Below are 57,671 nucleotides of genomic sequence, written 5' to 3'. Positions count from 1 at the left end.
AATTCAGTCGCAATATTTAATGATTGGATATATTTACCTATAATCTCCAAGTCGGTATCTGGAAAACAATTGCCACCCCAGCTTCCTTTAATTGTTTTTCCACAAATTAACTGGTGTGGGTCCAGTCTAATTTTCTCTCCATTTGGCGGGTGTGATGCGAACACACAACTTCCTAGTTTAGATGTCAGCTCAAATGCGAGCTCAATAGATTGTGTCGTACCTGCACATTCAATCGAAAATGGATAACCGCTTGGAAATAATTTTTCAACTTGTTTTTTTACATCTGCATTATATGCAAAGCAATGAGTAGCCCCCAGCTGCTTTGCAATCTCTAGTTTCTTTTCGCACTTATCAATAACTGAAATTGTTCTAGGTGAAAAATAACTTAGCATGAGAAGAGCGCTCAGGCCAATACCACCTAGACCGACTAATAAAACATCAGCATTTTTGTCGGGTTTTACCTGATTAAGGACCATTCCAGCACCAGTTGGTAGCGCACACCCAAGTAGAACCGCAATTTCATCTGATATGCATTCAGGACAGGGGGTGAGTCTATTTTCTGAGACGAGTGAGTATTGGGAAAATGTTGTCACTGGACCAGCATTAATATTCACGCCATCAGTACTTTTTAATATTGACCCACCAGAATCTATACCATCTCCTTTCAACCATCCTAAAATGACACGTTGTCCAACTGAGACTTTTGTAACACCTTCACCTACTTCGACCACATTAGCTACTCCTTCATGACCAAGCATATGAGGTAAAAAGCGATCTTTACCACGTTTGCCTTTTGCTTCCATGAGCTGACTTCGGCAAATTCCCGCCATGGACAATTTTACAAGTACTTGACCATACCCCACTTTAGGAAAATGGATATTCATTATATTAATATCTTGATTTACTTCAGTCAGAATAGCGGCTTTAAAGCTGTCTACATGAGATGGTTTACTATTCATTGTTAAGACCTTTTAACTGCGACTTTAAGGGCAGAATTTAGTGATGGAATACTTAATTGAGGTAGCATCAAATGCAGTTTTGTATTCGATAAAGAAAGGTTAAAATCACGTTCTGAAAAATTATCAGTTAAAATTAAGTTAGCTTTTTTACCTATTAGTTGTTCAATAAACTTAACTGTATCAACGATATTTTTTTCTTGGCCAGTTGAAACGTTAAATATTCCAGCATATTTAAGGTTAATAATTTCAACAATAGCATCACAAAGTAACGAAACCGGGAGGTAATCCCTTTTGCTAAGCCCATTATTTGAAAGGGTTATTTCCTTTCCCATTTGTATGGATTGAGTGAGTCTATTAATTAAACTTGTTTGATCGCTATCTCCACCAAAAACACCAGAAAACCTTAAAATTGAGACAGTACATCTTTCACTAAAGTTTAGCTGTAGCATTTTTTCGCTAAAAGCTTTAAAAGCACCATATTCATTCATTGGAGAGATTGGAGCATCTTCAGTTATTAGACTGCCTCCGTGGCCATAAACATCTGCGGCACTACAATAGACAATATGTTTAGGGAGTTCTAATTCACAAGCTTGCATAATTGTGTTCAGTTGGTTTATGTTGGTAAAACAACTATTAGAATCATTGGCTGTTGTCCTCGTTATAGCAGAGCAAATAATAAGGCTATCAGCTCCTTTTAAAAGCCGAGCTAGTTTTGTAGGGGAGTGCAATAAATCGTTAAGATCAATATGTTTACTGCCTAGGGAGTAAACTTTACAGCCATTGTTTGAAAAAGTATTTACAACATTTTTCCCTATATACCCTGTACCACCTAAAACAACTAACTTCTTCATTTAATGCTACTCAACGTTAATGGTATTAATAATAGACATATTATCATTAGGGCGGATCCAGCCGCATCGATTACATCCCTCGACTAAGTGTTTTGACAGAGCACTTTTAAATTCTTTAAATAGGTCTCCTTCGATAATATCTATTAATTTTGTTGTTTTAACATTACCCATGCTAACGGCAATACATGGAAATAAGTGCCCATCTACGTTAATGTGAACACTGGACCATGGAAATTTACACGCTTGATAATTTTGGGGTTTGAAACGCGCACTATTAATGAATGATACTTTAGGGATGGGTTGTGATGAGCTCAAATCACATATTTTTGGGTGTACAAATGTCTTACAAATACTTGTTTGATTAAATTGCCTTATCATTTCTAATTGCTGCAAAATAACATCAAAATGTTGGTAAGTTGGTGCGTTAGATGTTGTGTACATGTCTATCATTTCATGCATTTTGTCAGAATGCTGTAAATGACTGCCTTTTAGAAACTGAAAAGCATGTGTATTCGCTTTGAGTACTTCAACACAATATTTATGAATTGAAAATAAATCACTGGAATTCTTATCTAATACCACTGTTTTAATATCTAGAATGCAATCGCTTTTCAGTTCTTTTTTTCTTAAGTGGAAGTAATCTATTACAGCTAATAAACTTTGCCATTGCCTAGGTTTAACGTCTCTATTTAGATTACCTATATCATCAATAGAAATTGATAGCACTTTAAAGTTTGGCTTGCTTAGAATAAAGTCAATTTTCTTTTCGGATAATAATAAGCCATTTGTAATAATATTACATTCGTGTTTATCGGCAACAGCATTTACTATGACTTCAAAGTCTTTGAATGCTAATGGTTCTCCTCCAGTAAATGTAACACGAGCATACTCTGGCAGCTGTTTAACAACATTTAGCCAATCTTGTGTCGTCATTGCATCGTCACGACGATCTCGATCTTGGAAGCAAAAATTACAGTCCAGATTACACAGGTTGGTTAATACAAAGACATACCTATGAGGCATTATCAGCTCACCTGAATATATTTTATTTGTTATATCTTCATGTTTATTATGAAAAGATGGCATCCCTTAACTCCTTATATTGCACCATTTAATAAATTAAATGGGTAATAGATTTGTATTGGATTTAATTCAGTATTAAGCCTGTTTAACATTCTTTTCGCATTTAGTCTTGATGAAAATGCAGTCAACATGACGGCACTATTGGTGATATCTATCATTTGGCTAGTTGTCACAATAGGAGTTGTAGAATTAAGATAAAATTGCCCATCTCTTGATGGATTATCATCAAAAATTTTACTGATAGAAGCAAGTTTGTTTGGGAAGTGATATTTGATCACCGGAAGCATAAGTGCAGCACCATACCCGTAGACAGGAAGTCGAGAAGCCGCAGCCTCCAATGCTAGTTCACAAGCATTTAATTGAGATTTATAGACACGCAAACTTTGCTCTATTTCATTGAGTGATATTTTTTTTACTTTAAGCGAGTTTGAATTTTTTTTATTCGTAAACGCAAAAATACCACTGTTCCAGTGATCTTCATTGACGGTGTAATCAATTAAACTGCATCCTAGCGATTCCAATAAAAAGGTAAATGATGACACGCTAAAATAATTTAAGTGTTGATGGAAAATATGATCAAAATTGTAATTTTCAATTATTTTATCCAATATAGGCACTTGAATCATAAAAAGGGCATTATCAGACGCTTTATTAATTAGCTCTGCTATGAGTGACTTAGGATCAGCAACATGTTCAATAACATCTTTACAAATTATAAGGTCAGGTTTTTCAACGATATCACAATTTTCAAAAAAATCGCCGAACACGGTGATCTTTTCATCATTTATATGATGCTCATTATCTTTAAGAATAGGGTCGATACCTATCAAGCTGTTTGCAAATGGTTTGAGTTTTTTTAATAAAAAACCATCATTGCAGCCTACTTCTAGCACGCATTGAAAATGATCCTTAAATTTCAAGGAAGAAAAGAAATTAAGGAAAAATTCCGTTGTGTTTCTACCTGTATAACTTTGCGATGTCCTAAATTCATAACCTGATTTGTTTGAATATAATAGGGATTGATCAAGAATATTTTGCAGTTGAGCGTGTCCGCAATGACTACAGTAGTGGAGTGCTTGATCTGTTTCCCCAAGGGTAGGGCTACCAGGTTGAGAGATAAAAATTTCAGTTAATGGGAGATTAGGTAGCTCCAAAATAGGAACGATACCCATTGATGCACAGACTGAGCAAGCCACTCTACTCTCGAAACTTATATTTTTATATTTTGCTAGTTCGTGCTCCAAATTCATCTTTAATTTTCCACTGTAGATAATAACTTATTAGCAGCTGAGATAATATGTTCAGGTGCTAGCCCAGCTACTTGGCAAAGCTCTTCATAGTTACCGTAATCATGTATCATTTTATGAATAGCTAATTGTTTAAACTGTGCTTTATCTTGACTAGCCCAGCAGCGCAATACCAAATCAAAAACTCCACTATGTGCTGATAGCTCTTCACAGACAATGACTTTTTTGGTTTTTGCGATGCTTGCAACGACACTCTGAGTGTCAAATGGCTTAATGGTATGTATGTATATAAGATCAACTGTGTATCCAGAAGATTCAAGTTGTTTACTTGCAACTAATGCTTGTTTAAGCTGTGGTCCAACTGCGATGATTGAGATATCAGTTCCCTCTTTAATTTGCACTGCCTTTCCAATCTCTATGGGATTAGAAAAAGTGAAATCATGTGGGTTTTCAGTCAATTTGAAATAATTAATCGTGCCTCTATTATATACTTGTGAGAATAGCACTGAAAATTCATGGTCGCTTGCAGGGCTTGTTACTATCGAATTATCTAATTGGCACATTAATGAAACATCACTATAACAGTGATGGCTGCAACCGAGCTGCGCGTAGTCAAAAGCACCACCTACAGTAATAAAATTTCCTCCTAATTGTTGATAAGCAAAATCTAGTTTTATTTGTTCAAACGAGCGCTCAATTAAAAATGGCGCAATAGTATGCGCTACAGGAATTAAACCAGTAGCAGCTATACCAGCTGCAATGCCTACAATAGAAGGTTCACAAATACCAATATTAAAATAACGTGAAGGAAATTTGGCTGCAAATGGTTTTAGAATCCCATGACTTATATCACCAACCATAACGACAAGGTTAGGATCAGCTTCTCCGACTTCGATCATTTTATCAGCAAATGCTTGTCTTAGGTTATTCATGTTAGCGCCTTAAAAATTTCTTGTAGCTCTGATTCATTTGGAATTTTATGGTGCCAAGCACCATGTCCTTGTGTAAATGATACGCCTTTGCCTTTTATATTCTTAGCAATTAATACAGTTGGTTTAGAGCAAGCTCCTTGAGAAAAAGCATTTTTGATAGAGTTTAGATCATGGCCATCAAATACAATGACACGCCAACCAAAGCTTTTCCATTTAGCGGGTAAGTCATCTATTGGGCAAAGTTGTGCTGCTGACTGATTCCAATCAACGATGACCGTTAGGTTGTCTAGTTCACGGTTAGCTGCGATATGAGCGCTTTCCCAGATAGTGCCCTCGTGGCATTCACCATCTCCGACTAAGCAGAAAACACGATTTTCTTGTTGTTTAATCTTAAGTGCAAGTGCGGTACCTACGGCCATAGGCATACCATGGCCTAATGAGCCTGTTGATGCTTCTACAAAAGGTACTTTAGTTCGGTCAGGGTGACCGCCTAAAACACCACCAAACTGCGAGTAATTCTCAAGCTGGCTACTACAGAGGAGGCCTACTTTTTCTAAAACGACCCATAGAGCTGCACAACCATGCCCTTTAGATAAAATAAAATAATCTCTGTCATCCCATTGAGGTTGATCAGACTTATAGGCAAGAATATCTGTATAAAGGTAGTTAATAATATCAACAATTGAATATGAACTTGGGATATGACCTTCTTTGGATTTAAAAATAATTTCCGCAATACGTTTTCTAAGATCTTGATTCATTTGATTAACCCTCGAAAAAAGCTCGACCTTGACCACCATCAACTAGTAATGATGTGCCTACACAAAAAGATGCTTTATCAGATACTAAAAAAGCGACTAACTCACTGATTTCTTCTCTAGTGCCAAAGCGTTTAATAGCCATGCGCTCATTAAGGTATTTTTCAACGTGTTCAGGTCTTGCTTTGCTCGTTTCATCCCAATATCCACCTTCAGTATAGACAGCACCTGGCAGGATCCCTGTCATAATTACGTTATGTTCAGAAACATACCTACCGACACTGCGAACATAGGCATTTAGTGCTGCTTTTGATGCGCAATATTGAGGTGCGCCTTGGTTTTCAAGGGAAGCAATAGAAGAAACATGACAAATTCTGCCCCATTTTTTCTTTATCATATTATCTAAAAAGTGGTTATTCAGTTCAATTGCATTAAAGAGGTTGAAGTTGAATACTTTCTTCCAATCTTCAACATTTGAGAGGGGATCTGTAACCGCTAAATTCCCACCTACATTATTGACGATTATATCAGGCATTAGCCCTTTTTTTTTCATCGCGTCGGCTAAAACATTTGCTCCACTGTCGTCTTTTAAATCAGCTTCAATAATATGGTTTTTATTACCATAAGCGGCTTCACATCTTTTTACGTTAGCTTTAAGTTGAGTAATATTTCTTGCAGCCCATATCACTTCTACGCCTTCCTTTGCGAGTGACTCAGCAATAGCTTCACCTAAACCTCCGCTACTACCTGTAACTAAAGCTAGTTTATTTTTTATTTTCAAATCCATACTTAGAAGGGTCCTTTAAACCATTCACCAGGAATATCATGGTGTTTATTTAGATTGATTTTAGCAATATTTATACCAATATCTTCAGCAATTTTTAATGAAAGAGTATTCGCGTTAGGGTAGTAGTTCTTAGTGAGCTTATAGCTGGTGGGCTCAGGGTAATGAGGCAAACCTATAATACTAATAGGACACTGTAGCAAGGAATAATATCTTGAATAGATACTATGGGAGATTTCGCTTGCGACAGAGCTAAAAGTATGACCAATTTCAGTTATTAAACAGCGCTTTGTTCTTTCTATTGATGCAAATATGTGCGTCCAGTTAATATGAGTCGGGGAGGATATTTCGATTATTTCACATTCAATTCCATAGCGAAGAAGGTGGCTGTGGGCTTGTAATGCCTCTGATAACATAAAGCTATTGCTAATTATCGTGTAGTCTTTTCCAGATCTTACAGTGCGTGTGAATTCTGGTTCACCAAGTAAAGGAAGGCACTTTCCTTGTGTTGTAACTTGGTTATGCAGCCATCGATGTTCAAGGAAAATAGTTGGATTATTATCCATTATACTTTGATAAAGTAGTTGTCCTACATTATCAGTTAAGCTTGGAGTAACAACTTTTAACCCAGGGATATGTGCAAACCATGATTGCAAGCTTTGTTGATGAGTGGGCCCTTGGCCCCAACCCCTACCTATGATTAAACGTATTGTTAAAGGTACCGTCATTTGCCCATTAAACATGTAGTGCCACTTAGCGGCATTGTTTACAAGTTGGTCCATGGCAAGCAAGAAAAAGTCGACTCGTTGATGGGTCATTAATACGCGTGTACCAGTAATAGCTGCGCCTATCCCTACACCCGTCATCGCATTTTCAGATGTTGGCATATCAAAGACACGATCAGAGCCAAACTTTGATTGTAAGCCTGTGGTTGTACCGAAAATAGCTTTTGGATCATTAATACCTAACCCCATACAAATCATACTATTGTCTTCGGCCATGGCACAGTGTTGTGCTTGGTTTATTTCTTCAGCGAATGTTGTTGTTTTATTTTGCATAAAGAAACTCTTTGTTTAACTGTGGATTTGGTAAAGGGCTGTTTTCAGCAAAAAGAAACGCATCATTTATTTCATTTTCTATTTTGCTAACCATTTCGTTATGAGTTTTCTCGAAATGTTGATCTGCTGATAGTTCTGCGAATAATAATTTTAATGGATCTTTATCAAGCCATGTTTTAACTTCACCTGCAGCTCTGTAGTTTAAGTCATCGTCAAAATTAGGACCGCAATGTTCTCTGTGACGATATGTATCGAGCTCTATGAGCGCAGGTCCATTATTCTTTCTAATATATTCGATAGCACTCTGAACAACATGGGTTAGTGGTATTAAAAGATTTCCATCAGCGTGAAAGCTTTCAACTCCAATTGATTGCGCTAAATCCGTAATGCTTCTATTAGCTGGCTGACGAACTTCTAATGGGCTATACACTGAATAGCGATTATTCTCACAAATGAATAATATGGGAAGAGATTTAACTGCTGCAAAATTTAACGACTCGTAAAAAGCACCTTCTTCTGTTGCACCATCACCAAAATAACTTACGGTCAAAAAATTGCTTTTTTGTAGTTTTTGACTCAGCGCACTACCAACAGCCAGTGGTATACTATTCCCTACAATTGCAGTGCTAGCTATAAAACCGCAATCCAAGTCTGTTAAGTGCATAGAGCCACCTCTGCCACCTGTGCAGCCTGTAGCTTTGCCATATAGTTCAGCTATCATTTTCTTTAATGATCCGCCTTTGGCTAGATAGTGTGCATGTGCTCTATGTGAACTGAAGGCTTTATCATCTTTAGATAAAAAATTAGAAACGACAACAGGTACTAGCTCTTGGCCTATTGACAGATGTGTTGGGCATCTCATCTCTTGCTCAGGGTAGCGTAAGGCTATCATTTCTTCTATTTTACGAATTCTTAATGATTCGAAATATGCATCAAGTTTTTTCATTAGGGTATAAACCAATAAAAGTCGCCAGTGTAGCCTGTGTCTTTGAAAAACTCTTTCCACTGATCAACATGCATCATTGTTTTGGCTGTTAGATTCCAGGCTTCCATACGTTCTTTTTCTTGTTCATTTCTATATGCATCAACAGTAATAAAAGCTTTAGCTTTGGAGACTCGCTCTATTTCTTGCAGTGCTTTTGCACAATTATTAAGATCTAAATTATGAATGGTGTTAATTGATATTACTGCATCAAAACAATTGTCTTCGAATGGTAATTCAGTAGCGCAACCTTGTTGTAATAAGTGCTTTACTTCCTGTTTGGCATTGTCTAATGCGTACTGGGATATATCTATCCCACTTAATGTCATTCTTGGTAGCTGTTGTAAAATATCATAAAGCATGAATCCTTTTGCACAGCCTACGTCTAATAAACTGCTACTTTCCTGTAGGCCAAAGTGCCTGATGAAGTCAGGCACAACTGGCTGCCAAAACCGTGAATGATAGTTAAAACCACCATAGCCGTGCTCTCTATCACCATCAAAAAAATCCTTGTCAAATTGGCGCGCTATTGCTCTAACTGCTTCACTTTTGGCTTCTAATCTACCAGAAAGATCACGCTTGGACTTAGGATAATTTCTTAGTAAATCTATTTCTTGACCTATCATGATTACCTCAAGGTTTGTGGATATAGTCGTGTTCTTGCTTGGCGAGTATATCTAAATTTTGCTTCATCCAATAAATTGTACGTTCTAAGCCATTTTCTAATGAGATAGAGTCTTGCCAATTTAGCTCGGAACGAATTTTTTTTGTGTCTAATAAATATGCAGCATCTTTTCCTAATCGATCTTCAGTTGATTGGCACACTTGTTCAAATGGGAGTTTTAGCATATTGCAGATTGTTTCAACGAGTACTCGAATAGAGATCATTTTATCTGTTGAAATATGGTAAATATCACCATTTTTACCTTTTTCGCCAATAAGTTGGGTCGCTGAAGATACATCGTCTATGTGTATAAATGATCGCGTTGAATGCCCTCCGCCATGTAGCTGTAATTTTTTGCCGAGTAGGGCATATAAAATAGTACGCGGGATTATGCGATAAAGCTGTTGGCCTTCACCATAAACATTGGCAGCTCGTGTAAATACCACTGGAAAGTTATAAACATCTGCGAATGTATGTAGACTCATATCTGCTGCAGCACGGGAGACTGCATAAGGTGTACTGGGTTGGTAATTAGTATGTTCTGGCACTACTCCGTTACAACTCCCATACACTTCGGGTGTTGAGATATGGATATATTTATCAAGGAAATCGAGTTGTCTAAGAGCATTGTGTAATTTAATTGTCGAAACAGCGTTAGTCATAAACCAATGTTCAGGATATTGCCAGCTTTGACCAACCATACTCTGGGCAGCAAAGTTATATATTTTTTTAATTTTTTTTTGTTTAACAATATCAATAATTTTTTGCAGATGATGATTTATATCCAGTTGACTAAATTGCAATTTATCTGCATTTTTTTGCCAACTATATGGGAGTAATGCTGAATTAGGTTCTGATGAGCGACTAACAGCAATAATTTGCTGCTCATTTTTTAGCATATGCGCACAAAATGATGCTCCCGAAAATGAATTGCTTCCTAAAACTAAAATTGATGAGTCATTCATTGTTTAGATTGCCGCCTTGTTTATTTTATTTTCAAGATGAGAAAATTGAGTTTGAATATTTTCAAATGAATCATCCATCCATGCATTGATTTGAAATTCATTATCATTAAAGAAATGATTTTCCCCAACTTTAAAGAAGTGCATGCTATTAGTCCTATCTGATAGATTTGGAATTTCATTCGAACACCATCTAAAAATAATTGAACGAGCCCCTTCAAGATAGCTGATTGGATAAAGAGGGCCATTGTCAACACCCATATTGATATACGCTTGATGGTACAAGGCGAGCCTGATACTTAAATCGACAGCTGCAATGGGGTACATTGTTAGTGATTGATACTTTTCTTCAAGGGGCTCACTTACTTTATAAGTGTCTCTAATAATTAGCGGAAAATATTCATTCATGTCTAGTGATAATGCAAAATCAAGCCATGCTGTTGTATTGCTATTTCTGTGCTCGGAATTTGCCCAGTATTCTCTCATTGTAATAGTTATTAGCTTTTTCTTGCCCACGTTATGTCGTATGAAGTCATTAACAATAGTATAAGCTTGTTGTGGAGGTGCTAAGTTACTCAATTTAATACTTTGATCAGCATAAGATTTTAATAATTTAAAATCTCCAGCTGCTTGTCTAGGATTCTTAAAGTAGTTATTGGGATATATGCTAGGGTTCAGGCTTTTATAGTATACAAGGCTACTTTGCGAAATCGGCTGATCAATACCTATACATGAGGCAAGACAATTAAACATTGGTTTGATAAGTTTTTCGATTCGCCATTTTGTATCAGCGTTATCGTGATAGATGTTTAGTCCAGGCTTATCTTCAATATTGCTGGGAACAATCACAAATTGAATATTTTTTTTATTTTGTTTTTTTCGTTCTATTTCAGCTAAAACGACAAAGGTAGTTACATCAAAGCAGGGTAAATTATATGAAAGATCATAAAAAGCATATAATGTGGATTCAATATCAATATTAAATTGCATTTGTATACATGGAGTGAGTTTACCACTCATGTGGTTGAAAAAAGAACATTGACTAGTGGTAATACCAATTTTATTTAAGGATTGTAATATATCAAAGACAAACTCTGAACAAATGACCACCTGGAGCGTATGTTTTTTTTCTAGCTTTGATATTTCTTTTAGTGATTTTGCAGGCGTGCCTTTAAATGATTCGCCACCATTCGTACAAGCAAAAATATTATTGCCGGTATTATATTTAGAATTGATAAACATTTCTGTTGAGGCTGTAATTCCATAGACAATTGTGACCATTAATTAGCCTCACGTAATGCATTGTATAGAGCTTTCATTAAAATATGCCCGACAATAACTTGGGTATCTTCTGATATTTGCATATCTTGGACTTCGAAATGGAAAACCTGGTCAAGCATTGATTTAACTTTACCACCAGAGAACCCTAAAATGCCCACAGTTTTCATGCCAATGTCGAGTGCTTGTTGAGTCGCCCTAATTATATTTTCAGAGTTTCCGCTACCAGATAAAACGAGTAAGATATCGTTGCTGTTTGCTTTAACTTTCAGCTGATGAGCAAAAATATTTTCATAACCAATATCATTGCCTAGGCAAGTTAAAACAGAACTATTTGCCGGTAATGCCTCAACTTTTAATGCATTACCTTGCGGGCTTATACCAAATGTAAAGTCATTTGCAAGGTGGATAGCATTTGCTGCTGAGCCGCCATTACCACATAAATATAAACTGCCGTTATTTGCCTTCATAGTAAGTAAGTTATCAACAAGACCCTTAACTTGCTCACTGTCTAACTGCTTTAATACATGCGTTAGAGTGTTTATATAGTTTGTTGTCAGGTTTTTCACTGAATCATTGGATATAGTGGTTGCAGATTGGTTGTCAATCATAAAACTTCTCTTTGCATCCATTTTAGGTTGTAAAAATGATCTTCATCTTTTAGTAAACCTTGCTTGTAAGCTGTAATAATTTCAGTAATGGCAGTGTCGACATTTTTATTGGGTGTAAAACCAGTTGCGAGTAATTTATCTGAATTAATACGGTAGCAACGAGGGTCATTTGAAGGGGTAACTTCAATCTCACATGCTATCTTAGCCTGTACCATTTTTGCTATATCCATAATTGAGATATTTTCAAACCCTGCATTAAATATACCCGAGACTTTCTCTGGATTATCCAGCATATAAATATAGAGATCAGTAATATCGTCAATATGAATATTTGGTCTGACTTGATCGCCGCCAAACACTGTAATTTTTCCATTTTTAAGAGCTTGCATTGTCAGCATATTGACAGAAACATCTAAGCGCATTCGTTTAGATAAGCCGCATACAGTTGCTGGGCGTACAATTTGAACTGCCATGTCGTCGGCGTAACTAAGAAGTACACGCTCTGCAACCATTTTTGTTTTGTTGTATTCAGAAATAGGCTCAAGCGTTAAGTCCTCAGTTACTTGCTCTTCATCTTTAACGCCGTAAACGCTACCCGATGACGCATAAATAAACTGTTTTATTCCACAGCGTTTGGCTTTGTCAGCTAAACGCATTGTTGCCAGTGCGCTTACCTCCCATGTTAATTTAGGGTTTAAATCACCACAGGGATCGTTTGCGATAGAAGCAAGATGAATAATAGAATCCACACCGTCTAAGTTAATCGTATCAGTGTCGCATACGTCACCTTTAATGACTGAGAGGTTGTCATGAGGGGGTAAAAAATTACCAAACCATTGGACGTCAAATGCGATTACGCGATGCCCTAAAGCCAGCAGTTTTGGAACCAAGACGGTTCCTTTATAGCCAGTCGCACCGGTAACTAATATTGTTTTTGGATTCATTTAATATTCTCTAATTCTATGGTAGTCATAAATATAATGTTCAATGATATACAATTATTATGCCTAACTTAAGTAGACTTTTGCTCTACGTGTTTATTTATATCGGTGAGGTGGGGGTTTTCCTTTAATGTTTTTATTAAATCATTATAGGAAAAATCAACTTTATTCAAAAAGTGTTCATAAACAGCGGTAATTGCTTTGTAATCGTCTGGTTCATCAAGTGTGAGGCGAAAGTGGCTATAATCTTCATGCGCACTGAACGTGTGGGTCGTTATTGTATTAAATTTTGCCATGCCTAAAGTTACATGCTCACGATCATTCTGTGATGTTGCTTTTAGATGAGTATTCTCTAGTAAATGGAATGAAAATGCACAGCAATCGAGCCCTCTAGGGTAGCCACTGTGAGGACCTAAATTTACCATGTCATAGTTTTGACTTATTCTTTTATTAATTACTTTACTACATAACTCTTCATCAATTAGTGGGCAATCACTCGTTAACCTAACTATGGTTGTAGTTGATTGAGCATCATAGTGTTTAGCTGCTAGATAATAGCGACTTAGTACGTCTTGTGTATCTCCTTGGTAGGTTTTAATATTTAGCTGTGTACACAAATCTAAGATTGGCTGTTCTGTACCGTCATTCGTGGTTGCGACGATGATTTTATCGTGCCAGTTTGGTAAACGTTCAAGCATAATTTGTAACACCGGCTTACCACAAAGCGGCAACATTACTTTGGCAGGTAATCGTGTTGATGTCATGCGTGCTTGAATTATTATTAATACATCAGACATGGTCATAGGTTATTGTAATTATTATTGAGATAAATATAGCAAATCATTACACTCTTGCACATAATTTAAAAGTTAAAATCCTTTTGGATCAATATGGTTTATCAAATCGTAAGCTATTGTAGGTTATTAGGTATGGATTTTGCTTTGATATAAAAATTTTTGACAGTGCAATATAAGGAGCGCAAATGGCGTTTAATTCTGAAATTACCATCGATGGTAGAAAAATTGGGCCAGGCCACCCTGTGTATATTATTGCAGAAATGTCAGCTAACCATGGGCAAGATTTAGAGCAGGCTAAAGCGCTAGTCAGAGCTGCTAAAGAAGCCGGAGCGGATGCAATTAAGCTGCAAACTTATCGCGCGGATACATTAACAATGGACTGCAAATTACCGCATTTTGAAGCAGCAGGTCCATGGCAAGGACAATATTTATATGATTTATACGAAGGGGCATTTATGCCGTGGGATTTCCACGGCCCTTTAATTCAGCTAGCGAATGAAATAGGTATCACTATTTTTTCTTCACCATTTGATGATTCTGCCGTCGACTTATTGGAATCCTTTGATTCACCTGCCTATAAAATAGCTTCACCAGAGTTGATCGATCATGATCTCATTCGAAAAGTAGCTACAACAGGCAAGCCGGTGATTATGTCAACAGGTGGAGCAACGCTTGCTGAAATTGACGAAGCAGTGAAAGTTGCTCGCCAAGCAGGCATAAAGGATTTAGCTATATTAAAATGCACAAGTAGCTACCCAGCTCCTCCTGAAAGCATTAATTTGAAAACAATCCCTCACTTAGCAGACCTTTTTAAAGTGCCAATTGGCTTATCGGATCACACATTAGGTAACCATGTGCCTGTTGCATCTGTCGCTATGAAGGCAACCATAATAGAAAAGCACTTTGTGATGAGTAAAGATGATGAAACGGCAGATAGCTTTTTTTCCATGACACCGGATGAACTTGAAGATTTAGTTCAAGGAGTCAGGCAAGTTGAGTTGGCTCTTGGGAATGTACACTTCCCTAGTGAGCCCAGTAAAGCAAGACGTTGCCTATTTGCCGCGAGGGATATTGCTGTCGGTGAAGTGTTAAGCAAAGATAATGTGGTCAACCTAAGGCCGGGTGTGGGTGAGTTAATGCCAAAGGATTTAGGGTTTATCACAGGCAGAATAGCAACAAACTCAATAAAAAAAGGCATGCCGCTGACTTGGCAACACGTGGGAGCGATTAAATGAACTATCTAATTTACGGTGCTGGCCATTTTGGAGAGTGTTTTCACAGGATATTAGTACAACAAAATACACCCGTAAGTGGTTGGATCGATCAACGTTTAGCTAACCAGATGAAGTTTGATTTACCTATTTTTGACGAGCAAACAGCTGACCGTAATATGAATGTTATTATCGCTGTTACTCCTTTAGTAAACTCTAATAGAGAACAAATTAAAGAGCGCCTCATAGAGCTCGGTTATAAAAATGTCCTTGGTTTTTTCGAAGCTGTACAGAAATTTCCAGGTGTGTTCAGCCAGTATGCACAGCTAGAGCATCTGTGGATGCGAAAAAATCATGATGAGATGCTGGATAATACAAGTATTCAATGGTTACGTGCACGTTTAGAGGATAATAAAAGCAAAAATATATTAGATAAACTGTGTGCATTTAGGGGATCTCTCTCAATTGATGACTACCCTGAACCAGATAAAAAAGTTGAGTATTATCCTGATGATATACCTTTCAATTTTCAATCACCCATTCGTTTTATTGATTGTGGTGCTTACACTGGGGATACCGTTGAGGCGTTCGTAGAACTGCATAAAAAAAACATCATAAGTATTGAGCATATCGCTTCGTTTGAACCCGACACAATTAACTTTAAAGTACTTACAAATACACAAAGAGAATTAAAGAAACAAAACCCTGAAATTTCTTTCCAAGCATTTCCTTCAGGGGTTTGGAAGTGTGTTGATTTACTTAATTTTAATCAAGGACAAACAAGTTCCAGTAATATTATACAAGGTGAAGTTATAAATGACTCTTCAGTATCTGTTATAGATTTAGATTCAACTTGCCAAGCTATGGATATTAACTATATAAAAATGGATATAGAAGGGGCTGAATTAGCTGCACTTGAAGGTGCCAGAAATTTAATTCAAACCCAACAGCCAGCACTTGCTATTTGTGTTTATCACAAGCCTAAAGATTTATGGGAGCTTCCCCAGTTTATTGATAAATTACAACCTAATTATAATATGTATTTACGAGTTCATGAACATTTAGGGTTAAGCACCGTCTTGTATTGTATTCCAAAAGGTTCTCATTAATGAAAAATCAACTTATTAATTTTTTATATCAATTTTTTACAGAGCGGGGTTGTGCTGTAGATATTGATAATTTACTAGGGCTTTCATTTAAAGATGATATAGCCTTGGATTCATTTGAGATACTGACACTAGTAATGCAAATAGAATTGACCTTTGGTATAAAAATTGAGCCTCAAGAATTACTTGATCCAAAGACAAATTACGTGAGTGGATTTGTTGATATGGTTCTGGCAAAGCAATAATTATGTTTGCAATTCGTATCACTAACAAGCAAGACAATGGCATCGGTCATTTAATGCGAATGAAGCATTTGGCTTCTGCATTAAAACAACATCAATTAGGTGTCCACTTTATACTCGACGATTTATGTCAGTTTAGCAAAACGCTGTATCAAGATTTTAAAGTGGCTGATATTCATTGGCAAAATTATGAAAAAGATGCACTTTTAACGATTAAATATATGCATCAAAATAGTCTATCGCATTTAATTGTTGATAGTTATACGTTACCGCTAGAATACGAGCAGTTGATAAAAGATTCAGGTTTTACCTTAACTATTATTGATGATAACGAGCGACAACATATTTGTGACTTTTTGATTGATTACAAGTGGGTAGGACCAAATACAAATAGCCGTTATGAATCACTAGTGCCGGCTGAATGTAATCGTCTTTTAGGCCCGAGTTATTGTATTTTAGATCCCACATATCGAACTGTCGAAAAGCGCACTTTGGAGCCTCAGTCTCCCGTTCGTGTTTTATTTTCATTAGGTGGCGGTGGTGACCTTTTTATTATAAGAAAAACTTTTGAAGGCTTATCAAAAAGCATCAAGGAAAATGTTTTTTTTGATATAGTTGTAGGCCCTTACGCAACAAATAAAGACACGATATACGCTCTTGGGCAAGCGCACCCAAATATTAATGTATTAGAGAATGTAACTTGCCTAAAAGGTTACTACGAAAGAGCCTCGCTTTTTGTTGGTGCATTAGGCACCTCTTTTTATGAATGTGCCGCGACCCAAACACCCGCTATTACTTTTTCTCTAGAGGATAACCAGACTAACGATATTGGTATTTTGGAGTGGTTAGGCCACTACCTTCATATTAATGACATTTCAATTGATGATTTTGCCCGATTAGGTGAGTTAATCAGTATTGCTCTTAGCGAATTACCAAGATTACAGTTGCTGGTGGCGAAAAGAAAAATATCGGTTGATGGCGATGGTGCAAGGCGAATAGCTAATGCTCTTGTCTGTGAGGATAAATCAAAAAATTGCTTTTTTACTGCTGAGCAGGACTGCGAAGTACATACTGAATTAACAGATAGTTTGGTAGTCTGCCAAGTTGACGATACCTACATAAATAGCTATTTAGCGGCTAGAAACTTACCCAGCAATAGTGTCAGAATGACCGTGCAAAGCAATATCAAGCCCTTAGACCATTATTTATGGTGGTTTAATCAATCACGTTCTAACTTTGTAATTACAGATAGAAAGGGAAGCAAGCAATCTCCAAGTTTGTATATCTGGCATAATTTATATAAAGATAAGTATTTATATGGCGGTTGGTTTTCTTGTAATCACGATGTTCCGTTACCAATAGCTATGCTCGCTTTACAATGGCAACTTGATTTTTGTAAAGGCAGCCACCCTGAGGCCATTTGGCTTGCGGTGATCCATAAGGATAATAAATTCGTCAATTTATTAAATAAATATATGGGGTTTGTTGCTACGCCTACAGACTCTATTGAATATAAAACTACGCAAAAGCTATTCCCTTTAGCCGATGAGCAATTTAATTTTGTAATGTGGGATCCAAATGCACAATAAAAATATATATCAGCTTGTCCAGTCACACACGGTTACTCAACCTGATAACGTTGCGTGTATATATCAACAGACCCAAGTTAATTATCAACAGCTAATAAATAAGGTAGATTCCTTAGCTGCAGGCTTTACTCGATACGGGATTAAGCAAGGACATAAAGTCGCTTTATTTTGTCCAAATAACCTAGAGTTTGTATATTGTTTATTAGCTGCGGCTAAGCTGGGCATTGCGCTTGCGCCACTACCACTAACTCTTAAAGGGCAAGCTTTATCAAAAGCGTTACAGGTAGCTGATTGCAGTTACGCGATTGCATGGGTGAGTGTTGCAAATCAACTAATAAGAAACGATTTATTGCCTAGCGATAAAGTCATTTCAGTAGGTGGTGATATTGACGGAGTAACGGACATGGCTTCGTTAATGTCATTATCTATTGAGCAAAGTAATTCTTTTTCAGCGGATATTAACGCTCCTTTTATTCTTACTATGACTTCGGGCTCAACCGGTCAGCCTAAACCAATAGTATTCACTCAATCGACTAAAATTGTTCGCGCATTTGATGCGACTGTTCAATATTACCAATTAGATAAAAGCGATGTTGTGATGGTTTCAACTCCTTTATATCATTCACTTGCACAGCGTTCACTGCTGATGCCGTTAATGTTAGGTGCGAGTGTGGTTATATTAGCCAAGTTTTCTGTAGATGCTTGGCTTGATGCGATTGAAGTTCATAAAATAAGCTTTTTATTTGCTGTTTCAAGTCAATTAAAAGCTCTACTTCCAAAGTTAAAAAAAGCGCAATTAACAAGTTTAAAATGTGTAGTATCATCTTCAGCTACCCTTGAGAGTGAAGATAAGAAGCTGCTCTTATCAGCCCTTAACTGCCGCTTTCATGAATGCTATGGAGCATCAGAAATGGGGGTTATCAGTGATTTTGATATAACTCAACCTAATGTTCCGATTAATAGTGTAGGTAAACCTTTACCAAACTTGAGAATAAAAATATGTGATTCTGAGCGTCACACTTTACCTAAAGGCAGTGTTGGTGAAATAGCTTGTTGCTCGTCTACTGCATTTTTGGGATATTATAATTTACCAGAGCAAACAGCGCTAAGTTATGATAATGAAGGGTACTTTTTTACCGGAGATTTAGGCTATCTGGATGATGATGGCTACCTTTATTATGTAGGCCGAACTAAAGAAGTAGTCAAATCTGGGGGAATAAATGTTTATCCAAGCGATATAGAGTTGGTGAGCAATTACTTACCTTGGGTGGTTGAGTGTGCAGCATTTGGTATAGAGGATGAAAAGTTCGGAGAAGTTATTTTGCTAGCATATGTATGCAGTGATAAAGCACCTAGTAATGCAAAAGCTCAATTACAAATGCATTTACTAAAAGAGCTAACTGATTATCAACAACCCCGAATTTTATTTGATATGGTGGCTCTACCAAAAACAGAAATGGGTAAGATTCATAAACCAAGCATTAAACAGGCATACTTACAGGGTAAAGGGTGACCTAAATGCCTTCCCAAGTAAGCGTTTTTGTTGAGCGTTTTGCGGCAGCAAACAGATTTAAACCATCTGCTGCATGCTCTAAACCAAACACATATGGTTTCTTGCTTTTTTGACCTTGCTGAAAAGATGTTAGCTCCTCGGCTATGTCGCTGTATAAGTTTGCAAACGCTTCGACAAAGCCAGTGGGATGGCCTGGCTTCATTCGGTTATATCTAAATTGGTGTGCGTAATCGCATTGACCTGCACGGTCTAATATTTCCCTTCGACCATCATTAAAATTAAGTTCTAACTCATCGGGGTTTAGTTGCAGCCACTTGGCACTCCCAATATCACCATAAACTCTAACTTGTAGTCCATTTCTGTGCCCAATCGCTGTTTTCGACATCCACATGCTACCTTTGATGCCACTGGCGTACTTTAATAACATTTGTACGTCATCGACTAAGTCAATGTATTGAGAGTGGTTACTAAATTCAGCAAGGGTGTGACTTGGCTCTTCATTTAATAAAAAACTACTTAAATGGTGAAGGTGTACACCTAAATCTAGGCAGATTGTAGGTACTTCAGCGTCTTGCAGTCGCCATGCTTGCGGTTGCGACGTTTTACCCGCAATATCAGGAGGTCGGCGAAAGCCTTCTTGTGGCATTTCTAAATGAATTTTTTGAATTTCCCCTAACTTTCCTGAGCTAATTAAGTGCTTTAATTCTCGCACCATAGCATATCCACTGTAATTAAAGGTTACCGCTAAAAATTGTTTTTCAGGATCGTAATATGGCTTAAGTGCAGCGATTTCTTTTGGGCCGCATACCATGGCTTTTTCACAAATCACGGGTAGCTTTTTTTCAAATAAATATTGTAGAACTTCTAAATGATGTGGTGTGGGAGTGAGCACTACAAATGCATCTATATTCTCTCGTTCTATTTCGACCATCTGCTTCCAATCATCGTAAACGCGCTCTGAGGAAACACCCCAATGAACACCTGTCGCTTTGTTGTTTTCTTGGTTACGACAAAAAGCACCAGCAACAACTTGAAACTTATGATCCATGTGAGCTGCACAAAAGTGAACATAGCCAACTGCAGATGTGTTACCCCCGCCAATAAATGCGAGTTTGAACGTTGGGTGAGTTTGTAGCATAGCAGCCTCATGTTTCATAAAATGACATATTTATATCGTCAAAAAGGTTGAAAACTTTAATTTAAGATTTGATGTAAGGTGTTAATTACTAAATACACTTCATGGTCTTGCAACGCTGGATGCAAGGGGAGGGTGATAGCCCTCTGGTAATATTTTTCAGCATTAGGGAAGTCACCAGCACTAAAGCCCATAGCTTTATAATAAGGTTGTAAATGTATTGGGATATAATGCAGGTGGCCAATAATTCCAGCAGCTCGAAGTTGGGTTATCACATTTTTGTGCTGTTCAATATCGCTATTTTTAAGTTGAACTATGTATAAATGATAAGCTGAATAGCATGTGTTGCTCTGTTGCAATGGGCGAATCAGATTAAGATCTAAGTGTGCATCATATGTTTTAGCTAAAAAGTGACGCTGGTTAACAAACTCATCAACTTTACTTAACTGACTCATACCTAATGCCGCATGCAAATCAGTCATTCGATAGTTAAAACCAAGCTCAATTTGTTGGTAGTACCAAGGGCCATGACTTGGCTCGGTCATTTCGGTTGGATCTGTGGTTAGACCGTGACTTCTTAACCTTTTTAAACGTTTTGCTAAATTATCACTATTTGTTACAGCCATTCCACCTTCGGCAGAGGTGATTATTTTTACAGGGTGGAAGCTGAATATGCAAATGTCTGAAAATTCACAATTACCAACAGGTTTGTCTAAATATTTCGCACCAATAGCATGAGAGGCGTCTTCAATAATTTTAAAATCATATTTATGAGCTAGCTTGTGAATAGCTTGCATATCACATGACTGACCCGCTAAATGAACGGGGATCACAACCTTTGGTAAGCAATTATTTTTTTTGGCTAGGAGCAATTTTTTTTCTAGTTCCAAAACTGACATATTGCCTGTATTTAAGTCAATATCGACAAAATCAATTTTAGCCCCACAGTACAAAGCGCAGTTTGCTGAAGCAACAAATGAAATCGGGGAGGTCCAAACAATATCCCCCTTGCCAACGTCAAGCGCTAAACAAGCAATATGTAATGCTGATGTTGCACTATTAACAGCTACGCCGTGTTTTGCTTCACAATAACTAGCAACAGAATCTTCAAATGCTGGTACTTTGGGGCCTTGTGTGAGCCAATCAGATTTTAAGACATCAACAACCGCATCAATGTCAGTTTGATCAATAGATTGTTTGCCATAGGGAATCATAAAAGTGCCTGAATATTAAATGCACGTATTTCTTCGATCGTTAAGAAGTGTGAGTTACTCAGTGAGTTGTACTCAAATCCGACCTCTACTTTATTACCTTTCTCTTTGAGCGCATTAGTATCGAAGTCGTTGCATCGACTGCTAAATTTTATTCCTGGAGCAATAACAAAGTGGTCATCAAACTCAAAAGTGTCAAAACATAAATCCGCGGGGCACATTACTTCATGTAGTTTTTCACCTGGGCGAATACCAATGACTTTGATGGGTAAGTTTGGTGCCATTGCTTTAGCTAAGTCAGTTATTTTAATAGAGGGTATTTTTGGCACAAAAATTTCGCCACCTAACATTCTTTCGAAATTTTTAAGAACAAAGTCCACGCCCTGCTGAAGATTTATCCAAAAGCGAGTCATTTCATTGTGTGTTATAGGAATATGATCACGGCCCTGGTCAATAAACTTTTGAAAGATAGGTACAACAGATCCGCGTGAACAAACAACATTGCCATAACGCACAACTGAGAAGGTAGTTTGATTTCCACCTGCAATATTATTTGCAGCAACAAATAGTTTGTCAGAGGCAAGCTTTGTTGCACCGTATAAGTTGATTGGATTAGCGGCTTTATCAGTTGAGAGCGCTATTACTTTTTCCACATCATTATCAAGGGCGGCATCAATCACGTTTTCGGCACCATTAATATTAGTTTTGATGCATTCCATAGGGTTGTATTCGGCGGCTGGCACTTGCTTAAGGGCTGCGGCATGTATAACGTAATTAACACCCCGCATAGCTCTTCTTAAGCGGTCTTTATCGCGTACATCACCTATGAAATAACGCATGCATGGTTGATCAAACTCTTGTTGCATTTCGAACTGTTTAAGTTCATCACGCGAGAAGATAATGATCTTTTTCGGGTTGTATCGCTCAAGTAGAGTTTTTACGTATTTTTTACCGAATGACCCGGTACCACCGGTAATTAGAATTGTTTTGTTATCGAACATAATGTTATCCAAGTTATTTATCATTGGCGTTTTTATACGCATTGTGAAATTTTGGCACTTTTCTCAGTACTTTACATATTAACTTAGTTTGATAGCAAGCACGATGCCAAGTTAATTTAATTAAACCATGGTACATAGTGCAAAAATTGGCAAATTAAGCTATAATTTAACCAATTCAGTGTGTCGGAGCCCTGTTATGAAAATTCAATCACCTTCATCAAATATTTTAAACCAAACTCAGCAAACGGGTAATAAGCTTTTAGAACAACTTGCTACAGGTAAAAAAGTAAATTCAGCAGCAGACGATGCAGCTGCTTTACAAATTATTGACCGTTTAACGTCTCAACAAAACGGTTACAGTCAGGCTGTGAACAATGCATACGATGGCATTTCTTATTCACAAGCGACAGAATCAAATTTATCTAACGTAAATGACGCTGTATCTCGTATCAAGGAGTTGTCTATTCAAGCAGGCAATGGGGCGCTGAATGACAGTGACCGCAGTGCCTTACAAGAAGAGGTTGTTCAACTTCAAAGTCAAATATCTGAAACGTTCGAAAATGCGAGTTTTGCAGGAAAGCCTTTATTTCATGGTCAAGCTGTCTCGTTTCAAGTTGGTGCTGATGCGAATACGAACCAGACGGTTAATTCTACAGACGGTAGTTTTGCCTCTGCACTATCAACTATTGATATTTCAACTCAAGCAGGTGCTCAAGCTGCGCTCGATATTAGTGAGCAAGCAAGTGAGGAAATTAATGCCCAACGCGCAGAGCTTGGGGCTTTTCAGAATACCCTGGCCAGTACAATTAAAGGGTTAGGTACCCAACAGGAAAATATTGCCGCCAGCCAAAGTCGTATTCAAGATACTAACTATGCTCAAGCTGTGTCGCAGCAAATATCTAATGATGTTTTATCTCAAGCGTCTATGGCATTACGTGGTCAAGCAAATCAATCCGCTGAGTCTATTTTAGGCTTACTATAGAGTTGATTTTAAAACAGTAATTATTAAGTATTACTTATCGCTATATCAACGGCAGTTTTTTGGCAATGATGTCAAAAAACTGCCACTCAATGCTTGCATCCCTGTCAAACTCGCTTACAATTTAGTTTATTAATAGCTTGTTGTGACTGTGGTTCGCTAACTAATGATCTTAATCTTAGATAATAATAATAATCGTGCGATTGGTTTACATGCTTCGCTGACTTTTATCGGTGAAACAGTATTAAACCTTGCTGAAGATAAATTTGAACAAGAGTGTAGCAGCTACCAAAAACAAGAATGTATGGTTATTTTAGGCGCTTTAAGTAGCTTCAACCATGAAAGTTTGATTAAGCGTTATCCTACTGTCCCATTCCTACTTATAGGTGAAACCTTAAAGCCTTTGCTCAGTATTGCAAACGTAGTGGGCTTAATTTCTGAGCCATTTAATCATGATATTACAACGCAGCTATTGCATGACTGTCAGCAATACCAGCGAATGCTCCCGAATGACCATAAGTATCACAAGCCACACAAATCGTTTGATGGTTTAGTTGGGGAAACGGATGCCGTAAAAGATGTACGATTTTTAATTGAGCAGGTGGCTAAAACAGATGCGAATGTTTTAATCCTTGGAGAGTCGGGCACAGGTAAAGAAGTCGTTGCGCGAAATGTTCACTTATTGTCTAAGCGCAATTCAGGTCCATTTGTACCAGTAAACTGTGGAGCGATTCCTGGCGAGCTGCTAGAAAGTGAATTATTCGGTCACGAAAAAGGCGCATTTACGGGCGCTATTTCTGCACGAAAAGGGCGCTTTGAATTGGCTCAAGGTGGTACGCTATTTCTTGATGAAATCGGCGATATGCCACTGCAAATGCAAGTTAAATTATTACGCGTGTTGCAAGAAAGAAGCTATGAACGAGTCGGTGGAACAAAAGCTATTCAGGCCGATGTGCGGGTGATTGCTGCAACACACCGAAATTTAGAAGAGATGATAGAGCAAGGATCTTTTCGTGAAGATCTTTATTACCGTTTAAACGTATTTCCCATCGAGAATCCTTCTTTAGCGCAGCGCGCTGATGACATACCGCTTTTGCTAAAAGAATTAATGCGCCGTGTGAATGAGCAAAGCGGCACGACAGCTAAGTTTACAGAACGTGCTATTGAAAGCCTTAAAGAGCATGCTTGGCCTGGTAATATCCGTGAACTAGCTAACCTCGTAGAGCGTATGGTGATAATGTTTCCTGAGAAGGTCGTAGATGTTCCTGATTTGCCAGCAAAATATCGTTATATTGAAGTTGATGCCTATGAGCCTCAATATCCTGAGGAACTAATGGAACGCGATGCGTTTAATGATATTTTCAGTACTGGGTTTAGCGATTACGATGATGAGCCTGAGGTTGAAGTGGCTTCGTCTGATTCCGGGTTACTACCCGATGAGGGCATTGAGTTAAAAGAGTATTTAGCAGAGCTTGAGATAAGCCTTATAACTCAAGCGCTTGAACGCTACGATTATGTCGTTGCTCGGGCCGCTGAAATTCTAGGAGTAAGACGCACAACCCTTGTTGAAAAAATGAAAAAATATAACCTATCGCGAGACTAACTCGCGTTAGCTTAAGCTATTCCAACTTTACCAAATATATCGTTATAAATACTCTTTTATAATCTCTGCTTTTCTAAAACACTCATTACTGTGGTCGTTTACCATACCGCATGCTTGCATGTGTGCGTACACAGTCGTTGGGCCTAAAAACTTAAAGCCACGCTTTTTTAAATCTTTAGCGAAAGCTGTTGATATTTCAGTGATGGCGGGGTAATCGCTTAATTCATTTAAGTTACTAATTAGTGGTTTGTTGTCTACAAATTGCCATTGATAATTACTAAAGCTGCCAAATTCTTGCTGTATTTCAATAAAGCGTTTTGCGTTGTTGATTGTTGCTGCAATCTTCAAGCGGTTTCTCACAATCCCATCAAAAAGCATTAAGCGCTCAACATCGTCGTCGGTAAATAACGCTACTTTTTTAACGTCAAAATTTTCAAAGGCATGTCTGTAGCCGCTTCGTTTTTTTAATATGGTATACCAGCTTAGTCCAGCTTGAGCTGATTCAAGTGTTATAAACTCAAATAATTTTTGGTCGTCGTAAAGTGGCACTCCCCACTCTTCATCGTGGTAGGCAACATAATCCTGCTTTGAAGTATCAAGCCATGGGCAACGACACTGAGCATTTTTATTCATTGTGTGTTTTCCTTGTGTCAGTTTATTGTCACGTAAAATATACTCTAAGTTTATGAATTATAATTAATATATTTTTGGTACGAATTGTGCATTTGTCACCGTAGAGAACCTTTATGAGAGTTTACCATGGCACTTGCAAACGTGTTGAAACCACAATTTATCACAGCTAATCAATATAACCCATGCCTTCAACAAGAAGAGTATGTGGGGGAGCTTAGTGAGCTTCGTCAACAAGCGAGTTGGTTGAGCCATTTGGTTGATACTATGCCAGCTGGCGTTATTGTGCTTGATGGTCGTGGCATGATTGCTAAGGCGAATCAAATTGCAATTGATATGCTAGGTGAACCACTCGAAGGCGAGAAATGGTTCAGTATTATCCAACGTTCTTTTCGTCCACAACAAGACGATGGCCATGAAGTTTCATTAAAAGATGGTCGATTGATAAAGTTAGATATTACGGCATTGGCACCAGAGCCAGGCCAGTTAATTCTCATGACAGATTTAACCGAAACGCGTCGCTTACAAACGCGTGTGGCCCACATGCAGCGCTTGAGTGCGCTGGGTAAAATGGTGGCATCATTAGCTCATCAAGTTCGTACTCCGTTGTCTGCTGCTATGTTATACGCAGCTAATTTAGGCTCAAAACGTTTACCTGAGGCTTCGCGTGGTAATTTTCACACAAAATTAATGTCGCGTCTGAAAGATCTTGAAACTCAAGTGAACGACATGCTGCTGTTTGCAAAAAGTGGCGATCAACAAGTTGTAGAGCAGGTTTCTATGCAGCAATTACTTACCGAAGTTAAAGCTGGCTCAGATGCAATGGTTGCTCTTAATAGCAGTGAGCTTGATGTCAATTTACCAGAGCCCGATATTGCTATTATGGGCAATAAAACAGCGTTAGCCAGTGCGATACAAAACTTAATTCATAATAGTATTCAAGTTATTGGCTCTGGCGCTTTAGTTCGTGTAAATGCGATAAGAGATGCTCATTCAGATGATCTTGTGCGTATTAGCGTGTGCGATAACGGCCCTGGAATAGATATGTCGCAGGCTGAGAAACTGTTTGAACCATTTTTTACCACAAAAAGTCAAGGCACGGGCCTTGGTTTGGCTGTGGTTAGCTCTGTTGCTAGCGCTCATCAGGGCAGGGTTGAGGTTACCAATAATACACAAGGTGGGGCATGTTTTAGCATATTACTGCCTATTTGTACTGAATCTAAAGCGGTGGAGGCATTATGAGTAATAACACTATTTTAGTTGTTGAAGATGACGCAGGTCTTCGTGAAGCATTAATCGATACTTTAGAGATGTCAGGTATTGCCTGTGTTGCGGCCAATAGTGCAGAGCAAGCCATGCTGCTGTTAAAAAAAGACAGCTTTTCTTTGGTGGTGAGTGATGTACAAATGGGCGCGATGAGTGGGCTTGATTTATTACGTAGCATTAATTTAAATCACCCTGATTTACCAGTGCTGATGATGACAGCATACGCCACTATTGATGATGCCGTTGAGGCAATGCGCCTAGGGGCAATCGACTACATGGCGAAACCATTTGCGCCAGAAGTATTATTAAATATGGTGAGTCGTTACTTACCAGAGCCCGAAAAAGAAACAGATGGTCCCATTGTTGCTGATCCATCAAGTATTCAATTGCTTGAGCTTGCGGCAAAGGTCGCGAAATCTGATGCCAGCGTAATGGTGTTGGGCCCAAGTGGTTCCGGTAAAGAAGTGCTTGCGCGATTTATTCATGATAAATCAGCACGTTCAAACGAGCCATTTGTTGCAATTAATTGTGCTGCTATACCTGAAAACATGCTCGAAGCCACTCTCTTTGGCTATGAAAAGGGTGCCTTTACGGGAGCGATTCAAGCGTGCCCAGGTAAGTTCGAGCAAGCACAGGGCGGTACAATCTTGCTCGATGAAATCACCGAGATGGATTTAAGTTTACAAGCCAAATTACTACGTGTATTGCAAGAACGTGAAGTAGAGCGATTAGGTGGCCGTAAAACAATTAAGCTTAACGTTCGCGTGCTGGCAACCAGCAACCGAGACTTAAAAGATGCCGTTAGTGAGCATAAGTTTAGAGAAGATTTATATTACAGGCTCAATGTGTTTCCACTGATGTGGCGCCCGTTGTGTGAACGCCCGGGTGATATAGTGGTATTAGCTAAGCACTTAATTGAGCGCCATTTGGCGAAAAGTAAAGAATCCATTGCTCAGCTTAGCGATAGCGCACAGCAAAAGCTGCTGTCGCATCAATGGCCAGGGAATGTTCGTGAGCTTGATAATGTTATTCAACGCGCATTAATCTTGAGAAACGGTGACGTTATTGATGAGAGTGCTATATTCATCGAGAATTTAGCGCCTAGTGCGTGTGTAAGTGCTAGCTCGGTTGCACCGCAAGCACCTAATGATATAGCGAATCCAACAATTGCAGCTAAAGTACAGCATAATGAGATGATGGATGAGCTTCCTAGTTTAGATTCAGGTACTTACAAAGATGAACTAAAGGATAAAGAGCATCGCATTATTTTAGAAACGTTAACGCGGTGTCGAGGCAAGCGAAAAGATGTGGCTGAAACGTTAGGTATCAGCCCAAGAACATTGCGTTATAAGTTGGCGCAAATGCGAGATTTAGGTATTGCTCTACCAGCTTAAAAGTCTATTCTGACCAATTTCAAAAGACACTCAGCCATGCTGAGTGTCTTCATGTCAAAACTCTGACATTTAAAAATCTCTCTTAACTTACTGAAATATAGTTATTATTTTATTGGCATGGTTTGTGCTTTATCTAGTTATTAGTAAAGTGCATCGTCAGAGATAATTATGAAAATTCAAAATAGTGCGTTATTCCAAGAAATGCAGTCTATGGCTCTTGAAGCTGGCCGTAGTAATTCAAATAATGCTATTCCAACGCAAACACAACCTACTTCGTCTGCACAATTTGGTGATTTGTTAACAAATGCCTTAGACACAGTGAGCAATCATCAACGAGAAGCGAAAGAAAAAGTCACAGCTTTAGAGATGGGCGACAGAAGTGTATCGCTTGCTGAAGTGATGATTGCTTCTCAAAAATCATCCGTCGCGTTTGAGGCTACTGTTCAAGTTCGTAATAAACTTGTTGAGTCTTATAAAGAAATTATGAACATGCCTGTTTAAGCTGGGTAGTGGAGAATTATTGTGGCGCAATCTAATCAATCAACCGACCTTGCATTAGCAGGCGGTGGTGCTATCAACCAAACTGATAACGACGATCAGCAAGAGCAAAAGTCGGGCTATTTAAGTGCATTAAATGGTGTTGACGTATTGCGCCAGGTTACCTTAATTATCGCATTAGCTATTTGCTTGGCCATCGCCATTTTTGTCATTATCTGGGCGCGCCAGCCTGACATGCGCCCATTGGGTAAAATGCCGACTGAAGAGCTTATTCAAACTCTTGACTTTTTAGACGCGCAAAAAATTGAATATGAACTTGATGGCAACCTAATTTCGGTTGCAGAGGATGAGTATCAAAATATAAAGTTACTCATGACACGTGAAGGGTTAGACCAAGCACCTGCATCAGGTACTGATATTATCATGCAAGATATGGGTTTTGGTGTAAGCCAGCGTTTAGAGCGTGAACGTTTAAAGCATGGCCGTGAGCAGCAATTAGCGCGTACTATTGAAGAGTTAAAGAATGTCACTCGGGCTAAAGTGTTATTAGCCATTCCAAAAGAAAATGTATTTGCTCGTCGTGAAAAAGAGCCTTCGGCAACAGTTGTGTTAACCCTAAAACGTGGGCGTATGCTTGATAGTGAGGAAGTTGATTCTATCGTTGATATTATTGCTTCAGCTGTTCAAGGGCTATCACCATCTCGTGTTACGGTTACTGATCAAAATGGTCGTTTGTTGAATTCTGGCTCTCAAAGCTCTTTAGCTGCTCGTTCAAGAAAAGAGTACGATATTGAACGTAAGCGTGAACAAGAATACCTACAAAAAATTGACAGTATTTTAATGCCTGTGATTGGTATGGGTAATTACACTGCCCAAGTAGATTTAAGCATGGACTTTAGTGCTGTTGAGGAGACGCAAAAACGTTTCAATCCAGACTTACCAGCTGTTAGAAGCGAAACCACATTTGAAGAAAATAACATTGGTGGTCTAGCTGTTGGTATACCAGGAGCTCTAACAAATCAACCGCCAACTAATTCAAACATCCCTGAAGTTGCAGGGCAGGGCGGTGCAGGCTCTGGTACTACACCAAGCAGTAGCCATAAAGAAGCAACTCGTAACTATGAGTTAGACACCACCATTTCTCATAAACGTCAGCAAACTGGGGTTATTCGTAGAATTAGCGTATCAGTTGCAGTCGATTACTTACCAACAGTAGGTGAAAACGGCGAAACAACGATGGTGCCACGTTCTGTTGAAGCGTTGTCAAATATTCGTCGCCTATTGCAAGGTGGTGTGGGTTTTGATTTGCAACGAGGTGATGCACTTGAAGTTGTTACCGTGCCATTCGTGCGTGAAGAGTTAGCTGTTGCAGAAGAAATACCACTTTGGGAGCAAAGCTGGTTTATGAAAGTGGTACGTCTAGCGTTAGGTGCACTGGTTATTATTGTACTAATAATGGCGGTTGTTAAACCTATGCTTAAACGCCTTATTTACCCAGATGATACGTTGGAAGAGTATGATGATGACGCGTTAAGTTCAGGCGTAGACATTGGCGACAATACACTCGATATGCTAAATAAAGACTTTGATTCTGCTTCGGTTGGCTTTGCAAGTGATGGTACACTACAGTTACCAGACCTTCATGGCGATGAAGATTTACTCAAAGCGGTACGAGCTTTAGTTGCCAATGAACCAGAATTATCATCACAAGTAGTGAAAGCGTGGTTAACAGAAGATGACTGATCAAGAGCCAGAACAAAAACAATTACCAGCAGCCTTTGACGTTGATAAACTAGATGGAGTTGATAAGGCCGCCATATTACTACTTAGTTTATCAGAAGAGGATGCTGCTCAAATACTTAAGCACTTAGAACCCAAGCAAGTGCAAAAAGTGGGTATGGCTATGGCTGCCATTGATGATCTATCACAAGCGAAGATAAGTGCAGTTCATAATCTATTTATCGAACAAATTCAAAGCTTCAGTACGATAGGCTTCCAGTCTGAAGACTTTATTAAAAAAGCACTAACAGCTGCGCTTGGTGAAGATAAAGCGGCTAGTTTGATAGACCAAATTGTTATGGGGTCAGGTGCAAAAGGCCTAGATTCATTGAAATGGATGGACTCCAAACAGGTTGCTAACATTATTCGAAATGAGCACCCTCAGATACAAACGATTGTATTGTCTTATTTAGAGCCTGAGCAATCAGCGGAAATACTTGCCCAGTTCCCAGAGAAAGTTAGGCTAGATTTGACCATGCGTATAGCTAATCTTGAGGAAGTTCAACCTGCGGCATTACAAGAGTTGAATGAAATCATGGAGAAACAGTTTGCTGGTCAAGCCGGAGCACAAGCAGCCAAAATGGGTGGCTTAAAAGCGGCTGCAGACATATTGAATTATTTAGATACGAATGTTGAAGGACAGTTAATGGATTCAATTCGTGAGCATGATGAAGAGATGTCACAACAGATTCAAGATTTAATGTTTGTATTTGAAAACTTGATGGATGTAGAAGACAGAGGCATCCAGGCCATTTTACGCGAAGTTCAACAAGATGTATTAATGAAAGCTATTAAAGGGACTGATGAAGGCCTTAAGGATAAAATTCTTGGCAATATGTCTAAACGTGCAGCCGACATGTTAGCAGATGATTTAGAAGCTATGGCACCGGTACGTATTAGTGAAGTTGAAGCTGCGCAAAAAGAAATTTTATCTACGGCACGTCGCTTAGCTGATTCTGGCGAGATCATGCTCGGTGGTGGTGGTGGCGAGGAGTTCTTGTAAACCATGAATAAGCCTCGCTCTTCTCAAGGTCAGCCATTAACTGAAAATGAAGCTGATGAGTTATTACAAAACTGGCCTATCCCCGATGTAACGCAAGACACTCGTAAATTCGACGGTCGCTCTACAGCGTTTGGCACACCATTGGCTGAGTTGTACAAAAAAGAAGTTAAAGAACCAATTGAAGAGCCTGAACCTGAAGAAGCATTGCCTAACCTTACAATGGCTGAGCTTGAGCGTATTCGCCAAGATGCTTACGAAGAAGGCTTAAAGCAAGGTCATGAACAAGGTTATATTGATGGTTTTGAAAAAGGGGTTTCTGAAGGCAAAGAGGCAGGCTACAAAGAAGGAGTCGAACTTGGTAAAACTCAGGGACAAGAGGAAGTAAAACCCCTTATTGAAGAACAATTAACAGCGTTAAAATCACTTATTGATAGCTTAACCGCACCGCTTAATAAAGTAGACGAAGAGGCTGAAAAACAATTAATACAACTTGCTGTTATGCTAGCCGAAGCAGTGATATACCAAGAAGTAAAAACGTCACCTGAAGTGTTATTACATAGCTTAAAGCATTGCATTGATGCACTAGGTGAACAGCAACAAGCTGTGCGTATACACCTCAACCCAGATGATATTGAATTAGTTAAAAATAGTTATGGTGAGCAGGCCATCGTTGAGAGTCAGTGGCAGCTTATTCCTGAGCCAACGCTTGAACGCGGAGGCTGCCAAGTCAAAACACCGCAATCCTCGGTAGATATGACGCTTAAAACCCGTGTCAAAGAAACGTTGGATAGCTTTTTGCATAGTAGTGGTATCTAAGCTAATAATTGGTTTGTAATGAACACACAACCTCTCCCATTGAGCGAGCGCTTACAGGGGTATCAAAAGCATATTCATAGCCCAACGCCAGCCGTTGCCGGTATTCTTACCCGAGTAGTTGGTTTAACGTTAGAAGCAAAAGGGCTTCGTGCGCCTGTTGGCAGTCAATGTAAAATTGAAACCATGCGTGGTTTTGTAGACGCTGAAATTGTTGGCTTTAACGACCAAACACTTTATCTGATGCCTAACGATCATATATCAGGCGTGCTGCCAGGTGCGCGAGTGATACCCCAAATCAATGAAACGGGTTTACCTGTTGGTATGTCCTTATTGGGTCGTGTTGTCGATGGTCTAGGCCGTCCGCTTGATGGCTTAGGGCCTATTAATGCAGAGCACTATTTAAAATTCGCACAAAACACCATCAATCCACTTTCTCGCAGGCCCATTAGTCAACCAATGGATGTGGGAGTTCGTGCCATTAATTCAGTCATTACTGTTGGGCAAGGGCAGCGTATGGGATTGTTTGCAGGCTCTGGTGTGGGTAAATCAGTATTATTAGGCATGATGACACGAGGTTCTGAAGCCGATGTTATTGTGGTCGGCTTAGTAGGGGAGCGTGGGCGAGAAGTTAAAGAGTTTATTGAAGAAATTCTTGGCGTTGAAGGGCGTAAGCGTTCTGTTGTTGTTGCAGCCCCCGCTGATGCATCACCTCTGATGCGTTTAAAAGGGTGTGAAAGTGCGGTGACGATTGCTGAGTATTTTCGCGATCAAGGCCTAAATGTTTTATTGCTCCTAGACTCGGTAACGCGATATGCCATGGCGCAACGTGAAATAGCCTTGGCTGTGGGTGAGCCTCCAGCGACGAAAGGTTATCCACCTTCAGTTTTTGCTAAGCTTCCTGCGCTGGTGGAACGAGCAGGTAATGGCGGCGAAGGGCAAGGTTCAATTACCGCATTTTTTACGGTGCTCAGTGAAGGGGATGATATGCAAGACCCTATTGCTGATGCAGCGCGTGCAATCCTGGATGGTCACATCGTATTATCACGTGATTTAGCTGATAGTGGGCATTATCCTGCAATAGACATTGAAAAATCGATCTCTCGTGTTATGCCGCAAGTTGTTTCTGAGCCGCATATGCAACAAGCAAGAGTGCTAAAACAAGTTTATTCCATGTACCAGCAAAACAAAGATATGATCACTTTGGGCGCTTACCAAAAAGGCACTGATCAAATGCTTGATCAGGCAATTAATATGATGCCACGTGTCAATGCATTCTTACAGCAAGGGATGAAAGACGTGATCAGTTATGATGAAGGCTTGCAAGGACTTGCACAGTTACTAGGGCAATCATAATGGCAAATAATAAACTCAACTTACTGCTAAAGATGGAAAAAGAAAAAGAAGAATCTTTACGCATGCATTACCTACAAGCACAGCAGCACTTTCAATCTAATCAACAAAAGCTGCAAGGACTCAACAATTTTAGAATGGAGTATACCCAGCAGCTTCATATTAAAGGCCAATCCGGATTAAGCAGTGCCGGGTTTAGTCAATATCATGCTTTTATTGCGAAGATTGAAGAAGCTATTCGCCAGCAAGCCAGTACGGTGAATACAGCGAGGCAGGTTGTTAGCCAGCGACAAAGTTTGTGGTTAAAGCAACAGGTAAAAGCGAAAGCGATTGAAAAACTGATTGAAAAACAACAGCAAAAAGCAACTGCGATTGAATTAAAAAATGAGCAACGAATGCTCGATGAGTTTTCATTGAACCAATTCTTTCAAAGGCGTAATGCGCTTTAGTTGTTAAATATTAATAGTAGGCATATATATTGCTTGGTTACATGTGACGTCTTTATTTTGGCAAGCTGCGGCGGCAAATTGCCACATTTTAATGTAGGTGAATTATGGCGATTAATGATCTATCAGCACTCATTTCAGCAGAGCAAGATATTAAATTTGCTAAAAAAGAGCAATCACAACAAGCTGCTATTGATGAAAAGTCAGGCTCAGAGAGTGACTTTTTCTCTCAGTTACAAAGCGCTAATAGTGCCACTGAAGAGCCTAATAAAAAAAGTAAAGGCTCTGCCTCACCACAGTTGAGTGAAAGTGATACACAAGATGCCATGCAATCAAAGCAAAAAAAAGAGTCCGCAGCTGTTATTTCTGGTGATGATATGCTCGCTCAAATTAACGCCGCAAACAACCTTGATACTCGTGTGAGCACATCAGAGCCAAATAATTCTTTGACTTCAGTAAGTGAGTTAATTGATAAATATGCTCAAGAAAGCCTCGATCCAAAAGATATAAAACCTAAAGCCCCGCGTCCAATTGACGACGTTACTCCAATTATAAACAAGCCTTTAGAAGATGATAGCAGTGAAGGCTTACCTAACAACTCAGTTATACCTAGCGATAAATCGGCCGTTGCTGAAGCAATTGATAAAAACCTTAAACAAACAGGTTTTCCCGAAGATGCCGTTACTCCAATTGTTGATGATGTTCAAGCTATAAAAGCTCCTGAAACACAGGATGGGACTAACAAATCAGCAAGTAGCGTGGATATGCCTAGTATTAACGCCTCTACAGAAAACACTAAAAATGCCCAGCCACTTGCTTCACTTTTGGCGCAAGAGTCTGTAGCTGACACTTCAAAGGGTGAAGCCGCGGTATTAAAGGAAAAAGTAAATAAGAATCAAGTGGGTGGTGCTGGTAAGGTAGTAGTAACTGACTCAGATGTAGCACTAAAAGCCCCAACAAAACCCGTGGATAAAAAGGGGGAAGTAAACCCCGAAGCCCTGTCATCTTCGTTGAATACAGCTGCAAAACAAAGTTCAGCTGCACCAGCTGAGTCTTCAGTTAATAGCCAAAGTAAAAATGACAAAACAGATTCTAAGTCAGGCGTTTCGGCTCAGGTGGGTGATGCTAAAAGCAGTGTGGAAATACCTGCACAGCAAATAAAGGACTCGAAAGAGGCTACTAAGTCAGCAGTTAACAAAGGTGTTGAAGCCGGTACAGCACAAATGCAAGACACAGCTAAAATAGCAAAAACAGTAGGTGCTGAGCCTACCTTGCCTAAGGATGCTCAAGCATTAAAAGATGCATTTATTGCAGCTCAATCACCTACAACGTCAGCTGCTGTTAAAACCACTCAGTCTGCTTCGGAAATTGCGAAAAGCTCTGAAGTAAATCAAACAGTTATGAAGCTCCTTAATGCAGAAACAGACGTTTTAACAGGAAGTGATCAAGTTCTTTCCCGTTTGACAGCAGAGCAACGTGCCACATTGCAAACGCAAGTAAATGCAGTGCTAAGTCAAGGAGTTGATAAACAAGGCCTTGCGAATTTAAAACACACTGTTGCACAATTTATTGCAAATAATAACTCTGCTAACTCAGCCCAAAATGTCGATGCTACTTCGAGTTTTAACGCGGTAGAATTCAGTGACGAGATAGCTAATTTAACAACAGGGCAGAAGCAAGCTTTATCTGAACAGCTTCAGCAGTTTATCGCGACTGAGAAACCTCAGGGGGCGGTATTAAATCAAGTGAAAGCGGCACTAGCTGTGCTTGATGAAGATCAAATGACCATGACTAAAGAGTCAACAACTACCTCAAAAGAGCCATTACAGGTTGCACAGCCTATAGCGACTAATCAAGTTGAAACAGCGAAGTCACAATCGGGACAAGCCACATTTGTTAAGATGACTGCGCAAGAGCAAGCTATTAAATCTGATATTCAACAAGACGTAGCAAAAGAAGCATTGGTAGCAGATGATGAAAAAATTGAGCTGATAGCATCTAAAGAGAGTAATGCGGTGCGTGTAAATCAACTATTTACACAAGTGACCAATATAGCAAGCACCTCAATGACCCAATCTATAAATGAAGCGATTGATCAGCGTTACTCTGAAGAGCTTAGCAATATGCAGGTGCTAAATGCGCAACAAACCAGTGCGACGTCACAAACAAAGCAAGTAAATGTAGACCCTACTTTAATGCAAGCATTGAACATTGTTAAAAGTGATGCTGCAAAATTATTGCAAGAACGGGTAAGTGCGCTACTTAGCATTAATAATAAAGAAGCTGAAATACGATTAGATCCGCCAGAAATGGGCAGCATGCAAATTCGTATTCGCAGCGATGCAGAGCAAGCACAAATAAACTTTGTTGTACAAAACCAACAAGCCAAAGAAGCGCTAGAGCAGTCTATGCCTAAATTACGCGAAATGCTTGCGGAGCAGGGTATTGAGCTTGGAGAGAGCAGTATCCAGCAAGGTGATAGCCAAGGTAATGCTGACGAACAAGAGCAGCAACAGGGACGCGGACAGCTTGCATCTAATGGTCAAAGTGATGATGGAGCTGCGGATTCTGAACCAAGTGCGCAAAGTTCAGGCCAACAATCTTCATCTTCAATAGATTACTATGCCTAACACCTGCTATTATAAAGTTATAAAAATAACTAATTAGTTTTTAGTTTAAGATGTTTCTAAAGCACTAAACTATATGAGTAACAAAATAAAGTCTGATTTATTAACAAAATCGCTTTAGGTTGAGGTTTTTATTGGACTTGATATGTATGTTATTTATATCGAAATGTTTAAAAAGAGTTGCTTGAGATATCTTCTTTATTCTAAGCTCTGATGAGAAAGCTTGATGGGTTAACGCAGTTGTTTTATTACCCACTTTTAAGGCAGTAAGGAATTATAATGGCTGAAGAAGCAAATTTAGAAATAGAAGAAGGCGGTAAAAGTAAGAAGAAGCTGATTATAATCATTGCCGTTGTTGTTTTATTAATTGCAGGTGGTGTTGGGTTTTTCTTAATGTCAGGTTCAGATGAACCTGCTGAAACATTAGCTGATGAAACAGTTGCTACAGAAGAAGTTGAATCGTCTAATAACGCCAAAATTGGCAGCGCCCTTTATGTGGCAATGCCCAGACCTTTCGTTTTTAATGTGCCAGGTGCAAGTAGAGACCGCGTTGTACAAATTAAAGTCCAACTTTTAGTTCGTGGTGATGTGAATGAAGAAGTAGCCAAAAGACATATCCCATTAATTGAAGGTACATTGTTAAGTGTTTTTTCTACCACAACGGCTGACGAGCTTGGCACCAGTGAAGGTAAAGAGACGTTGCGAGTTGCTGCACTTGAAAAAGTACAAACGGCATTAAATGATGTTGAAGGCAGTAAAGTAATTGAGCGGGTTTTATTTACCGGCTTTGTAATGCAATAAGGGGCCTGCGTGAGCGATTTATTATCCCAAGACGAAATTGATGCGCTATTACACGGCGTTGATGAAGTCGAAGAGGAAGATATAGAAGATGGTGAAGAAGGGGGCGGTGGTAACACACTGCAATACGACTTTTCTTCCCAAGACCGTATCGTTCGTGGACGTATGCCAACGCTCGAAATCGTTAACGAGCGTTTTGCCCGACATATGCGAATAAGCTTATTCAATATGATGCGCCGCACGGCTGAAGTGTCAATCAACGGCGTACAAATGATAAAGTTCGGTGAATATATTCACACTTTATTTGTACCTACTAGCCTTAATATGGTTCGCTTTCGACCTCTAAAAGGGACGGGCTTAATAACCATGGAAGCGCGGTTAGTATTTATCTTGGTAGACAACTTTTTCGGTGGCGATGGCCGTTATCATGCCAAAATAGAAGGGCGTGAATTTACGCCTACAGAACGTCGTATTGTGCAAATGCTACTAAAAATAATTTTTGAAGATTATAAAGAAGCATGGGCACCGGTTATGGACGTTTCCTTTGAATACCTCGATTCTGAAGTAAACCCAGCAATGGCAAACATTGTTAGTCCAACGGAAGTTGTCGTAATTAGCTCTTTCCACATAGAGCTCGATGGCGGTGGTGGGGATTTCCATATCGCACTGCCATATTCAATGCTTGAACCTATTCGTGAATTACTTGACGCTGGTGTACAGTCTGACACTGAGGATACTGATCTTCGTTGGAGTAAAGCATTACGTGATGAAATTATGGATGTTGAAGTTGAGCTTTCTACGCAATTGCTTGAAGTGGATCTAAATTTAGAACAAATAATGGAGTTTAAAGCGGGTGATATTATCCCTGTAGAAATGCCAGAACATATCACTGTGTTTGTTGAGGATTTACCAACATTTAGAGCGAAAATGGGTCGCTCTCGTGACAATGTGGCATTACAAATTAGTGAAAAGATTAAACGACCTGAGTCAGTTAAATCAGAATTACACGTCTTTACAAAAGGTGGTAAAAAACTTGATTCAGATGCAGAGTTAGCAGAACTAGAAGACGATTTACACCTTTCTGAAGGTGTGGATTTAGACTGGTAAAGAAAAGGTTTAAAAGTATGAGTGATGACCAAGATACTATGGATGAATGGGCGGCAGCCCTAGCAGAAGCAGAAGGCACTGATGACGGTGGGGATGCACAAGTTGCAGAGCTTGATGAGCTTAGTGACGCTAAACACGAAATGAGTACGGAAGAAAAACGTAAGCTTGATACTATTTTAGATATTCCAGTGACTATTTCTATGGAAGTGGGTCGTTCTAAAATTAATATCCGTAACTTATTACAATTAAATCAGGGGTCAGTGGTTGAGCTTGATCGGGTTGCGGGTGAACCGCTTGATGTGTTGGTAAATGGCACATTAATAGCACACGGTGAAGTTGTTGTGGTAAATGACAAGTTTGGTATTCGCCTTACTGACGTTATCAGCCAAGTAGAACGGATCAAAAAATTACGATGAGTGGTTGGATTATACTCTCTTCCACAGTTAGTACTGTTACTCCATCGGCAACCCCGATGGGGGACATTGTATCAATGGCTATGTCACTGATTACGGTGTTAGTGTTGATTATCGTACTCGCAATCATGGTAAAAAAGGTAAACCCTAATTTAACCAACAGCGATGAATTTAAAGTTGTTCGCAGTTTGCCACTCAGTACACGAGAACGTTTGATGGTGGTTGAGATTGATAACGCCCAGCACTTATTAGGCGTCACACCACACAGTATTAATTATCTACTGAAGCTGGAAACACCCTTAACAGAAAAAGAATTACCTGCTTTGGTCAAACGATTTGGTAATTTACTAAACTCTAATCAGAATAAAAAGAACGCATAATATGATGAAGTGGCTGCTAATACTCATTAGTCTCGTATTTATACCAACTGTTAACGCTGAGGGTATTGAAGCCCTAAATATCACCACAAACCCAGACGGTTCGCAAGACTACTCTGTGACATTGCAAGTGCTTGCTATCATGACTGCGCTGAGCTTTATCCCAGCAGCAGTAATAATGATGACGTCATTTACACGTATCATCGTGGTATTAGCAATTTTGCGTCAAGCAATCGGTTTACAGCAAACACCTTCGAATCAAATCCTACTTGGTATGTCTTTATTTTTAAGTATATTCATAATGGCGCCTGTATACCAAAAAGTGAATGAGCAAGCCATTGAGCCTTATATGAATGAGCAAGTTACCTCAATACAAGCATTAGAGCTTGCTAAAGAGCCAATGAAGGCATTTATGCTATCGCAAGTTCGTATAAAGGACATCGAAACGTTTGCTAAAATAGCGGGGTATGACAAACTCGACTCGCCAGAAGCAACGCCAATGATTGTGCTAATCCCTGCCTTTGTGACCAGTGAGTTACAAACTGCTTTTATTATTGGTTTTATGTTTTTTATACCTTTTTTAATTGTAGATTTAGTTGTCGCATCAGTTTTGATGGCCATGGGTATGATGATGCTTTCACCAATGATCGTATCACTACCCTTTAAAATTATGCTGTTTGTTTTAGTTGATGGCTGGAGCCTTGTAATGGGGACGTTGGCAAAAAGTTTCGGCCTTGGGGTCTAGCAATGGTTTTTACATTTGCAATAACACAGCACAAGGAGTAACCCATGGAACCGGAAATTTTCGTTGATATTCTCAGTGACGCACTATTTTTAGTTATTAAACTGGTTTCAGCAATCGTTGTACCTGGGTTGTTAGTGGGTTTAGTTGTTGCGGTATTTCAGGCTGCAACATCAATCAATGAGCAAACATTGAGTTTTCTACCGCGTTTATTAATTACCATCAGTGCCCTGATTGCAGGTGGTCATTGGTTAACTCAAGAGCTCATGGACTTTTTTACCCGTTTAATAATGATTATTCCAGAAATCGCAGGCTGATATGGACTTCCCATTTTCAGTTATAATTCAGTGGCTAAGTGACTTCTTATTACCACTGGTTCGAATTAGTTCGATGATTATGGTAATGGCAGGTATTGGCGCTAAAAATGTACCTACCCGTATAAAAATGGGGCTTGCTGTTGTTATTACTTTTTTAGTTGTGCCTGTACTACCTCCCGCTAGTTTCAATAATTTGTTTTCATTTCAAATGCTGCTTGTTGTTATCCAACAAATGTTAATCGGTGTCGCAATTGGGTTTGCTTCATTATTGATGTTAAATACCTTTGTGCTTGCAGGTCAAATATTAGCAATGCAAACTGGTTTAGGTTTCGCCTCTGTTGTTGACCCTTCTAACGGTATGAGTGTACCGGCAGTCGGCCAATTCTATTTAATTCTAGCTACTTTGTTATTCTTTGTCTTTAACGGTCATTTAATGATGATTCAAATGGTCGTTCATAGCTTTAATGTCCTCCCGATTGATGGCAGTTGGTGGGCGGTTGACCATTATTGGGATATTGTCACATGGGGTGGATGGATGTTCACGACTGCTTTGGTACTTTCGTTAGCACCATTGACCGCTATGTTAGTCATCAACATGTCTTTTGGCGTAATGACACGTGCTGCACCTCAATTAAATATCTTTTCTATCGGTTTTCCATTCACCCTTGTTGCTGGTCTTGTGATTATATGGGCAACATTAGGAAACTTTATTACTCAATATGAATTCCAGTGGTTAAAAATGGTTGAGTTAATGTGTACTTTAGTTGGTTGTTCACCCTAGGAGCGCATTATGGCTGAAGATTCAGGTCAAGAAAAAACAGAAGAACCCACAGGTAAGAAAATTTCAGAGTCCAAGAAAAAGGGCCAAATAGCGCGCTCGAAAGAGCTCGGGACTATGTTTGTATTGATTTTTTCTGCAATTTCTTTGTTGATGTATGGCCCTGAAATTGGCAAGGGGCTTTATAATATTATGGGCCGTATGCTCAGCTTAAACCGCAATGAAACCTACGATACAACAAAAATGTTCTCCGTATGGGGAGCAGTTGCTGATGCGCTTGTTTTTCCTATGGCCATGTTTGTATTTATTATTGTCCTTGCGGGTATTATCGGAAACACTCTATTAGGCGGCTTTAATTTTAGTTGGCAGGCAGCGGCACCAAAGGCAAGTAAAATGTCACCAGCTAAGGGGATCAAGCGGATGTTCGGTCCTCAAGCGGGTGTTGAATTGGTTAAATCAATTTTAAAGTTTGCTGTTGTAGCTGGTTTTGCAGTATTTCTGATCAACACCTTTTTTGATGAGATTTTGCATTTAAGTATCGAAAGTGCACCAGGTAACATTATCCATGCACTTGAGATTTTGGCGTGGATGTTTTTGGGTTTAACGTGTACTTTAACTATTATCGCAGCAATTGACGCACCCTACCAAAGCCACACCCACCATAAACAGCTTAAAATGACCCTTCAAGAAGTGAAAGATGAGTATAAAAATTCAGAGGGTGATCCTCAAATCAAAGCTCGTATAAGGCAAACGCAAAGGCAAATGTCACAGCGTAGGATGATGCAAGACGTGCCAGATGCCGATGTTGTAGTAACCAACCCAACTCATTACTCTGTTGCATTAAAATACGATACAGAGCGTGCAGGGGCACCTATCGTCGTTGCCAAGGGAGTCGATGAGCTTGCGATGCAAATACGTAAAATTGCGAAAGGCAATGAAGTACCCGTTGTGGAGTCGCCTATGCTAACCCGCGCTCTTTATCATACTGCTGAGGTTGGCGAGCAAATCCCTGATCAATTATTCACCGCTGTCGCACAAGTGTTAGCTTACGTATTTCAGTTAAAACGCTTTCGAAAAGGGCGTGGGAAGCGACCTACAGAGCTTAATAAAACACTACCTATCCCAGATGCTTATAAATACTAAGTGTGCTTTATTTCTATAAGACAGTAACTTGGAATAGTTATTGCAAAATCCGTACAGTGTCAATTTTTTGAAATTGTAGGGTTATGGAATTTAAAGCTGTATTACAACAACTTAATAAAGATAAGAAAGAGTATGCAAAAGGTGTTGGTACGCCTTTATTAGTGCTCGCTGCGCTAGGTATGGTTATTTTACCACTGCCCCCGTTCTTACTTGATATACTTTTTTCGTTTAATATAGCCCTCGCTTTAGTGGTTTTATTGGTTACTGTTTACACCATGAAACCGGTCGACTTTGGTATGTTCCCAGCGGTATTACTTATCGCGACCATTATGCGTTTGGCGCTTAATGTTGCCAGTACTCGAGTGGTATTACTTGAGGGGCATAATGGCGGCGATGCTGCTGGTAAGGTAATAGAAGCCTTTGGCTCTGTGGTTATCGGTGGTAACTATGCTGTTGGTCTTGTCGTATTCTTAATTCTTATCATTATAAACTTTGTTGTAATCACCAAAGGCGCTGGACGTATTTCAGAAGTATCAGCACGTTTTACCCTCGATGCGATGCCAGGTAAACAAATGGCCATTGATGCTGACTTGAATGCTGGTTTTATAAGTGCAGAGCAAGCACGAGACCGTCGTGAGGAAGTAACGCGAGAAGCGGATTTTTACGGCTCAATGGATGGTGCGAGTAAATTCGTGAAAGGTGATGCGATAGCCGGTATTGTTATTTTAATTATTAATATTATTGGTGGCTTATTTGTTGGCATGATCCAACACGACCTTTCATTTGGTCGAGCAATGGAAGTGTATACATTATTAACCATTGGCGATGGTTTAGTTGCTCAGTTACCTTCCTTACTTTTATCAATCGGTACCGCAATAGTTGTAACGCGTCAAAATGAATCGCTAAATATGGGCGATCAGTTCAAAAGCCAGCTTGGTAACGAGAAATCGTTGTTTATTGCATCTGGCATTTTAATCGTAATGGGCTTAGTACCTGGCATGCCACATTTTGCCTTTTTAAGTTTAGGTGCACTACTAGGCTACCTTGCTTATTACACGCAGCAAAATAAGCTTAAAGAAGCGGCGGCGAAAGAGGAAGAAGCTGCAAACGGTGGCCCTGCTGGAACAGGCGTTGCGAATAAACAAGAACAAAAAGAGCTTGGTTGGGATGATGTACAACAAGTCGATGTTATTGGTTTAGAAGTAGGCTATCGCCTTATTCCGCTAGTCGATCAATCGCAAGGCGGTGAACTGTTGAATCGTATTAAAGGCGTTCGTAAAAAGCTTTCACAAGAACTTGGCTTTTTAGTACCGCCGGTGCATATTCGCGATAATCTTGAGTTAGACCCTAATGCATACAGAATAACAATGATGGGCGTATCAAGTGGAGAAGGTGAACTTAAGCATGGTGATGAGCTTGCAATCAACCCTGGTCAAGTATTTGGCCCGATCAAGGGCATAGAAACAAAAGATCCCGCTTTCGGTTTGGATGCAGTATGGATCAAAGCGAATCAAAAAGATGAGGCACAGTCATTAGGCTACACGGTTGTTGATGCAGCCACTGTTGTTGCAACACATATTAGTCAGTTATTAACTAATAGCGCTGCGCTTTTACTTGGTCATGAAGAAGTTCAAAATTTATTAGATATGCTTGCTAAAAGCCATCCGCGTTTAGTTGAAGGCCTTGTGCCAGACGTGCTACCACTAACTACAGTGGTTAAAGTATTACAAAACTTACTTAACGAAGGAGTTGCAATACGTGATATGCGCTCAATTGTTCAGACTCTTGTTGAGTATGGCCCGCGAAGCCAAGACCCAGATGTACTAACGGCTGCAGTACGTATTTCATTGCGTCGATTAATCGTGCAAGACGCGGTTGGTATGTCTTCAGAAATCCCAGTCATAACTTTGGCGCCTGAGTTGGAACAGATGTTGCATCAGTCACTTCAAAATGCAGGCGACGAGGGTGCCGGTATCGAACCAGGACTTGCAGAGCGACTTCAACAGTCATTGACTGAAGCGCATCAGAATCAAGAAATGGCCGGTGAACCTTCGATATTGCTAACGTCAGGAATGTTACGCACTGTGTTATCTCGATTTGTTAAGTACACCATCCCAGGTTTACGGGTAATGTCTTATCAAGAGGTACCAGACGAAAGACAGATCAAGATTGTCAGCTCAGTAGGCCAATAATTGATTTAGAAGGGTTGTGAACCATGAAAATAAAACGTTTTTTTGCTAAAGATATGCGTACCGCACTAAAAGAAGTTAAAGATGAACTAGGTGTTGATGCGGTTATTATGTCAAATAAAAAGCTGGCTAATGGCGTTGAGATTGTTGCTGCTGTTGATTACGACAAAGCTGCACCACAAGAGTCAACTCCTCAGCCAGCGGCTCAAGCGCAAAGCAACCCTAATAATTTTATAAAGCCAGCGCCTAAACGTGCTCCACAAGAACCACAGGCTGCGGTTGCTGACAGTTTACAAGCATTGCTTGAGCGTCAATCACCTCGCCCTCGTTCTCCTGAGCTTGCGTCGATGTTCAATCAATCGGGTATTGATACCTCGACGCAGTTTCAATCTCAAGAAACGCATCAGCAGCCTAGATACTCTGAGCCAACTAGATCTGTTAATGAACCACAGGCTCATCCAGATTTTGCCCGTAGAGAGCCAACCCCTAAGGTTCGTACTCAGGCTCATAGCTTAGGTTTTGATGATGAGTTAGAAAGTGACTTTGATGATTTAGGCGCTCCTATGCAATCGCATAAAAGCGTAGCAAATCCGCAAAGTGATGAAATGACTTCCATGCGTGATGAAATGAATGCAATCCGACAACTACTTGAACACCAAGTTTCAGGTTTAATGCAACAAGATATGGCGCGTCGTGACCCTACACGAGCTTGTATGATTGACCGCTTGGTAGGCATGGGTATCGAGCATGATGTTGCAGAGCAAATGGCGTGTTTTATTCCTGATGATGTGTCTCGTCAAGAGGCATGGAAAGCGTTATTGCAAATGGTTGAAAACCAAATGCACACAACAAATAATGAAATTTTACGTCAAGGCGGTGTTTATGCTTTAGTTGGGCCTACAGGTGTGGGTAAAACTACGACAGTAGCCAAATTGGCTGCATTGGGCGCGCAAAAGTATGGCGCAGATAAAGTAGCGTTAATTACTACAGATACATACCGTATTGGTGCATATGAGCAACTTGCAACTTATGGCCGAATTATTGGTTGTGGCGTAAAACAAGTAAAAGATGCTAATGAATTAGCAGAAGTTTTATACCATTTACGAAATAAGCGACTAGTATTAATAGACACAGCAGGAATGAGCCAACGAGACTTACGGTTAACTGAGCAACTAAACACGCTAATGCGTAATCAGCGCGTTGATATTCGTAGTTATTTAGTATTAAGCGCTACAGCACAAATTAACGTACTGCAAGAAACCGTAAGGCACTTTAAAAAAGTTCAGCTAAGTGGCTGTATTTTCACAAAGTTGGATGAATCGCTTAGTTTAGGCGAGATTATTAGCATAGCGATTCAAAATCGCCTCCCAATAGGGTATCTTACTAATGGTCAGCGAGTTCCTGAAGATATTCGTGTCGCAAATGCTGAAAAATTGGTTAAAAAAGCAGAACAGTTATATTTAAAAAGAACAAAAGTACAACATTCAAGACGTCAAGCAGTAGCGTCAAGCACAGTAGGGATGTATGATTAACACAGTATTAGATCAAGCAAGTGGCCTGCGAAAGATGAGTCAAAACAATAATAACAGTGTAAAGGTTATCGCTGTTACTGGTGGTAAGGGTGGTGTAGGTAAAACTAATGTATCACTTAATACTGCAATAGCTTTAGGCCAATTAGGTAATAGGGTTTTAGTACTGGATGCCGATTTAGGCTTAGCTAATTGCGATGTGATGCTTGGTTTACGCGTAGAGCGGAACTTGTCTCATGTTCTCTCTGGAGAGTGTGAGCTTGACGAAATTTTAGTTGAAGGGCCAGCAGGTATTAAAATAGTCCCTGCGACTTCTGGTTCCCAAAGCATGGTCGAGTTGTCACCTTCAGAGCATGCTGGATTAATTCGTGCATTTAGTGAGTTGAGCACTGAGTTTGATATTTTAATTGTTGATACTGCCGCAGGTATTTCTGACATGGTGCTGAGCTTTTCTCGCGCAGCGCAAGACGTCATGGTTGTTGTTTGCGATGAACCGACTTCAATAACAGATGCTTACGCACTAATCAAAGTGCTCAGTCGTGAGCATGGTGTGTACAAATTTAAAATAGTTGCCAATATGGTGCGCAGCATGCGCGAAGGCCATGAACTATTTGCCAAACTTTCCAAAGTAACAGATCGCTTTTTAGATGTTTCAATGGAGCTGGTTGCAACCGTGCCATATGATGAGAATATGCGTAAATCTACTCGTCGACAAAAGGTCATTGTAGAGTTATTTCCTAACTCCCCAGCAGCGGTTGCATTTAAAACATTAGCGACAAAAGCAGTAAAATGGCCTATACCTAATCAACCATCAGGCCATTTAGAGTTCTTCATAGAAAAATTAGTAAACGGCTAACTATGACTGCATCGGTGAATAAAGCGATGGGATATCAATCAACAGTAAACTTAAATGCAATTATTGAGAAACATGCTTCATTAGTTAAGAAAGTGGCATGTCATCTCATTGCGCGTTTACCTCCAAGCGTGCAACTAGATGATTTAATACAAGCTGGTATGATTGGATTGATTGAAGCGTCAAAAAATTTCGATACCTCAAAAGGTGCCAGCTTTGAAACCTTTGCTGGCATAAGAATTCGTGGTGCGATGCTTGATGAAATGCGCCGTGGTGACTGGGCTCCACGCTCGGTTCATCGGAACAGTCGAATGGTGGCAGAAGCAATTTCAGGGTTAGAAAGCGAGCTAAACCGTGAACCTAAAGACTTTGAAGTTGCTGAAAAACTTGATATTACGCTTGATGAGTACCATCATATCCTTAGTGATGTAAATTCGAGTAAAGTACTAGGCATTGAGGATTTAGGAGTTGATGAAGATGTTATAACTCCTGTTGGTCAAGATTTTGCACTGGACAAGCCCTTTAATAACGTTAAGAATGAACGTTTTAATGAATCCTTGTTAGCTGCAATAAAGTCTTTGCCAGAGCGGGATGGGCTTGTGCTCTCGCTATACTACAATGATGAAATGAATTTAAAAGAAATTGGGCACATACTCGATGTTAGTGAATCGCGTGTGAGCCAGATACATGGTCAGGCGATGATTAAGCTAAAAGCAAAAATCAATGACTGGATAAACTAGAAGTAAGTAAATATAGGTTCAGACCTCACCGGAGGATGTTTTGGATAAAAACATGAAAATTCTTGTTGTTGATGATTTTTCGACGATGAGACGTATCATCAAAAATCTTTTAAGAGATTTAGGCTTTACAAATGTACAAGAAGCTGACGATGGTTCAACAGCTTTACCCATGTTACAAAATCAAGAATTTGATTTTGTTGTAACCGATTGGAATATGCCGGGTATGCAAGGTATTGATTTATTACGTGCTATCAGAGCTGATGGAACGCTTAAACATATCCCTGTGTTAATGGTGACAGCAGAAGCTAAAAAAGAACAAATTGTTGCTGCTGCTCAAGCCGGCGTTAACGGCTACATTGTAAAACCATTTACTGCCGCAACACTGAAAACCAAATTGGAAAAAGTGTTCGAGCGCCTAGGCTAAATAAATAGGAGAGGCTTATGTCAGCACTTGCTGCGCCTCAGATCAGTTTAGAACAAGCCCGTCAGCTTGTTGTTTACCTTGAAAATGGCGAACAAGAAAAAGCTGACCAGCTAATTATTGATGCGGCTTCTCAAGAGCAATCTGAGTTGTTTGCTGAAGTGGGTAAGTTAACGCGTCAACTGCATGATGCGTTAAAAAACTTTGAACTTGATACGCGCTTATCGGATTTGACGACAGATGCACTTCCAGATGCAAAACAGCGTTTAAACTATGTCATGGAAATGACTGAAAATGCTGCCAACAAAACGATGGACGCGGTTGAAGCAAGTTTACCAATAGCGCAAGAATTAGCAGATGAGATTGCTCACATCAAGCCAACTTGGGATCGTCTAATGAGTCGTGAAATTGAGCTTGGTGAGTTTAAAACACTTTGTCATAGTTTAGATAAATTTATGAGCCATTCTCATACAAAAACAGATGAGTTACAGGGCTTGATGACAAACGTGTTAATGGCACAAGATTTTCAAGATTTAACAGGTCAAGTTATACGAAGGGTTATTGAATTAGTTAGAGAAGTTGAAGACAGCCTAATTCATTTACTTACCGCTTTTGGTAGCCACGAGCTTGGTGGTGAAAAAATAAAAACACCTGCCGAAGCCGTAACACCGCCTGCACAAGATACACTTGCCGGTCCTGAAGGACCAATTATTGACAAAGAATCGCGAGATGATGTAGTCAATGGGCAAGATGATGTTGACGATTTATTGTCAAGTTTGGGCTTCTAAGAGGAGAGCACTGCATGAGCTTTGAAGTCGATGAAGACATTTTACAGGATTTTCTAGTTGAGGCTGGAGAAATCCTTGAGCTTTTATCAGAACAGCTAGTAGAGCTTGAAAATAATCCGGATGATACCGATTTACTGAATGCGATATTCCGCGGCTTTCACACAGTTAAAGGCGGTGCTGGTTTTTTAAGCATGACCGAACTTGTTGATGCTTGCCATGGTGCTGAAAACGTATTTGATTTGCTGCGCCAAGGTGTACGGACAGTCAACTCAGAGCTCATGGATGTTATACTGCAGGCGCTTGATACTATTAATGAAATGTTCACGACTATTCAAAATCGTGAACAGCCTGCACCAGCAGACCCTGAACTGTTAGCTGTATTACATAAATTAAGTCAGCCCCCAAGTGATGATGAAAACGACCCTGCCTCAGTGCCAGATACAGTTGCAGCCGCACCAGCAGAAGAACCTGCAACGGAAGAACCCAGTGTTAATGATGAAGATCCGTTTGCCTTTGATGAGCTATTTAATGGTGAAGTAGATAATAGCTCAACAGAAGACAACATTGATGAAATTACCGAAGATGAATTCGAAAGCTTACTCGACGAATTGCATGGTAAAGGCCAAAGCCCAATTACTGAAAGTGCTCCAACTCAACCGAGCTCATCTGGTAATGACATAACAGATGATGAATTTGATAATTTATTAGATGAATTACATGGTGTAGGGAGCTTTGGTGAAGTTGCTGTAGATAATGCCCCAGCAACTGGGCAACAAGTTAAACCAGCTGAATCAAAAAGTTCAGTTAGTGATGAATCTGGTGACGACATAAGCGATGATGAATTTGAGGCTTTACTTGATGAACTTCATGGTAAAGGTTCAGCACCTAAAGCAGTTGCAGAGAATGCAAATGCAGTTGAACAGCCTGTAGCAAAAAAACCAGAACCCCCTAAAGAAGCTGTTCAAAAGCCTGCACCAGTTAGTAAGCCGGCCACACCAGCCGCTCCGAAAGCTGCTGAAAAGCCAGCTGCACCAGCAGCTTCGACAGCTAGTGCTGCTAAAAAGCCACCACCACCTCAAGCTGAAACAACCGTTAGGGTGGATACAAAACGCCTAGACGAAATCATGAATATGGTTGGTGAACTTGTATTGGTCAGAAATCGCTTGGTTAGCTTAGCAACAAATACTAATAACGAAGTGATGGGGAAGGCAATTTCTAATTTAGATGTTGTCACAGCTGACCTGCAAGGCGCGGTAATGAAAACCCGCATGCAGCCAATCAAAAAGGTTTTCGGTCGGTTTCCTCGAGTTGTTCGTGACTTAGCAAGAAGCTTGAAAAAAGACATCAATCTATTGCTAGTTGGTGAAGACACAGATTTAGATAAAAATTTAGTGGAAGCATTGGCTGATCCTTTAGTTCACTTGGTGAGAAACTCGGTTGACCACGGTATCGAGATGCCTGATGTTCGTGAAGCAGCAGGTAAATCAAGAACAGGTAGCGTGACATTATCAGCATCTCAAGAAGGTGATCATATACTGCTTACTATCCGTGATGACGGTGCAGGTATGGATGCTGAAAAACTGAAGAAAATAGCAATCAGTAAAGGCGTACTAGATCATGAGCAAGCAAGTCGCTTGTCAGATACCGAAGCATATAACTTAATTTTTGCACCTGGGTTCTCAACTAAAGAAGAGATTTCTGATATTTCAGGCCGCGGTGTCGGTATGGATGTTGTTAAGACTAAAATTAATCAGCTTAATGGCTCTGTAAGTATTCAGTCTGAACTGGGTGTAGGTACCATACTTGAGATAAAAGTACCGCTTACGTTAGCAATTTTACCGACCTTAATGGTTGTTGTTGGTGAGCAAACATTTGCCCTACCGCTTGCAGGTGTAAGCGAAATATTTCATTTAGACTTAACACAAACTAATGTCGTTGATGGGCAGTTAACAATCATAGTCCGTAAGAAGGCAATTCCATTGTTTTACTTGGAGCACTGGTTGATTAAAGGTGCAGATAGATCACAACGAAAAGCGCAAGGGCATGTTGTTATTGTTCAAATAGGTACTCAGAAAGTGGGTTTTGTTGTTGATTCATTAATCGGCCAAGAAGAAGTAGTAATAAAACCATTAGATGCTCTATTACAAGGCACGCCAGGTATGGCGGGGGCTACAATCACCTCTGATGGTGGAATTGCATTGATATTAGATGTGCCAAGTCTATTAAAGTTTTATGCTGGCTAGCCCATACTTATCCTTTTATGAGAGCCTTTGGCTCTCATAGGTAAAATTTAACAAGAGTGTACCAATGGCAGTTAAAGTATTAGTTGTTGATGATTCAAGCTTTTTTCGCCGTAGAGTCAGTGAAATTCTTGAACAAGATAAGGATATTGAAGTAATTGGTTTTGCTGTTAACGGCCGTGAAGCCGTTGATAAAACCAGTCAATTACGTCCAGATGTTATTACCATGGACGTAGAGATGCCCGTTCTTGATGGAATTAGCGCTGTAAAAGAAATAATGGCTGCTAATCCAACACCTATCTTAATGTTTTCGTCATTGACGCGCGATGGTGCAACGGCAACCTTAGATGCGCTGGATGCGGGTGCGTTGGATTTCTTACCAAAGAAATTTGAAGACATAGCACGAAATAACGAAGATGCGATAAAGCTATTACAAAATAAAGTTAAAGAAATTGGGCGTAGACGTATATCCAGATTTAACCGCCCAACTCCTTCTATTTCTTCACGTTCAGTATCAAGCAAAGAGTCGTCTACTCGCAGTGCAGTTATTCAGCCGGATCGTTCTTTTAGCCGGGCAACGCCTTCGCCTAGCCCAAAATCGGACGTGCGTGCATCGGGTAAAAAATATCAAATAGTCGCAATAGGGACATCTACAGGAGGACCTGTTGCCCTACAAACTATTTTAACAAAATTACCCGCTAACTTTCCGCATCCTATTTTGTTAATTCAGCACATGCCAGCCGCATTTACTCCTGCATTTGCAGCAAGGTTAAATGGGTTGTGTAAAATAAAAGTAAAAGAGGCTCAGCAAGGCGATAAATTAATGCCAGGCACAGCTTATTTAGCACCCGGCGGTCAACAAATGCTTGTAGAAGGGCGTGGTGGAAATAGGACATTACGCGTATTCGAAGACGACAGTGCGAGAATAACTTATAAACCCAGTGTTGACGTAACATTTGCCAGTACAGCAAAAGCCTACCAAGGTGATGTATTAGCGGTTGTGTTGACTGGTATGGGGGCTGATGGTCGTGATGGTTCTCGAATGCTCAAACAAGTAGGTGCAACTATTTGGGCACAAGATGAAAAAAGTTGCGTGGTATATGGCATGCCTCAAGCCGTTGCAAATGCAGGCTTAGCCAGTGCAGACATTGCATTAGAGGATGTTGCGAACCGAATTATCCGTGAGATTGGGTGTGGATAAACTCTCATTTTTAGGTGTAATTGTTGCACTAGGTGCGATTACATTTGGGTATTCTTTAGAAGGCGGTATTGTATCCGCCTTATTCAGTGGACCAGCACTCCTTATTGTTTTAGGTGGAACAATAGGGGCTGTGATGTTGCAGTCTCCTTCGAGTACATTTTTAAAAGCGTTGAAAATAAGCTATTGGGTGTTTTTTCCGCCGCGTCATGATATTGACGGAGCAATTGAGCAAGTAAAACAGTGGTCAATAAAAGCTCGCCAAGAAGGCTACCTTGCGCTTGAAGAGACGGCACTGAGTCATCCAGATCCCTATGCTGCAAAAGGGCTTAGTTTATTAGTTGATGGAGTCAGTGATAAGGCGCTACGTGACACGCTAGAAATAGACCTGTTACTTGAACGTGAACGTTTGCTTGAAGCAAGCCGAGTGTATGAAGCATTTGGAGGTTACAGTCCTACGATTGGTATCTTAGGGGCTGTTTTAGGATTGATTCAAGCAATGTCGTTTATTACCGAGCCAGAGAAATTAGGTGCGGGTGTCGCAACGGCATTTATTGCAACCATTTATGGTGTTGGTTTAGCTAATTTGTTGTTTTTGCCAATGGCTAATAAGTTAAAACAACAAGTGGAACAAAAAATGCTTTATCATGAGTTATTAGCAGAGGGTATTATGGCAATTAGCCAAGGTGATAGCCCAGTCAATATAGAGCTAAGACTAGAAGCATACCGTATTGAAAGACCAACCTTACTACCTGAGTAAAACTTCTGATGATGCGTCGTAAATTACGTAATAATAATGCCAATAATCAGCACACTGAAAGATGGTTAGTCTCTTATGCTGATTACATGACGATTATGTTTGCGTTTTTTGTTGTGATGTACGCGATGGCCATTAATAAAGAAGAAAAATTCCAAGTATTATCTGACTCATTAGAGCAAGTTTTTGTTAAATCTGCTCGTCAACACAGCCAAGAGGGGACGGGTGTTACTGGCACGGGTTTACTCACAGATAGAGTTAGTCCAGAGAAAGAGCTTTTATTTGGCGAAAGTATTCAAAAACAAGAAGTAGGGCCGGAGTTACTTGATGGGCAAAGTGATACAAGCAATGTAAAACAAAAGCACTTAGGTAAACCTCTTGATAGCTTACTCACAAAATTACAATCTGCTTTAATTGATGAAATACGTGATGGTGAAGCAAGTTTAGAGTTACATCAGGACTGGCTAATCATTGAGTTAAGTTCGGGAATGTTATTTTCAAGTGGCAGTGCTGTAGCGCACAGTAGAGCGAAGTCTGTTATTGGTATGGTTAAAGATATCATTTCACCGGTGGATAACTACATTCGAGTGCGCGGTTATACTGATAATGAAACTATTCGTAATGAAATTTTTCGTTCGAATTGGGAGTTATCAGTCGCCCGAGCTACCTCTATTTTGATAGAGTTGGAAAGAATGGGCATAAACCCTGCTAGAATGGCTATAGAGGGATATGGGGAGTATTCTCCTTTTGCCGATAATACGACTGCACAAGGGCGAGCACAAAACCGTAAAGTAGTTGTAGCTTTATCGAAATACGGGTTGCCTGAACAAAAGGCTGTTGACAGTGATGATGCATCGGAAGAAGTTGAAGCTTCGATGCCAGAAGAGGTTGAACTGCCCTCAAATGATAATTCCATTAAAGTAATCCAATTACCCCATGGTGGGATTCGTATTACAACGCGAAATGAAGAACAATAAGGTGTAATGTGAAAGTTTGGACAGTAGCAAATCAAAAGGGCGGTGTTGGCAAGACAACAACAGCAGTTAGCCTTGCAGGCATTTTGGCGTTGCAAGGGAAGCGGGTATTGCTGATTGATACTGACCCTCATGCTTCTTTGACCTATTATTTTGGCATCGATTCTGAAGATCTAGAAGTTAGCGTTTATGATATATTTGCGCGTGGTAATACAATGCAAAGCGAAGAGATCTTACAAGCTTTATGTCCTTCAAATATCGCTAACCTTGATATATTACCTGCAACTATGGCTATCGCAACACTCGACCGTAGTATGGGTAATAAAACGGGCATGGGGCTTATTCTAAAAAAAGCATTACTTAAAATTAGCGATCATTACGATTACGCTATTTTAGATTGTCCACCCGTGTTAGGCGTGCTAATGGTCAATGCACTGGCTGCCAGTGAGCGAATATTAGTGCCAGTACAAACTGAGTTTCTCGCTCTAAAGGGGTTAGATCGAATGATGCGCACGATGGAATTAATGCAAAGCTCGCAATCAAAGCAGTATCAATATACCATTATCCCTACTATGTATGATAAGCGCACGAATGCATCTTTGGAGGCATATAAAACCCTTCAACAGACATACAAAGATAAAGTTTGGCCGGGGGTAATTCCCGTCGATACAAAGTTTCGAGATGCTAGCCTTGCGCAACAAGTGCCTATTCAATTTTGTCCTCGTTCGCGGGGCGTTTTTGCTTATCGTGCGTTATTAGATTATTTGATTGAACAAGGTTAATTGATGAGTAAGCAGTTGTTTGCTAATGAAAAAGTAATGACCCAATATTTGGACGCTTTGCTGTGCGATGAAGACTCTTCAGCACTTGAGCCAGTGGCAAAATTACTTGAGCAAGTTAAACCATCAGCAACTGAAAAAGAGTTAACACCCAAAACCACTACTCAAGCAATAATGCAGCCTGATGCTTTAGAAGAGCCTATTTTACAGGCTGAGCAAACATCAAAGCTTGAGAAACCACAAATTCAAGCTAATATCAAAGATATAGCTGAAACAGAGCTAGCGATAAATGAAGCGGTTGGAAAAACGCCTGTTCAACGCCAAGAAGATTATTTTGATGGCGAGTTTCAGGCACTATTTTTTGAAGTGGCAGGGCTTACGTTAGCGGTGCCATTAAAAGCACTTGGTGGTATTCATCAGTTAGGTGAGGTTACTCAGCTTTTTGGAAAACCTAAGTGGTTTAAAGGTGTAATGCTTAATCGTGATGAAAACTTAAATGTGGTTGATACAGCACGATGGGTAATGCCAGAAAAATATACCCAAGAGCTTGAAGAGAAACTAGACTATCAATACTTAATTACCTTAGGTGATAGTCAATGGGGATTATTAGCTGAAAAATTAGTAAATAATATTACCCTGCGCTCTGAAGACGTAAAATGGCGGACTAATAGCGGTAAACGTCCATGGTTAGCAGGCGTGATTAAAGAAAAAATGTGTGCCCTAATTGATGTAGAGTATTTAAATCAATTGCTGGAGCAGGGCTTAGATAGCCGTGAGCAGTAACGATAATCGGAGTAATAGCATGAGCGAAGAAAGATTAGTGTCAAGTAGTAAAAATGCCGATAGCAATGACGAGGTATTGCAATGGGTAACGTTTAAACTTGAATCAGAGACCTACGGTGTGAACGTGATGCAAGTACAAGAGATATTGCGTTATACCGAAATAGCCCCAGTTCCAGGTGCCCCTAGTTATGTACTTGGTATAATTAACTTACGTGGTAATGTTGTAACAGTTATCGATACGCGTGCTCGTTTTGGTTTAATGTCTGCTGAAGCAACTGATAATTCTCGTGTTCTTATAATTGAAGCAGAAGAGCAAGTAATCGGTATTTTAGCCGATAGTGTGGCTGAAGTTGTATATTTACGTAGCTCTGAAATTGACAGTGCACCAAACATTGGCACAGAAGAAAGCGCTAAGTTTATTCAAGGTGTCAGTAACCGCGATGGCGAATTATTAATTTTGGTTGATTTGAATAAATTACTAAATGATGAAGAGTGGGATGAGCTAAGCAATATCTAATGCTTACGGATAAACTATGCTGTTACTCTCTTTAGTGTGTAGCGCACTTTTTTTAATATTAGTGTGCTTTGTATTCTTATATATTTTAAATAAACGGTTAATGGCTTCTGAGCAAGCAAACCAGAAGCAATTGGCTAATGCATTACAACAAAATAGTATTTTACGTAGTGAAGTCGCTGAGATGCGCGCTGGAATGCTTAGTATTGGCAAGCGTTTGGTTGATGCCGAGCAAAAGAGTCAAGAACTAGCACAGCAACAAGATGCGCAAAAATATGACGACCCAGATGCTAAAATCTACTCACGAGCAGTAAAAATGGTAGAGCTTGGAGCTGATATAGAAGAGATCATCCGTGAGTGTGAATTACCGCGTGCGGAAGCCGAGTTACTTATATCACTGCATCAACAAAAAGGCGCTAGTTAGCGCCTTTTGTATTGAAAAGGTTGTCTTGTCCTGAAATGTGTTTACACATTTAGGACTTATTTATGAAGACCACCGAAACTAAAGGCACTAAGCGTACTCAACGAGATTATACATTGGGCTTTAAACTATCCATTGTTGAGCTGGTAGAAAAAGGCGACTTTACGTATAAGCAAGCTCAAGAACACTATGGTATTCAAGGTCGCAGTACCGTTCTTGTATGGCTAAGAAAACATGGTAAATTAGATTGGTCTACACCAACTTATATGACCGATATGCCTAAATCAAAAGAAACCCCAGCACAAAAAATTAAACGTTTAGAGCGTGAAATAGAAGACTTGCGCCTAAAGGATTTAGTTAAAGATGAAATGATTAATATCATGGATGAAGAGTATGGAGCAGGCTTGCGAAAAAAGTACTTATCCGAGCTATCACGCGTGCAAAAGAAAAGCAGCAAGTAAAACTGACACCGTTATGCCGTGCCTATGGCATAACGCGACAAGG

57 protein-coding genes and 1 pseudogene (1 of these 58 running past the window's edge) are annotated in these 57,671 nt (G+C 39.7%); 39 read left to right on the top strand and 19 right to left on the bottom strand.

What is annotated here, in order from left to right; translation table 11 throughout:
- The 15 genes from CSC79_RS16045 to CSC79_RS15975 all read right to left on the bottom strand — a co-directional run.
- Nucleotides 1–959, bottom strand: partial view of a zinc-binding dehydrogenase gene (locus CSC79_RS16045; RefSeq protein ID WP_099296759.1) — the 5' portion only. The gene continues 118 nt to the left of window position 1, outside the view; 959 of the gene's 1,077 nt are visible here — the first part of the coding sequence; the start codon lies at nt 957–959; its stop codon lies off the left edge, out of view.
- 2 nt (nt 960–961) lie between these two features.
- Nucleotides 962–1,810 carry an SDR family oxidoreductase gene (locus CSC79_RS16040; protein WP_099296758.1) on the bottom strand — a complete coding sequence of 283 codons (849 nt, stop codon included), beginning with the start codon at nt 1,808–1,810 and terminating at the stop codon, nt 962–964.
- Between the two features lie 6 nt (nt 1,811–1,816).
- Nucleotides 1,817–2,896, bottom strand: coding sequence for a radical SAM protein (locus tag CSC79_RS16035; protein WP_099296757.1), 1,080 nt, complete (start codon nt 2,894–2,896; stop codon nt 1,817–1,819).
- A gap of 11 nt (nt 2,897–2,907) precedes the next feature.
- Nucleotides 2,908–4,143 carry a methyltransferase domain-containing protein gene (locus CSC79_RS16030; protein ID WP_099296756.1) on the bottom strand — a complete coding sequence of 412 codons (1,236 nt, stop codon included), beginning with the start codon at nt 4,141–4,143 and terminating at the stop codon, nt 2,908–2,910.
- 2 nt (nt 4,144–4,145) lie between these two features.
- A complete protein-coding gene (locus tag CSC79_RS16025) occupies nt 4,146–5,072 on the bottom strand; it encodes a transketolase C-terminal domain-containing protein (protein ID WP_099296755.1) in 927 nt (308 codons plus the stop codon).
- Nucleotides 5,069–5,833 carry a transketolase gene (locus CSC79_RS16020; RefSeq protein ID WP_180270451.1) on the bottom strand — a complete coding sequence of 255 codons (765 nt, stop codon included), beginning with the start codon at nt 5,831–5,833 and terminating at the stop codon, nt 5,069–5,071. Before CSC79_RS16020 ends, CSC79_RS16025 begins: the two co-directional genes overlap by 4 nt.
- A gap of 4 nt (nt 5,834–5,837) precedes the next feature.
- Nucleotides 5,838–6,617 carry an SDR family oxidoreductase gene (locus CSC79_RS16015; RefSeq protein WP_099296753.1) on the bottom strand — a complete coding sequence of 260 codons (780 nt, stop codon included), beginning with the start codon at nt 6,615–6,617 and terminating at the stop codon, nt 5,838–5,840.
- A gap of 2 nt (nt 6,618–6,619) precedes the next feature.
- A complete protein-coding gene (locus CSC79_RS16010) occupies nt 6,620–7,672 on the bottom strand; it encodes a transketolase C-terminal domain-containing protein (RefSeq protein WP_099296752.1) in 1,053 nt (350 codons plus the stop codon).
- Nucleotides 7,662–8,618, bottom strand: coding sequence for a thiamine pyrophosphate-dependent dehydrogenase E1 component subunit alpha (locus CSC79_RS16005; RefSeq protein ID WP_099296751.1), 957 nt, complete (start codon nt 8,616–8,618; stop codon nt 7,662–7,664). Before CSC79_RS16005 ends, CSC79_RS16010 begins: the two co-directional genes overlap by 11 nt.
- Nucleotides 8,618–9,280 carry a class I SAM-dependent methyltransferase gene (locus tag CSC79_RS16000; RefSeq protein ID WP_099296750.1) on the bottom strand — a complete coding sequence of 221 codons (663 nt, stop codon included), beginning with the start codon at nt 9,278–9,280 and terminating at the stop codon, nt 8,618–8,620. Before CSC79_RS16000 ends, CSC79_RS16005 begins: the two co-directional genes overlap by 1 nt.
- A gap of 7 nt (nt 9,281–9,287) precedes the next feature.
- Entirely contained in the window at nt 9,288–10,283 is a 996-nt protein-coding gene (locus CSC79_RS15995) for a GDP-mannose 4,6-dehydratase (RefSeq protein ID WP_099296749.1), read from the bottom strand.
- A gap of 3 nt (nt 10,284–10,286) precedes the next feature.
- On the bottom strand, nt 10,287–11,561 hold the full coding sequence (locus tag CSC79_RS15990; RefSeq protein WP_099296748.1) for a hypothetical protein: 1,275 nt from the start codon (nt 11,559–11,561) through the stop codon (nt 10,287–10,289).
- Nucleotides 11,561–12,169 (bottom strand): SIS domain-containing protein, encoded by a 609-nt coding sequence (locus CSC79_RS15985; RefSeq protein ID WP_099296747.1) that lies wholly within the window; start codon nt 12,167–12,169, stop codon nt 11,561–11,563. Before CSC79_RS15985 ends, CSC79_RS15990 begins: the two co-directional genes overlap by 1 nt.
- Nucleotides 12,166–13,113: an SDR family oxidoreductase gene (locus tag CSC79_RS15980; protein WP_099296746.1), complete on the bottom strand. Its 948-nt coding sequence runs from the start codon at nt 13,111–13,113 to the stop codon at nt 12,166–12,168. The genes CSC79_RS15985 and CSC79_RS15980 overlap by 4 nt, the downstream gene beginning before the upstream one ends.
- Before the next feature lie 68 nt (nt 13,114–13,181).
- Nucleotides 13,182–13,907, bottom strand: a complete 726-nt coding sequence (locus tag CSC79_RS15975; RefSeq protein WP_099296745.1) for a glycosyltransferase family protein — start codon at nt 13,905–13,907, stop codon at nt 13,182–13,184.
- Between the two features lie 185 nt (nt 13,908–14,092).
- On the opposite strand from CSC79_RS15975, the gene pseI reads away from it, so the two are divergent.
- Genes pseI through CSC79_RS15950 form a run of 5 tightly spaced genes read left to right on the top strand, consistent with a single transcriptional unit; the run spans nt 14,093 to nt 19,568 of the window.
- Entirely contained in the window at nt 14,093–15,142 is a 1,050-nt protein-coding gene (pseI, locus tag CSC79_RS15970) for a pseudaminic acid synthase (protein WP_099296744.1), read from the top strand.
- Nucleotides 15,139–16,227, top strand: a complete 1,089-nt coding sequence (locus CSC79_RS15965; protein WP_099296743.1) for an FkbM family methyltransferase — start codon at nt 15,139–15,141, stop codon at nt 16,225–16,227. Before pseI ends, CSC79_RS15965 begins: the two co-directional genes overlap by 4 nt.
- Nucleotides 16,227–16,469 carry an acyl carrier protein gene (locus CSC79_RS15960; protein ID WP_058559755.1) on the top strand — a complete coding sequence of 81 codons (243 nt, stop codon included), beginning with the start codon at nt 16,227–16,229 and terminating at the stop codon, nt 16,467–16,469. Before CSC79_RS15965 ends, CSC79_RS15960 begins: the two co-directional genes overlap by 1 nt.
- A gap of 2 nt (nt 16,470–16,471) precedes the next feature.
- A complete protein-coding gene (locus CSC79_RS15955; RefSeq protein WP_099296742.1) occupies nt 16,472–18,055 on the top strand; it encodes a hypothetical protein in 1,584 nt (527 codons plus the stop codon).
- Nucleotides 18,045–19,568 carry a class I adenylate-forming enzyme family protein gene (locus CSC79_RS15950; protein WP_099296741.1) on the top strand — a complete coding sequence of 508 codons (1,524 nt, stop codon included), beginning with the start codon at nt 18,045–18,047 and terminating at the stop codon, nt 19,566–19,568. Before CSC79_RS15955 ends, CSC79_RS15950 begins: the two co-directional genes overlap by 11 nt.
- Before the next feature lies 1 nt (nt 19,569).
- On the opposite strand, the gene CSC79_RS15945 is transcribed toward CSC79_RS15950, so the two are convergent.
- Genes CSC79_RS15945 through pseB form a run of 3 tightly spaced genes read right to left on the bottom strand, consistent with a single transcriptional unit; the run spans nt 19,570 to nt 22,915 of the window.
- On the bottom strand, nt 19,570–20,724 hold the full coding sequence (locus CSC79_RS15945; RefSeq protein WP_237114045.1) for a Gfo/Idh/MocA family oxidoreductase: 1,155 nt from the start codon (nt 20,722–20,724) through the stop codon (nt 19,570–19,572).
- A 38-nt stretch (nt 20,725–20,762) separates the two neighbouring features.
- A complete protein-coding gene (gene pseC / locus CSC79_RS15940; protein ID WP_099296740.1) occupies nt 20,763–21,917 on the bottom strand; it encodes a UDP-4-amino-4,6-dideoxy-N-acetyl-beta-L-altrosamine transaminase in 1,155 nt (384 codons plus the stop codon).
- On the bottom strand, nt 21,914–22,915 hold the full coding sequence (pseB, locus tag CSC79_RS15935; RefSeq protein ID WP_099296739.1) for a UDP-N-acetylglucosamine 4,6-dehydratase (inverting): 1,002 nt from the start codon (nt 22,913–22,915) through the stop codon (nt 21,914–21,916). The genes pseC and pseB overlap by 4 nt, the downstream gene beginning before the upstream one ends.
- A gap of 196 nt (nt 22,916–23,111) precedes the next feature.
- Between pseB and CSC79_RS15930 the strand changes: the two genes are divergently transcribed.
- Together CSC79_RS15930 and CSC79_RS15925 are read left to right on the top strand one after the other, a co-directional pair.
- Nucleotides 23,112–23,897 carry a flagellin gene (locus CSC79_RS15930; RefSeq protein WP_099296798.1) on the top strand — a complete coding sequence of 262 codons (786 nt, stop codon included), beginning with the start codon at nt 23,112–23,114 and terminating at the stop codon, nt 23,895–23,897.
- A 163-nt stretch (nt 23,898–24,060) separates the two neighbouring features.
- Complete coding sequence (locus CSC79_RS15925; protein ID WP_099296738.1) at nt 24,061–25,497, top strand: sigma-54-dependent Fis family transcriptional regulator; 1,437 nt, start codon at nt 24,061–24,063, stop codon at nt 25,495–25,497.
- Nucleotides 25,498–25,539: 42 nt separating this feature from the next.
- Here the strand turns inward: CSC79_RS15925 and CSC79_RS15920 are convergent, their stop codons facing one another.
- Nucleotides 25,540–26,130, bottom strand: coding sequence for a DNA-3-methyladenine glycosylase I (locus CSC79_RS15920; RefSeq protein ID WP_099296737.1), 591 nt, complete (start codon nt 26,128–26,130; stop codon nt 25,540–25,542).
- 126 nt (nt 26,131–26,256) lie between these two features.
- On the opposite strand from CSC79_RS15920, the gene CSC79_RS15915 reads away from it, so the two are divergent.
- The 32 genes and pseudogenes from CSC79_RS15915 to CSC79_RS15760 form a co-directional block, all read left to right on the top strand.
- On the top strand, nt 26,257–27,369 hold the full coding sequence (locus tag CSC79_RS15915; protein ID WP_099296736.1) for an ATP-binding protein: 1,113 nt from the start codon (nt 26,257–26,259) through the stop codon (nt 27,367–27,369).
- Nucleotides 27,366–28,787 (top strand): sigma-54 dependent transcriptional regulator, encoded by a 1,422-nt coding sequence (locus tag CSC79_RS15910; protein ID WP_099296735.1) that lies wholly within the window; start codon nt 27,366–27,368, stop codon nt 28,785–28,787. Before CSC79_RS15915 ends, CSC79_RS15910 begins: the two co-directional genes overlap by 4 nt.
- A 168-nt stretch (nt 28,788–28,955) precedes the next feature.
- Nucleotides 28,956–29,288, top strand: a complete 333-nt coding sequence (gene fliE, locus CSC79_RS15905) for a flagellar hook-basal body complex protein FliE (RefSeq protein WP_099296734.1) — start codon at nt 28,956–28,958, stop codon at nt 29,286–29,288.
- Between the two features lie 21 nt (nt 29,289–29,309).
- Nucleotides 29,310–31,028 (top strand): flagellar basal-body MS-ring/collar protein FliF, encoded by a 1,719-nt coding sequence (gene fliF / locus CSC79_RS15900; protein WP_099296733.1) that lies wholly within the window; start codon nt 29,310–29,312, stop codon nt 31,026–31,028.
- Nucleotides 31,021–32,067, top strand: a complete 1,047-nt coding sequence (fliG, locus tag CSC79_RS15895; RefSeq protein ID WP_099296732.1) for a flagellar motor switch protein FliG — start codon at nt 31,021–31,023, stop codon at nt 32,065–32,067. The genes fliF and fliG overlap by 8 nt, the downstream gene beginning before the upstream one ends.
- Before the next feature lie 3 nt (nt 32,068–32,070).
- Nucleotides 32,071–32,883, top strand: a complete 813-nt coding sequence (gene fliH / locus CSC79_RS15890) for a flagellar assembly protein FliH (protein WP_099296731.1) — start codon at nt 32,071–32,073, stop codon at nt 32,881–32,883.
- A gap of 18 nt (nt 32,884–32,901) precedes the next feature.
- The gene (fliI, locus tag CSC79_RS15885; protein ID WP_099296730.1) at nt 32,902–34,236 is read left to right on the top strand and encodes a flagellar protein export ATPase FliI; all 1,335 of its coding nucleotides are present in this window, start codon (nt 32,902–32,904) and stop codon (nt 34,234–34,236) included.
- On the top strand, nt 34,236–34,682 hold the full coding sequence (gene fliJ / locus CSC79_RS15880; protein ID WP_099296729.1) for a flagellar export protein FliJ: 447 nt from the start codon (nt 34,236–34,238) through the stop codon (nt 34,680–34,682). Before fliI ends, fliJ begins: the two co-directional genes overlap by 1 nt.
- A gap of 104 nt (nt 34,683–34,786) precedes the next feature.
- Nucleotides 34,787–37,309: a flagellar hook-length control protein FliK gene (locus CSC79_RS15875; RefSeq protein WP_099296728.1), complete on the top strand. Its 2,523-nt coding sequence runs from the start codon at nt 34,787–34,789 to the stop codon at nt 37,307–37,309.
- 276 nt (nt 37,310–37,585) lie between these two features.
- Nucleotides 37,586–38,107 carry a flagellar basal body-associated protein FliL gene (fliL, locus tag CSC79_RS15870; RefSeq protein ID WP_099296727.1) on the top strand — a complete coding sequence of 174 codons (522 nt, stop codon included), beginning with the start codon at nt 37,586–37,588 and terminating at the stop codon, nt 38,105–38,107.
- Nucleotides 38,108–38,116: 9 nt separating this feature from the next.
- Entirely contained in the window at nt 38,117–39,211 is a 1,095-nt protein-coding gene (fliM, locus tag CSC79_RS15865) for a flagellar motor switch protein FliM (protein ID WP_099296726.1), read from the top strand.
- Nucleotides 39,212–39,228: 17 nt separating this feature from the next.
- Nucleotides 39,229–39,627: a flagellar motor switch protein FliN gene (fliN, locus tag CSC79_RS15860; protein WP_099296725.1), complete on the top strand. Its 399-nt coding sequence runs from the start codon at nt 39,229–39,231 to the stop codon at nt 39,625–39,627.
- Complete coding sequence (fliO, locus tag CSC79_RS15855; protein WP_099296724.1) at nt 39,624–40,004, top strand: flagellar biosynthetic protein FliO; 381 nt, start codon at nt 39,624–39,626, stop codon at nt 40,002–40,004. Before fliN ends, fliO begins: the two co-directional genes overlap by 4 nt.
- Nucleotide 40,005: 1 nt before the next feature.
- Nucleotides 40,006–40,746, top strand: coding sequence for a flagellar type III secretion system pore protein FliP (fliP, locus tag CSC79_RS15850; protein WP_099296723.1), 741 nt, complete (start codon nt 40,006–40,008; stop codon nt 40,744–40,746).
- Nucleotides 40,747–40,790: 44 nt separating this feature from the next.
- Nucleotides 40,791–41,060: a flagellar biosynthesis protein FliQ gene (fliQ, locus tag CSC79_RS15845; RefSeq protein ID WP_058559776.1), complete on the top strand. Its 270-nt coding sequence runs from the start codon at nt 40,791–40,793 to the stop codon at nt 41,058–41,060.
- Between the two features lies 1 nt (nt 41,061).
- Nucleotides 41,062–41,841 carry a flagellar biosynthetic protein FliR gene (fliR, locus tag CSC79_RS15840; protein WP_099296722.1) on the top strand — a complete coding sequence of 260 codons (780 nt, stop codon included), beginning with the start codon at nt 41,062–41,064 and terminating at the stop codon, nt 41,839–41,841.
- A 9-nt stretch (nt 41,842–41,850) separates the two neighbouring features.
- Nucleotides 41,851–42,981 (top strand): flagellar biosynthesis protein FlhB, encoded by a 1,131-nt coding sequence (flhB, locus tag CSC79_RS15835; RefSeq protein WP_099296721.1) that lies wholly within the window; start codon nt 41,851–41,853, stop codon nt 42,979–42,981.
- Nucleotides 42,982–43,064: 83 nt separating this feature from the next.
- The gene (gene flhA, locus CSC79_RS15830; RefSeq protein WP_099296720.1) at nt 43,065–45,173 is read left to right on the top strand and encodes a flagellar biosynthesis protein FlhA; all 2,109 of its coding nucleotides are present in this window, start codon (nt 43,065–43,067) and stop codon (nt 45,171–45,173) included.
- Nucleotides 45,174–45,196: 23 nt separating this feature from the next.
- The gene (gene flhF / locus CSC79_RS15825) at nt 45,197–46,702 is read left to right on the top strand and encodes a flagellar biosynthesis protein FlhF (RefSeq protein WP_099296719.1); all 1,506 of its coding nucleotides are present in this window, start codon (nt 45,197–45,199) and stop codon (nt 46,700–46,702) included.
- A complete protein-coding gene (locus CSC79_RS15820; RefSeq protein WP_099296718.1) occupies nt 46,695–47,555 on the top strand; it encodes a MinD/ParA family protein in 861 nt (286 codons plus the stop codon). Before flhF ends, CSC79_RS15820 begins: the two co-directional genes overlap by 8 nt.
- Nucleotides 47,556–47,581: 26 nt before the next feature.
- Nucleotides 47,582–48,292, top strand: a complete 711-nt coding sequence (locus CSC79_RS15815) for an RNA polymerase sigma factor FliA (RefSeq protein WP_099296797.1) — start codon at nt 47,582–47,584, stop codon at nt 48,290–48,292.
- Nucleotides 48,293–48,332: 40 nt separating this feature from the next.
- Complete coding sequence (cheY, locus tag CSC79_RS15810; RefSeq protein WP_099296717.1) at nt 48,333–48,716, top strand: chemotaxis response regulator CheY; 384 nt, start codon at nt 48,333–48,335, stop codon at nt 48,714–48,716.
- A gap of 17 nt (nt 48,717–48,733) precedes the next feature.
- Entirely contained in the window at nt 48,734–49,501 is a 768-nt protein-coding gene (locus tag CSC79_RS15805; protein WP_099296716.1) for a protein phosphatase CheZ, read from the top strand.
- A 14-nt stretch (nt 49,502–49,515) separates the two neighbouring features.
- The gene (locus CSC79_RS15800) at nt 49,516–51,744 is read left to right on the top strand and encodes a chemotaxis protein CheA (protein WP_099296715.1); all 2,229 of its coding nucleotides are present in this window, start codon (nt 49,516–49,518) and stop codon (nt 51,742–51,744) included.
- Between the two features lie 64 nt (nt 51,745–51,808).
- Nucleotides 51,809–52,942 (top strand): chemotaxis response regulator protein-glutamate methylesterase, encoded by a 1,134-nt coding sequence (locus CSC79_RS15795; protein ID WP_099296714.1) that lies wholly within the window; start codon nt 51,809–51,811, stop codon nt 52,940–52,942.
- A complete protein-coding gene (locus tag CSC79_RS15790; RefSeq protein ID WP_099296713.1) occupies nt 52,935–53,699 on the top strand; it encodes a flagellar motor protein in 765 nt (254 codons plus the stop codon). The genes CSC79_RS15795 and CSC79_RS15790 overlap by 8 nt, the downstream gene beginning before the upstream one ends.
- A gap of 8 nt (nt 53,700–53,707) precedes the next feature.
- Nucleotides 53,708–54,673, top strand: coding sequence for a flagellar motor protein MotB (locus CSC79_RS15785; protein WP_099296712.1), 966 nt, complete (start codon nt 53,708–53,710; stop codon nt 54,671–54,673).
- An 8-nt stretch (nt 54,674–54,681) separates the two neighbouring features.
- Nucleotides 54,682–55,452, top strand: a complete 771-nt coding sequence (locus CSC79_RS15780) for a ParA family protein (RefSeq protein WP_099296711.1) — start codon at nt 54,682–54,684, stop codon at nt 55,450–55,452.
- A 3-nt stretch (nt 55,453–55,455) separates the two neighbouring features.
- Nucleotides 55,456–56,232: a CheW domain-containing protein gene (locus CSC79_RS15775; RefSeq protein ID WP_099296710.1), complete on the top strand. Its 777-nt coding sequence runs from the start codon at nt 55,456–55,458 to the stop codon at nt 56,230–56,232.
- 19 nt (nt 56,233–56,251) lie between these two features.
- A complete protein-coding gene (locus tag CSC79_RS15770) occupies nt 56,252–56,749 on the top strand; it encodes a chemotaxis protein CheW (RefSeq protein ID WP_058559788.1) in 498 nt (165 codons plus the stop codon).
- Between the two features lie 16 nt (nt 56,750–56,765).
- A complete protein-coding gene (locus CSC79_RS15765) occupies nt 56,766–57,170 on the top strand; it encodes a DUF2802 domain-containing protein (RefSeq protein ID WP_099296709.1) in 405 nt (134 codons plus the stop codon).
- Nucleotides 57,171–57,232: 62 nt separating this feature from the next.
- Nucleotides 57,233–57,671: pseudogene (locus tag CSC79_RS15760) on the top strand (IS3 family transposase); the annotation flags it as partial.

The organism is Pseudoalteromonas sp. 3D05 (assembly GCF_002723455.1).
Lineage (GTDB): Bacteria > Pseudomonadota > Gammaproteobacteria > Enterobacterales > Alteromonadaceae > Pseudoalteromonas.
Note: the sequence above shows the minus strand (reverse complement) of the source record. Positions and strands in the feature narration are given on the sequence as shown.

Coding starts and splice junctions, on each gene's coding strand:
- CSC79_RS15795 (WP_099296714.1), top strand. CDS start 51,809: ATGGCAGTTAAAGTATTAGTTGTTGATGATTCAAGCTTTTTTCGCCGT.
- CSC79_RS16030 (WP_099296756.1), bottom strand. CDS start 4,143: ATGAATTTGGAGCACGAACTAGCAAAATATAAAAATATAAGTTTCGAG.
- CSC79_RS16015 (WP_099296753.1), bottom strand. CDS start 6,617: ATGGATTTGAAAATAAAAAATAAACTAGCTTTAGTTACAGGTAGTAGC.
- fliN (WP_099296725.1), top strand. CDS start 39,229: ATGAGTGATGACCAAGATACTATGGATGAATGGGCGGCAGCCCTAGCA.
- fliL (WP_099296727.1), top strand. CDS start 37,586: ATGGCTGAAGAAGCAAATTTAGAAATAGAAGAAGGCGGTAAAAGTAAG.
- CSC79_RS15820 (WP_099296718.1), top strand. CDS start 46,695: ATGATTAACACAGTATTAGATCAAGCAAGTGGCCTGCGAAAGATGAGT.
- fliH (WP_099296731.1), top strand. CDS start 32,071: ATGAATAAGCCTCGCTCTTCTCAAGGTCAGCCATTAACTGAAAATGAA.
- CSC79_RS16010 (WP_099296752.1), bottom strand. CDS start 7,672: ATGCAAAATAAAACAACAACATTCGCTGAAGAAATAAACCAAGCACAA.
- CSC79_RS15950 (WP_099296741.1), top strand. CDS start 18,045: ATGCACAATAAAAATATATATCAGCTTGTCCAGTCACACACGGTTACT.
- CSC79_RS15985 (WP_099296747.1), bottom strand. CDS start 12,169: ATGATTGACAACCAATCTGCAACCACTATATCCAATGATTCAGTGAAA.
- CSC79_RS15955 (WP_099296742.1), top strand. CDS start 16,472: ATGTTTGCAATTCGTATCACTAACAAGCAAGACAATGGCATCGGTCAT.
- CSC79_RS16005 (WP_099296751.1), bottom strand. CDS start 8,618: ATGAAAAAACTTGATGCATATTTCGAATCATTAAGAATTCGTAAAATA.
- CSC79_RS15995 (WP_099296749.1), bottom strand. CDS start 10,283: ATGAATGACTCATCAATTTTAGTTTTAGGAAGCAATTCATTTTCGGGA.
- CSC79_RS15805 (WP_099296716.1), top strand. CDS start 48,734: ATGTCAGCACTTGCTGCGCCTCAGATCAGTTTAGAACAAGCCCGTCAG.
- fliE (WP_099296734.1), top strand. CDS start 28,956: ATGAAAATTCAAAATAGTGCGTTATTCCAAGAAATGCAGTCTATGGCT.
- fliJ (WP_099296729.1), top strand. CDS start 34,236: ATGGCAAATAATAAACTCAACTTACTGCTAAAGATGGAAAAAGAAAAA.
- CSC79_RS15990 (WP_099296748.1), bottom strand. CDS start 11,561: ATGGTCACAATTGTCTATGGAATTACAGCCTCAACAGAAATGTTTATC.
- flhF (WP_099296719.1), top strand. CDS start 45,197: ATGAAAATAAAACGTTTTTTTGCTAAAGATATGCGTACCGCACTAAAA.
- CSC79_RS15965 (WP_099296743.1), top strand. CDS start 15,139: ATGAACTATCTAATTTACGGTGCTGGCCATTTTGGAGAGTGTTTTCAC.
- CSC79_RS15770 (WP_058559788.1), top strand. CDS start 56,252: ATGAGCGAAGAAAGATTAGTGTCAAGTAGTAAAAATGCCGATAGCAAT.
- CSC79_RS15960 (WP_058559755.1), top strand. CDS start 16,227: ATGAAAAATCAACTTATTAATTTTTTATATCAATTTTTTACAGAGCGG.
- CSC79_RS16035 (WP_099296757.1), bottom strand. CDS start 2,896: ATGCCATCTTTTCATAATAAACATGAAGATATAACAAATAAAATATAT.
- CSC79_RS15875 (WP_099296728.1), top strand. CDS start 34,787: ATGGCGATTAATGATCTATCAGCACTCATTTCAGCAGAGCAAGATATT.
- pseC (WP_099296740.1), bottom strand. CDS start 21,917: ATGATTCCCTATGGCAAACAATCTATTGATCAAACTGACATTGATGCG.
- fliG (WP_099296732.1), top strand. CDS start 31,021: ATGACTGATCAAGAGCCAGAACAAAAACAATTACCAGCAGCCTTTGAC.
- CSC79_RS15945 (WP_237114045.1), bottom strand. CDS start 20,724: ATGAAACATGAGGCTGCTATGCTACAAACTCACCCAACGTTCAAACTC.
- CSC79_RS15910 (WP_099296735.1), top strand. CDS start 27,366: ATGAGTAATAACACTATTTTAGTTGTTGAAGATGACGCAGGTCTTCGT.
- pseB (WP_099296739.1), bottom strand. CDS start 22,915: ATGTTCGATAACAAAACAATTCTAATTACCGGTGGTACCGGGTCATTC.
- fliO (WP_099296724.1), top strand. CDS start 39,624: ATGAGTGGTTGGATTATACTCTCTTCCACAGTTAGTACTGTTACTCCA.
- flhA (WP_099296720.1), top strand. CDS start 43,065: ATGGAATTTAAAGCTGTATTACAACAACTTAATAAAGATAAGAAAGAG.
- CSC79_RS15915 (WP_099296736.1), top strand. CDS start 26,257: ATGGCACTTGCAAACGTGTTGAAACCACAATTTATCACAGCTAATCAA.
- CSC79_RS15765 (WP_099296709.1), top strand. CDS start 56,766: ATGCTGTTACTCTCTTTAGTGTGTAGCGCACTTTTTTTAATATTAGTG.
- fliI (WP_099296730.1), top strand. CDS start 32,902: ATGAACACACAACCTCTCCCATTGAGCGAGCGCTTACAGGGGTATCAA.
- CSC79_RS16000 (WP_099296750.1), bottom strand. CDS start 9,280: ATGATAGGTCAAGAAATAGATTTACTAAGAAATTATCCTAAGTCCAAG.
- CSC79_RS15785 (WP_099296712.1), top strand. CDS start 53,708: ATGATGCGTCGTAAATTACGTAATAATAATGCCAATAATCAGCACACT.
- CSC79_RS16020 (WP_180270451.1), bottom strand. CDS start 5,833: ATGAATCAAGATCTTAGAAAACGTATTGCGGAAATTATTTTTAAATCC.
- CSC79_RS15975 (WP_099296745.1), bottom strand. CDS start 13,907: ATGTCTGATGTATTAATAATAATTCAAGCACGCATGACATCAACACGA.
- pseI (WP_099296744.1), top strand. CDS start 14,093: ATGGCGTTTAATTCTGAAATTACCATCGATGGTAGAAAAATTGGGCCA.
- CSC79_RS15920 (WP_099296737.1), bottom strand. CDS start 26,130: ATGAATAAAAATGCTCAGTGTCGTTGCCCATGGCTTGATACTTCAAAG.
- CSC79_RS15930 (WP_099296798.1), top strand. CDS start 23,112: ATGAAAATTCAATCACCTTCATCAAATATTTTAAACCAAACTCAGCAA.
- CSC79_RS15775 (WP_099296710.1), top strand. CDS start 55,456: ATGAGTAAGCAGTTGTTTGCTAATGAAAAAGTAATGACCCAATATTTG.
- CSC79_RS15980 (WP_099296746.1), bottom strand. CDS start 13,113: ATGAATCCAAAAACAATATTAGTTACCGGTGCGACTGGCTATAAAGGA.
- CSC79_RS16025 (WP_099296755.1), bottom strand. CDS start 5,072: ATGAATAACCTAAGACAAGCATTTGCTGATAAAATGATCGAAGTCGGA.
- fliP (WP_099296723.1), top strand. CDS start 40,006: ATGATGAAGTGGCTGCTAATACTCATTAGTCTCGTATTTATACCAACT.
- CSC79_RS16040 (WP_099296758.1), bottom strand. CDS start 1,810: ATGAAGAAGTTAGTTGTTTTAGGTGGTACAGGGTATATAGGGAAAAAT.
- CSC79_RS15800 (WP_099296715.1), top strand. CDS start 49,516: ATGAGCTTTGAAGTCGATGAAGACATTTTACAGGATTTTCTAGTTGAG.
- fliR (WP_099296722.1), top strand. CDS start 41,062: ATGGACTTCCCATTTTCAGTTATAATTCAGTGGCTAAGTGACTTCTTA.
- fliQ (WP_058559776.1), top strand. CDS start 40,791: ATGGAACCGGAAATTTTCGTTGATATTCTCAGTGACGCACTATTTTTA.
- flhB (WP_099296721.1), top strand. CDS start 41,851: ATGGCTGAAGATTCAGGTCAAGAAAAAACAGAAGAACCCACAGGTAAG.
- CSC79_RS15815 (WP_099296797.1), top strand. CDS start 47,582: ATGGGATATCAATCAACAGTAAACTTAAATGCAATTATTGAGAAACAT.
- CSC79_RS15925 (WP_099296738.1), top strand. CDS start 24,061: ATGATCTTAATCTTAGATAATAATAATAATCGTGCGATTGGTTTACAT.